This window comes from Streptomyces sp. NPDC002896, from assembly GCF_040295225.1.
In the GTDB taxonomy this organism is placed as follows: Bacteria; Actinomycetota; Actinomycetes; order Streptomycetales; family Streptomycetaceae; genus Streptomyces.
The window spans coordinates 1-57671 of record NZ_JBEOVA010000002.1 but is presented as its reverse complement, the minus strand read 5'-3'; the positions used below and the strand labels follow the sequence as shown (position 1 = coordinate 57671).

At 70.2% G+C, this 57671-nt stretch carries 51 protein-coding genes and 3 pseudogenes (1 of these 54 running past the window's edge); 18 read left to right on the top strand and 36 right to left on the bottom strand.

What is annotated here, in order from left to right; translation table 11 throughout:
- On the bottom strand, positions 1 to 147 hold the 5' portion of the coding sequence (locus ABT009_RS02540) for a hypothetical protein (RefSeq protein ID WP_351288724.1). 240 nt of this gene lie to the left of the window's left edge; the window shows 147 of its 387 coding nt (coding positions 1-147); its start codon is at positions 145 to 147; its stop codon lies beyond the left edge, outside the window.
- A gap of 206 nt (positions 148 to 353) precedes the next feature.
- Complete coding sequence (locus ABT009_RS02535) at positions 354 to 962, bottom strand: TetR/AcrR family transcriptional regulator (protein WP_351288722.1); 609 nt, start codon at positions 960 to 962, stop codon at positions 354 to 356.
- A gap of 179 nt (positions 963 to 1141) precedes the next feature.
- Here ABT009_RS02535 and ABT009_RS02530 point away from each other — a divergent pair, with 179 nt between their 5' ends.
- Positions 1142 to 2515: a carboxypeptidase regulatory-like domain-containing protein gene (locus tag ABT009_RS02530; RefSeq protein ID WP_351288720.1), complete on the top strand. Its 1374-nt coding sequence runs from the start codon at positions 1142 to 1144 to the stop codon at positions 2513 to 2515.
- A gap of 152 nt (positions 2516 to 2667) precedes the next feature.
- On the opposite strand, the gene ABT009_RS02525 is transcribed toward ABT009_RS02530, so the two are convergent.
- The 12 genes from ABT009_RS02525 to ABT009_RS02470 form a co-directional block, all read right to left on the bottom strand.
- On the bottom strand, positions 2668 to 3630 hold the full coding sequence (locus ABT009_RS02525) for an ABC transporter substrate-binding protein (protein WP_351288718.1): 963 nt from the start codon (positions 3628 to 3630) through the stop codon (positions 2668 to 2670).
- A 490-nt stretch (positions 3631 to 4120) separates the two neighbouring features.
- A complete protein-coding gene (locus tag ABT009_RS02520; protein ID WP_351288716.1) occupies positions 4121 to 4789 on the bottom strand; it encodes an ABC transporter permease in 669 nt (222 codons plus the stop codon).
- Positions 4786 to 5496: an ABC transporter permease gene (locus ABT009_RS02515; RefSeq protein ID WP_351288714.1), complete on the bottom strand. Its 711-nt coding sequence runs from the start codon at positions 5494 to 5496 to the stop codon at positions 4786 to 4788. The genes ABT009_RS02520 and ABT009_RS02515 overlap by 4 nt, the downstream gene beginning before the upstream one ends.
- Positions 5493 to 6638, bottom strand: coding sequence for an ABC transporter ATP-binding protein (locus ABT009_RS02510; RefSeq protein WP_351288712.1), 1146 nt, complete (start codon positions 6636 to 6638; stop codon positions 5493 to 5495). The genes ABT009_RS02515 and ABT009_RS02510 overlap by 4 nt, the downstream gene beginning before the upstream one ends.
- A 203-nt stretch (positions 6639 to 6841) precedes the next feature.
- A complete protein-coding gene (locus ABT009_RS02505; RefSeq protein ID WP_351288710.1) occupies positions 6842 to 8269 on the bottom strand; it encodes an amino acid permease in 1428 nt (475 codons plus the stop codon).
- Between the two features lie 335 nt (positions 8270 to 8604).
- Positions 8605 to 9246: a TetR/AcrR family transcriptional regulator gene (locus ABT009_RS02500; RefSeq protein ID WP_351288708.1), complete on the bottom strand. Its 642-nt coding sequence runs from the start codon at positions 9244 to 9246 to the stop codon at positions 8605 to 8607.
- Positions 9243 to 11294 (bottom strand): CocE/NonD family hydrolase, encoded by a 2052-nt coding sequence (locus ABT009_RS02495; RefSeq protein WP_351288706.1) that lies wholly within the window; start codon positions 11292 to 11294, stop codon positions 9243 to 9245. The genes ABT009_RS02500 and ABT009_RS02495 overlap by 4 nt, the downstream gene beginning before the upstream one ends.
- 67 nt (positions 11295 to 11361) lie before the next feature.
- Positions 11362 to 13107 (bottom strand): dipeptide ABC transporter ATP-binding protein, encoded by a 1746-nt coding sequence (locus ABT009_RS02490; RefSeq protein ID WP_351288704.1) that lies wholly within the window; start codon positions 13105 to 13107, stop codon positions 11362 to 11364.
- Positions 13107 to 14006, bottom strand: a complete 900-nt coding sequence (locus ABT009_RS02485; RefSeq protein WP_351288702.1) for an ABC transporter permease — start codon at positions 14004 to 14006, stop codon at positions 13107 to 13109. Before ABT009_RS02485 ends, ABT009_RS02490 begins: the two co-directional genes overlap by 1 nt.
- Positions 14003 to 14959 (bottom strand): ABC transporter permease, encoded by a 957-nt coding sequence (locus ABT009_RS02480; RefSeq protein WP_351288700.1) that lies wholly within the window; start codon positions 14957 to 14959, stop codon positions 14003 to 14005. Before ABT009_RS02480 ends, ABT009_RS02485 begins: the two co-directional genes overlap by 4 nt.
- Before the next feature lie 2 nt (positions 14960 to 14961).
- Positions 14962 to 16275 carry an ABC transporter substrate-binding protein gene (locus ABT009_RS02475; RefSeq protein WP_351289498.1) on the bottom strand — a complete coding sequence of 438 codons (1314 nt, stop codon included), beginning with the start codon at positions 16273 to 16275 and terminating at the stop codon, positions 14962 to 14964.
- Between the two features lie 431 nt (positions 16276 to 16706).
- The gene (locus ABT009_RS02470; protein WP_351288698.1) at positions 16707 to 17168 is read right to left on the bottom strand and encodes an Lrp/AsnC family transcriptional regulator; all 462 of its coding nucleotides are present in this window, start codon (positions 17166 to 17168) and stop codon (positions 16707 to 16709) included.
- 32 nt (positions 17169 to 17200) lie between these two features.
- On the opposite strand from ABT009_RS02470, the gene ABT009_RS02465 reads away from it, so the two are divergent.
- Entirely contained in the window at positions 17201 to 17332 is a 132-nt protein-coding gene (locus ABT009_RS02465) for a hypothetical protein (protein ID WP_351289564.1), read from the top strand.
- 231 nt (positions 17333 to 17563) lie between these two features.
- Here the strand turns inward: ABT009_RS02465 and ABT009_RS02460 are convergent.
- From ABT009_RS02460 to ABT009_RS02435, 6 genes and pseudogenes are all read right to left on the bottom strand, one after another.
- Positions 17564 to 17641 (bottom strand): annotated as a pseudogene (locus ABT009_RS02460) (LysR family transcriptional regulator); the annotation flags it as partial.
- Positions 17642 to 17693: 52 nt separating this feature from the next.
- Positions 17694 to 17810: pseudogene (locus tag ABT009_RS02455) on the bottom strand (succinyl-CoA--3-ketoacid-CoA transferase); the annotation flags it as partial.
- Complete coding sequence (gene catC / locus ABT009_RS02450) at positions 17807 to 18103, bottom strand: muconolactone Delta-isomerase (protein WP_351288696.1); 297 nt, start codon at positions 18101 to 18103, stop codon at positions 17807 to 17809. The pseudogene ABT009_RS02455 and the gene catC, both read right to left, overlap by 4 nt.
- 6 nt (positions 18104 to 18109) lie before the next feature.
- On the bottom strand, positions 18110 to 18973 hold the full coding sequence (catA, locus tag ABT009_RS02445; protein ID WP_351288694.1) for a catechol 1,2-dioxygenase: 864 nt from the start codon (positions 18971 to 18973) through the stop codon (positions 18110 to 18112).
- A 25-nt stretch (positions 18974 to 18998) separates the two neighbouring features.
- Positions 18999 to 20102, bottom strand: coding sequence for a mandelate racemase/muconate lactonizing enzyme family protein (locus ABT009_RS02440; RefSeq protein WP_351288692.1), 1104 nt, complete (start codon positions 20100 to 20102; stop codon positions 18999 to 19001).
- Positions 20099 to 21007: a LysR substrate-binding domain-containing protein gene (locus ABT009_RS02435; RefSeq protein ID WP_351288690.1), complete on the bottom strand. Its 909-nt coding sequence runs from the start codon at positions 21005 to 21007 to the stop codon at positions 20099 to 20101. Before ABT009_RS02435 ends, ABT009_RS02440 begins: the two co-directional genes overlap by 4 nt.
- 264 nt (positions 21008 to 21271) lie before the next feature.
- Here ABT009_RS02435 and benA point away from each other — a divergent pair, with 264 nt between their 5' ends.
- From benA to ABT009_RS02385, 10 genes are all read left to right on the top strand, one after another.
- Positions 21272 to 22618: a benzoate 1,2-dioxygenase large subunit gene (benA, locus tag ABT009_RS02430; protein ID WP_351288688.1), complete on the top strand. Its 1347-nt coding sequence runs from the start codon at positions 21272 to 21274 to the stop codon at positions 22616 to 22618.
- Positions 22615 to 23139 (top strand): benzoate 1,2-dioxygenase small subunit, encoded by a 525-nt coding sequence (benB, locus tag ABT009_RS02425; RefSeq protein WP_351288686.1) that lies wholly within the window; start codon positions 22615 to 22617, stop codon positions 23137 to 23139. The genes benA and benB overlap by 4 nt, the downstream gene beginning before the upstream one ends.
- Before the next feature lie 54 nt (positions 23140 to 23193).
- Entirely contained in the window at positions 23194 to 24057 is an 864-nt protein-coding gene (locus tag ABT009_RS02420; protein WP_351288684.1) for an FAD-binding oxidoreductase, read from the top strand.
- A complete protein-coding gene (locus ABT009_RS02415) occupies positions 23949 to 24236 on the top strand; it encodes a hypothetical protein (protein WP_351289496.1) in 288 nt (95 codons plus the stop codon). Before ABT009_RS02420 ends, ABT009_RS02415 begins: the two co-directional genes overlap by 109 nt.
- Positions 24233 to 25006, top strand: coding sequence for a 1,6-dihydroxycyclohexa-2,4-diene-1-carboxylate dehydrogenase (locus ABT009_RS02410; protein ID WP_351288682.1), 774 nt, complete (start codon positions 24233 to 24235; stop codon positions 25004 to 25006). Before ABT009_RS02415 ends, ABT009_RS02410 begins: the two co-directional genes overlap by 4 nt.
- Before the next feature lie 104 nt (positions 25007 to 25110).
- Entirely contained in the window at positions 25111 to 27948 is a 2838-nt protein-coding gene (locus ABT009_RS02405; RefSeq protein WP_351288680.1) for a helix-turn-helix transcriptional regulator, read from the top strand.
- A gap of 111 nt (positions 27949 to 28059) precedes the next feature.
- On the top strand, positions 28060 to 30135 hold the full coding sequence (locus tag ABT009_RS02400; RefSeq protein ID WP_351288678.1) for a serine/threonine-protein kinase: 2076 nt from the start codon (positions 28060 to 28062) through the stop codon (positions 30133 to 30135).
- A 79-nt stretch (positions 30136 to 30214) separates the two neighbouring features.
- Positions 30215 to 31246, top strand: coding sequence for a DNA polymerase IV (locus tag ABT009_RS02395; protein ID WP_351288676.1), 1032 nt, complete (start codon positions 30215 to 30217; stop codon positions 31244 to 31246).
- A gap of 76 nt (positions 31247 to 31322) precedes the next feature.
- Positions 31323 to 32876: an MFS transporter gene (locus ABT009_RS02390; protein ID WP_351288674.1), complete on the top strand. Its 1554-nt coding sequence runs from the start codon at positions 31323 to 31325 to the stop codon at positions 32874 to 32876.
- Positions 32873 to 33433 carry a TetR/AcrR family transcriptional regulator gene (locus ABT009_RS02385; RefSeq protein ID WP_351288672.1) on the top strand — a complete coding sequence of 187 codons (561 nt, stop codon included), beginning with the start codon at positions 32873 to 32875 and terminating at the stop codon, positions 33431 to 33433. Before ABT009_RS02390 ends, ABT009_RS02385 begins: the two co-directional genes overlap by 4 nt.
- Before the next feature lie 70 nt (positions 33434 to 33503).
- Here ABT009_RS02385 and ABT009_RS02380 read toward each other — a convergent pair whose 3' ends face one another.
- Positions 33504 to 34001 (bottom strand): DUF488 domain-containing protein, encoded by a 498-nt coding sequence (locus ABT009_RS02380; protein ID WP_502989805.1) that lies wholly within the window; start codon positions 33999 to 34001, stop codon positions 33504 to 33506.
- A 185-nt stretch (positions 34002 to 34186) separates the two neighbouring features.
- Entirely contained in the window at positions 34187 to 36112 is a 1926-nt protein-coding gene (locus ABT009_RS02375; RefSeq protein WP_351288671.1) for a serine/threonine-protein kinase, read from the bottom strand.
- A 140-nt stretch (positions 36113 to 36252) separates the two neighbouring features.
- Here ABT009_RS02375 and ABT009_RS02370 point away from each other — a divergent pair, with 140 nt between their 5' ends.
- Together ABT009_RS02370 and ABT009_RS02365 are read left to right on the top strand one after the other, a co-directional pair.
- Positions 36253 to 36702: a hypothetical protein gene (locus ABT009_RS02370; RefSeq protein ID WP_351288669.1), complete on the top strand. Its 450-nt coding sequence runs from the start codon at positions 36253 to 36255 to the stop codon at positions 36700 to 36702.
- Complete coding sequence (locus tag ABT009_RS02365; RefSeq protein ID WP_351288667.1) at positions 36656 to 36940, top strand: hypothetical protein; 285 nt, start codon at positions 36656 to 36658, stop codon at positions 36938 to 36940. The genes ABT009_RS02370 and ABT009_RS02365 overlap by 47 nt, the downstream gene beginning before the upstream one ends.
- Positions 36941 to 36991: 51 nt before the next feature.
- On the opposite strand, the gene ABT009_RS02360 is transcribed toward ABT009_RS02365, so the two are convergent.
- Entirely contained in the window at positions 36992 to 37462 is a 471-nt protein-coding gene (locus tag ABT009_RS02360; protein WP_351288665.1) for an amidohydrolase family protein, read from the bottom strand.
- Here ABT009_RS02360 and ABT009_RS02355 point away from each other — a divergent pair.
- Positions 37436 to 37717 (top strand): annotated as a pseudogene (locus tag ABT009_RS02355) (VOC family protein); the annotation flags it as partial. The gene ABT009_RS02360 and the pseudogene ABT009_RS02355 overlap by 27 nt on opposite strands.
- Positions 37718 to 38227: 510 nt before the next feature.
- On the opposite strand, the gene ABT009_RS02350 reads toward ABT009_RS02355, so the two are convergent.
- The 6 genes from ABT009_RS02350 to ABT009_RS02325 all read right to left on the bottom strand — a co-directional run bounded on the left by ABT009_RS02350 (position 38228) and on the right by ABT009_RS02325 (position 44764).
- Positions 38228 to 39307: a S1 family peptidase gene (locus tag ABT009_RS02350; RefSeq protein ID WP_351288663.1), complete on the bottom strand. Its 1080-nt coding sequence runs from the start codon at positions 39305 to 39307 to the stop codon at positions 38228 to 38230.
- 227 nt (positions 39308 to 39534) lie between these two features.
- Positions 39535 to 40140 (bottom strand): hypothetical protein, encoded by a 606-nt coding sequence (locus ABT009_RS02345; protein ID WP_351288661.1) that lies wholly within the window; start codon positions 40138 to 40140, stop codon positions 39535 to 39537.
- 94 nt (positions 40141 to 40234) lie between these two features.
- Positions 40235 to 41437 carry a Gfo/Idh/MocA family protein gene (locus ABT009_RS02340; protein WP_351288659.1) on the bottom strand — a complete coding sequence of 401 codons (1203 nt, stop codon included), beginning with the start codon at positions 41435 to 41437 and terminating at the stop codon, positions 40235 to 40237.
- Between the two features lie 53 nt (positions 41438 to 41490).
- Positions 41491 to 42846 (bottom strand): ABC transporter substrate-binding protein, encoded by a 1356-nt coding sequence (locus tag ABT009_RS02335; RefSeq protein WP_351288657.1) that lies wholly within the window; start codon positions 42844 to 42846, stop codon positions 41491 to 41493.
- A gap of 10 nt (positions 42847 to 42856) precedes the next feature.
- Positions 42857 to 43777 (bottom strand): carbohydrate ABC transporter permease, encoded by a 921-nt coding sequence (locus ABT009_RS02330; RefSeq protein ID WP_351288655.1) that lies wholly within the window; start codon positions 43775 to 43777, stop codon positions 42857 to 42859.
- Between the two features lie 18 nt (positions 43778 to 43795).
- Positions 43796 to 44764: a carbohydrate ABC transporter permease gene (locus ABT009_RS02325; protein ID WP_351288653.1), complete on the bottom strand. Its 969-nt coding sequence runs from the start codon at positions 44762 to 44764 to the stop codon at positions 43796 to 43798.
- Between the two features lie 161 nt (positions 44765 to 44925).
- Here ABT009_RS02325 and ABT009_RS02320 point away from each other — a divergent pair, with 161 nt between their 5' ends.
- A complete protein-coding gene (locus ABT009_RS02320; RefSeq protein WP_351288651.1) occupies positions 44926 to 46080 on the top strand; it encodes an ROK family protein in 1155 nt (384 codons plus the stop codon).
- 227 nt (positions 46081 to 46307) lie between these two features.
- On the opposite strand, the gene ABT009_RS02315 is transcribed toward ABT009_RS02320, so the two are convergent.
- Positions 46308 to 47450 carry a DUF6183 family protein gene (locus ABT009_RS02315; RefSeq protein WP_351288649.1) on the bottom strand — a complete coding sequence of 381 codons (1143 nt, stop codon included), beginning with the start codon at positions 47448 to 47450 and terminating at the stop codon, positions 46308 to 46310.
- Between the two features lie 481 nt (positions 47451 to 47931).
- Between ABT009_RS02315 and rho the strand changes: the two genes are divergently transcribed.
- Positions 47932 to 49092, top strand: coding sequence for a transcription termination factor Rho (gene rho, locus ABT009_RS02310; protein WP_351288647.1), 1161 nt, complete (start codon positions 47932 to 47934; stop codon positions 49090 to 49092).
- A gap of 39 nt (positions 49093 to 49131) precedes the next feature.
- Here the strand turns inward: rho and ABT009_RS02305 are convergent, their stop codons facing one another.
- The 6 genes from ABT009_RS02305 to iolC all read right to left on the bottom strand — a co-directional run bounded on the left by ABT009_RS02305 (position 49132) and on the right by iolC (position 56355).
- A complete protein-coding gene (locus ABT009_RS02305) occupies positions 49132 to 49890 on the bottom strand; it encodes a GntR family transcriptional regulator (protein WP_351288645.1) in 759 nt (252 codons plus the stop codon).
- A 120-nt stretch (positions 49891 to 50010) separates the two neighbouring features.
- Complete coding sequence (locus ABT009_RS02300) at positions 50011 to 51504, bottom strand: CoA-acylating methylmalonate-semialdehyde dehydrogenase (protein WP_351288643.1); 1494 nt, start codon at positions 51502 to 51504, stop codon at positions 50011 to 50013.
- Positions 51505 to 51616: 112 nt separating this feature from the next.
- A complete protein-coding gene (gene iolD, locus ABT009_RS02295) occupies positions 51617 to 53494 on the bottom strand; it encodes a 3D-(3,5/4)-trihydroxycyclohexane-1,2-dione acylhydrolase (decyclizing) (protein WP_351288641.1) in 1878 nt (625 codons plus the stop codon).
- Between the two features lie 15 nt (positions 53495 to 53509).
- A complete protein-coding gene (iolB, locus tag ABT009_RS02290) occupies positions 53510 to 54412 on the bottom strand; it encodes a 5-deoxy-glucuronate isomerase (RefSeq protein WP_351288640.1) in 903 nt (300 codons plus the stop codon).
- Between the two features lie 76 nt (positions 54413 to 54488).
- Positions 54489 to 55367, bottom strand: coding sequence for a Cgl0159 family (beta/alpha)8-fold protein (locus tag ABT009_RS02285; protein ID WP_351288639.1), 879 nt, complete (start codon positions 55365 to 55367; stop codon positions 54489 to 54491).
- Between the two features lie 31 nt (positions 55368 to 55398).
- Positions 55399 to 56355, bottom strand: a complete 957-nt coding sequence (gene iolC, locus ABT009_RS02280) for a 5-dehydro-2-deoxygluconokinase (RefSeq protein ID WP_351288637.1) — start codon at positions 56353 to 56355, stop codon at positions 55399 to 55401.
- A gap of 294 nt (positions 56356 to 56649) precedes the next feature.
- Here iolC and ABT009_RS02275 point away from each other — a divergent pair, with 294 nt between their 5' ends.
- On the top strand, positions 56650 to 57669 hold the full coding sequence (locus tag ABT009_RS02275) for a sugar ABC transporter substrate-binding protein (RefSeq protein WP_351288635.1): 1020 nt from the start codon (positions 56650 to 56652) through the stop codon (positions 57667 to 57669).
- Positions 57670 to 57671: the final 2 nt, after the last annotated feature.

The following is a 57671-nucleotide window of genomic DNA, read 5'->3' as shown; positions in this document are numbered from 1 at the left end:
ATGCTGGGCCGTGTAGGAGCGGGCACACGCCTCCAGGCGAGCCAGAGCTGCCTCACGCGTACCGGTGAAGTGCTCCAAGACCCTTGCCGAATACGCCTTGCTGTCACCCATCCCGACGGTCTCTTCGACAATCAGGCCCCACCGCATGGACATCGCTCCCCCGATCCCATAGGCCTTGCTGCATCACGCTGTCATACTTCCCGCTTTCGCGCTCAGCGTCAGTTCACCGCCACACGCAAGCCCGACCCTCCGTTTCCCCGGTGAGATCGTCCGACGAAGCCACCCGATCGCCGGCCGACGCGGCGTTCCGCGGGTCACGCGAAGTTCCGGGACCTCGGTGGAGTCGGCACCTGTCAGCGGGCCCGTGGCTTCCAGGGCAGCCCCTTGGAGACCAGGTCGACGGCCCTGTCGAGCAGGGTGACCGCGTCGTCGCCGGAGCCGGGCTGCCAGCAGGCGACGGCTGCCTGCTGGGCGGCGAAGGCGACCGCCGCGGTGGTGCGGACGTAGAGGTCGCTCTCCGGCAGGCCCGTGCGTGCCGCCACCGCTGCGATGACCGCGTCCTCGACCGCGCGATTGGTCTGGGCGATACGCGGGAGCAGTTCGGGGCGCTCGCGCAGCAGTGCCGCGCGGCCCAGCAGGATCTCGCCCGTGGTGAGCTCGCCCAGGCGCTCGGCGAGCACCGCGTGGATCGCTTCCAGCGGGGTCTCGCGGGCGGGGCGGTCGATGATTCGCTGCTGGATCAGGGCGGGGGTGCCCTCCTCGAGGAGGAAGACGGCCTCCTCCTTGGTCGAGAAGTAGTTGAAGAAGGTGCGGGGAGACACGCCCGCGTCCGCGCAGATGTCCTCAACCGTGACCGCATCCGGGCCGTGTCGGCGGAAGAGGGCCACTGCCGAGCTCTGGAGGGCCCTTCTGGTCGCCTGCTTCTTTCGCTCGCGCAGCCCGTTCGGAGGGCTCGTCGTCATGCGCTGGTCACGCTCCCAAGAGGCGGCACAGTCGGCCAGTCGTCCGCCACACTGACTACAGTACTGCAAAAATGCAGCGCTGCAAGTTTGCCTATCATGGGCACTTCGCGCTGCCGGCCGGACCAGGACCGGACCGGGTCATTCCGGCAGCCCCAGTTCGAGCAGCCCGAGGAGGGCCCATGGCAGAACAGACCGAGCGACCCCCGGGCCCGTCCGCGGCCAGGACCCTGGCCGAGGCAGCGTGGTTTCCTCTGGCCCTCTTCCTCGGCTTCCTGTTCTGTTTCGCCCCCGCCCTGCACGCACCGCATCCGCACCACGTGAAGGTGGTGGTCGCCGATCCGGCCGTCGAGCGGAAGGTCGACAGTGCCCTGCACCGGCAGTACCCCGGCGGCTTCGACGTCCGCCCGGTCGCCGACGACCAAGCTGCCCGGCAGGAGGTGCTGGACCGGGACGCGGCGGCGGCCTTCGTCGACGGCAGCCGGAATCCCGTGCTGTATGTGGCCAAGGCCAACGGCATGTCGCTCGAGCAGACGCTCCGCGATGCGTTCACCGACATCGCCGCCCGGAGCCACCAGCAGCTCACGGTCAAGGACGTGGCGCCCACGGTGAGCAAGGACCTGCTGGGCTCGACACTGCTCTACTTCGGGATCGCCTGGAGCGTGCCCGGCTACATTCTCGCGACGACCCTGCTGCGTGCGGTGACCTTCAACCGGCGCCGCAAGCTGCTGACGATCGCCGGTGTCGCGGCCCTGTTCAGCGTCGTCGGTTACCTGATCGGCCGCGGGCTGGGCTACATACCCGCCGACCCGTCTGCCATGGCGATCGCCTTCCTGCTCACCGCGGCCGTGGCCACCTTCGCCTCCGGCGTGGCGCCTTTCACCAGGCAGTTCTTCCCCGCAGTGGGCATGGGCCTGTTCATCGTGCTGAGCATCCCCACCAGTGGCGGCGCGGTGCCCGCCCCGATGCTGCCGACGTTCTTCCAGTACGTGCACGCGGTGATGCCGCTGGCCAATGCGGTCGACGCCCTGCGCGGTGTCCTCTACTTCGACGGGGCCGGGGTCCTCAAGCCCGTCCTGGTGCTGTGCGCATGGATCGCCGCGGGCGCCGCACTGCTGGGCCTCGACGCCTGGCTGCGCAACCGCAGAGCCGCTGGACAGAACGCTGACGGCGATGAGGAGGAGGTCGAGGAGCCCCCGGTGGACGACCCCGCACTGGAGATGCCGACACCCACCGCGCTCCCGGTCCACCCCCACCACTTCGGCGAGCCGATACCGATGCTGGTCGGCACCGTCCACGACTCCGAGCAGCAGCCCGTCCGTGGCGCCTCGGTGACCGTCATGGACACCAAGGGGCGGCAGCTGGTGCGGACCACGACCAACGAACACGGCGAGTACGCCGCTACCGGGCTCCCCGAGGGCTACCTCAACATCGTCGTCGCGTCCGTCGGCCGGAATCCGCTGGTCCACCAGAAGCTGCTGCGGCCGGGGGCGGTCGTCCGGGCGGACTTCGCCTTGCGCAGCCGACACGACAGGGTGCCGCAGCAGGCACATTGAGCACTGCGCTCCGATAGGACGGAGTCAACGGCCGGGGGACGTACTGGAAACGTCCAGGCCGCATCTGTCAGCGCGACGCGGGTGCCCCCGCCGGGAATCCGGGGGGGCACCCGCGTCGTCGCTCATTCAGCGGTCGTGTCCAGGTGCCGACGTCAGTCGAGGCCGGCCGACTTCAGCCAGGCCTTGGCGACCTCCAGCGGGTCCTTCTTCTCGAGCTGCACCTGGGCGTCCAGGTCCAGCAGCGCCTCCGTGTCGAGCTTGGCCGAGACCGCGTTGAGCGCGTCGACGCCCTCCTTGGACAGGCCCGACTTGTAGACCAGCGGTTGCACGTTCTGGAACCCGAAGAGGTTCTTCGGGTCCTGGAGGACCACGAACTTCTCCTTGGTGATGGTCGGGTCCGTGGTGAAGATGTCCGCGGCCTGCACGGTGTTCTTCTTCAGCGCCGCCTGGGTCAGCGGACCGCCCGCGTCCAGGGCCTTGAAGGACTTGAACTCCAGGCCGTACACGGACTTGAGGCCAAGCACCCCCTGGTGCCGGGTCTGGAACTCCGGCCCGGCGCCGAGGATCAGGTCCTTCGCGATGTCCTTGAGGTCCCCGATGCTGGACTTCTCGGTGAGGTTGTACTTCTTGGCGGTCTCCGCATTGACCGTGACGGAGTCCTTGTCCTGCGCGGTGGACGGCTCCAGCAGCGTCAGCTTGGGGTCCAGCTTGGCGTCGACGGCGTCCGTCGTGGCGGCGACCGTTTTCGGGGTGGCCTTGGGGTCGAGGTAGGCCAGCAGCGCGCCGTTGTACTCGGGCAGGACGGTGATGGAACCGTTCTTGATGAGACCGTAGGTAGTCTCGCGGCTGCCGATGTTGGGCTTGTAGGTGACCTTGATGCCCTTGGCCTTCAGGGCCTCGCCGTAGATGTCGGCGATCAGGATGCTCTCGGCGAAGTTGTTAGAGCCGACGACGACGGTGCTGCCGTCCGCCTTGCCCTCCGAAAGCGGGTCGTCGGACTTGTTGTCGGAGGACGACGAACATCCGGCGAGGAGCGCCGCCGCTGCGGCGAGCGCGACGGCGGCCGCGCCAGGATGTCTCGTGCTGGACCTGCTGCTCTTCGCGGTAGAAGTCACAATTCCCGTTCCGGGTTCGGAGGTTGGTGGGCGCATGGCAATGCAAGGGGGTGGGCGGCGTGCTGACACCGCGCTTTGTTGATCCAAGCCAGCCGCCTCTCGGTCAGTCAAGTGCAGTCTGGTCACTGATCGGCTGCGATGCGCGGCCGGTTATGCAAAAGGGGCGCAGAGACCGGCAGTGAAACGCAGGCGCCTGCAGCGCTCCTCAACATAGCGGGCGGCGATGAATCACCCGAATAAGCCCTGGTTTCACCGTAGTTGCTGTCGGTCGAAGCGGTTCCCGAGGACGCTTCGGTGGCGCCGGACATCATCCGTGATGTCGTCGCGCACCGGCCCGAATCACTTGAATACAGTCATGTGAATTCTTCGCGCACCGCGAGATTCCCGAGACCCCGGGCAGGCCGCGTCACCAGCCGGTGGGCGATGACGAACGGCGGGCCCGGGACGATGGAGGATCCGCCCCGGGCCCGCAGCCCGTTGTACACCACCGCTAGCCGCTCCTGCGCACCCCGGGCGACACCGCGATCCGCGTGACCGCCCAGAACACCGCCAGCGTGGCCAGCGCCATCACGGCGACCAGTGTGGCGCCGCCCACCACTTTCTCGTAGTTGCGCTGGTAGAGGCCGTCGACGATGTAGCGGCCGAGGCCGCCGAGGCTGACGTACGCGGCGATGGTGGCCGTCGAGACGATCTGGATGGCCGCCGAACGCAGACCGCTCAGGATCAACGGCAGCGCGACGGGCAGTTCGACCTGGAACAGGATCCGGGACTCGTGCATACCCATGCCCCGAGCGGCGTCCACCGGGGACGGGTCGACGGAGCGCACGGCCTCGTACGTGGTCACCAGGATCGGCGGGATGGCGAGGACGACGAGCGGGATCATCACGGGCAGCAGTCCGAGCCCGAGCAGCACGAACATCAGCACGAGCAGGCCGAAGCTGGGCAGTGCGCGGGCGGCGGTGGCGATGAAGGCCAACGCGTTGCCGCCGCGCCCGGTGTGGCCGGTCACCAGGCCCACCGGCAGCCCGATCGCGGCGGCGATGGCGAGCGCCATCAGCGAGTACCCGATGTGTTCGAGGACGCGTTGCGGGATGCCGTCGTAGCCGTGCCAGTGGGCGCTGTCGCTGAAGAAGGCGTTGACGAAGTTCAGTACGTTCACCGGACGGCGTCCTCCAGGGCGAGCGCGGCCGGTTCGGGGCGCTGTGCGGCCTTCGGTTTCCTGCGGGTGCCGCGCGGCATCCACGGGGTCAGCAGTACGCGTACGAGGACCAGCAGGGCGTCCATGACTATGGCGAGGACGGCCGTCGTGACCACGGAGTTCACCGCGAGCACGGGCCGGTGGTAGAACATCGCGTCCGCGAGCAGATTGCCGAGGGCCCCCTGGTTGCCGATCAGGGTGCCGACGCTGACGAGGCTGATGCTGGACACGGTGGCCACCCTGAGGCCCGCGATGATGGGGGGCACGGCGATCGGCAACTGCACCTGGACATATCGCCGTACGGGCCCGAAGCCCATGGCGGTGGCCGCGGCCAGCGTCTCCTGCGGAACCGAGCGGACGCCGTCGACGATCGCCGGGACTAGCACGACGAGGCTGTACACGGCGAGCGGGATCATCACGGTGGTCTCGCTCTGCCCGGTGTAGTCGATGAGGACGACGAAGAAGGCGAGCGACGGGATGGCGTACAGCACGGTCGTCACCCACAGCACCGGCGGGTACAGCCAGCGGAACCGTACGCAGAGCTGCGCGACCGGCAGCCCGACGATCAGGCCCGCCAGGACCGGCAGCAGGGCCTCCCGCAGGTGCAGCCCGATGAGCCCGAGATAGCTGTGCTGGAGGTCGCTCGGGATGTCGAAGAAGCCGTTCATCCGGCGACCTTCTCGTCCGTGCGGCGTCCCGTGCCGCTTCCCTCGGCGTGGGCACTGCGGATCGCCTCGCCGATGGTCTGCTGCGATACGACGCCGACGACCCGTCCGGCACCGTCCACGGCGACGGCCCAGCCGGTCGGCGACAGCACAGCGCCGTCGAGCGCGGCCCGCAGCGACTCCTTGCCGTGCTCGAAGGGCCGCCCGTAGGGCAGGAGCCTCTCGGTCACCACATCCCCGGCGGTCAGGTCGTCCGGCTCGCTCCAGCCGAGCGGCTTGCCTTCCGGGTCGGTGACGAGGAGATAGGGCACGTCCGGGGTGCTGCCGGCGGCGATCTGCTCGGCGGTGGCATCGACGGCGACGACGGGAGACGTCTTCAGCTCGAGCCCGGCGGAGGAGAAGAAGGACAGCCGCCGGATGCCGCGATCGGTGCCGAGGAAGTCCTCGACGAAGGCGTCCGCCGGGCCGGACAGCAGCTCGTCAGGCGGCGCGAACTGGGCGAGCTTGCCGCCGGTGCGCATCACGGCGACCATAGTGCCCAGCTTGATGGCCTCGTCGATGTCATGCGTGACGAAGACGATGGTCTTGCCCAACTCTTCCTGAATACGGAGGAGTTCGTCCTGCAGCCCTTTGCGCACCACCGGGTCCACGGCGGAGAACGGCTCGTCCATCAGCAGCACCGGCGGATCCGCGGCGAGCGCCCGCGCCACGCCGACACGCTGCTGCTGGCCGCCCGACAGCTGGTACGGGTACCGCTTGGCGAGCGCGGCGTCGAGCCCCACCCGCTCCATCAACTCCCGGGCCCGCGCCCGCGCCTTCTCCTTGCCCCAGCCGAGCATGCGGGGCACGGTGGCGATGTTGTCGATGATCGTGCGGTGCTGGAAGAGCCCGGCGTTCTGGATGACGTAACCCATGGACCGGCGCAGGGTGTTGACCGGCTGCTTCTGGATGTCGACGCCATCGAGGAGGATCGTGCCCTCGCTCGGCTCGACCATCCTGTTGATCATGCGCAGGGTCGTCGTCTTCCCGCACCCGGACGGCCCGACGAGGACGGTGATCGAGCGGTCCGGTATCTCCAGCGAGAGCCGGTCGACGGCCACCGTGCCGTCCGGGTACCGCTTGGTGACTGAATCTATCCGTATCAAAGCGCCGAATGCCCTTCGGGTCTGGCAGAGCTACCCGCCTGCGGAAAGGGTCGCGCGGGCCGTTGCGGGGAGAGTCTAGACCGGTTGTGTTGCGGGACTTTGGCGGGCGGGCGACGGGGGCGGGCGGGTGGTGGGCCGGAAGGGGATGGTGCGCGATTCAGTGCCGTTGGCCGGCTGACGGTGGCCGGTCCCGGACCGCGATGTCAGGAGCGCGCCGCCCGGGCCGACATCCACGCGTAGACCAGGACACCCGCGAAGAGGAACAGCACGCCCTGGTAGACGGCGGAGTAGCCGGAGCCCGCCAGGAGCCACATGGAGAAGCCGAAGGCAGCCAGCGCGAGCACGGCGTCGCGGGCGAGGCGGGCCGGGCGGACCCGGTCGCGCTGACCCGAGAAGAGGAAGTACAGCTGGGCCGCCGTGGCCAGGAGGTGCGGGACGGTCGCGGTGAAGGTCGTGACCAGCACCAGGATCTCGAACACCCGGGCCGTCCCGGCCGTGTAGTTGTACACCGTCAGCAGCGAGGCGAGGACGACCGTGACGATCACGCCGAAGGTCGGCACACCCCGTCGCTTGGCCGCGAAGCGCGCCGGGAACAGACCGTCGCTGGCGGCGGCGTACGCGGTCTGGGCGCTGAGTAGCGTCCAGCCGTTGAGCGCACCCACGATCGACACCAGCGCCGCGCAGGCGACCGCCGCGCCGCCCCACGTGCCGCCGAACATGGCGTTCACGGCGTCGCTGAAGGGGGCGTTGGAGGTGACCAGCTTGTCGTGCGCGACGGTGCCGAAGACGGAGAGGGTGCCCAACAGGTACACCAGCGCCGCACCGAGCGTGCCGAGGACGGTCGCCCGCCCGACGTTGCGCCGTGGGTTGCGCACCTCGCCCGCGCTGACCGCCGCCGATTCGACGCCGAGGTAGCTGAAGAGCAGGATCGCGGCGGACGCGGAGACCGCGCCGAGCGCGCCGCCTTCGGTGGCCTGGAAGGGACCGAGGTTGTCCGGGTCGAAGAAGAACAGCCCGCCGATCGCGACGAGCAGCAGAGGCACGAACTTCAGCACGGTCGAGACGAGCTGCACCGCGCCCACGTAACGGGTCCCGGCGAGGTTGGCGAGGGCCGGCAGCCACTGCAGGACGAGTGCGGCGGTCATCATCAGCCACTCTGAGCCGTGCAGGGGCAGCAGCACGTTCAGGTAGCCCACAGCAGTGACGGCGAGCGCCGCGTTGCTCACCCAGGAGGTGATCCAGTACGACCAGGCGGCCAGGAAGCCCGCGAAATCACCGAAGGCCTCGCGCACATAGACGTACGGCCCGCCGGTGCGCGGGTCGCGGCGCGCGAGCCGCCCGAAGACGAGCGCGAGCGCGATGGCCCCGACGGTGAGCACGCCGAAGGCGACGAGGCTGATGGTGCCGTACGGGGCGACGGACGCGGGGAGCAGGAAGATGCCGCCGCCGATGATGTTGCCCATGACCAGCGCGGTGGCGACCGGAAGCCCGAAGCGCCGGGCGTGCCTGCTGCCTCCTTCCCGCTCGGGGGATGGGCCGTGCCCTGTCTGGGAGGCGGGGCCTTGGGCCGGGGCCGGGGTGGGCGTGGCCTGGGCCGGAGCCGACGGCGAGACGGTTCCGGTGTCGTGCATGGGGTTGGTGCGCCTTTCGTCGTGCTGGGAACCGTCGCCTACTCCGCGCGGGTCCGGCCTCGGCTCCCCCGGCCTGCGCAGCGGCGGCCCGGCGTACGGGCGCACGCCTGCTGCGAGAACCGCTGGGGGGATGCACCCCATGGTCGGTTATCGGACATCGCATACCAAATCACCGATGAATGTTCGCTGAATCGATGCCTGAGACCGAAAATCGGACAGATCTGGGCCCGTGTGACCGCGCATCCTTCGCCGGAGGGACGGGGGCTTCACCGAGGTCCGACGTCTCGAAGGGCGCGCGCGAGCACGCCCTCCGCAGCGACCGGCATCCAGCAACCTCAGCGGCCGGCTCCGAGCTCGGCCTCGACCAGCCGGTTCAGATGGCGACGCGCGTCCTCCGTGCTCAGCGGCGGCGCCTGCCGCAGCCGCTGCAACGCCAAACCGTCCGCGAGCGCGGCGAAGCGGACCGTGAAACCGTCCAGGTCCTCGCAGACGAGCTCCCCGTCTGCGACGCCACGCTCGACCAGTGCGCGGATCTGGCTGTACCAGGCCTCGTACCGCGCGGCCTGGCCACGGGCGAAGGCCTGGTCCGGCTCCTGGTCGCCCGCGCTCCAGTAGTCGAACCACATACGCCAGTGCCGGTCGGTGTCCTCCGTGAACAGGGCATCGATGAGCAGTCGCAGCGCCTCGGCACCGCTGGTCGCGTGCACGGCGGCCTCGCTGAGCGCCGCGTAGTACCGCTCGATGTGCAGCACCATCGCCTCGGAGAGGATCTCCTGGACGCTGCCGAAGTGGTACGTGACCGTGCCGACCGACACTCCGGCCGCGGCGGCGACGTCGCGCACCCCGACCGAGGCGTACCCACGCTCGGCGATCAGCGGCACGGCCGCCTCCACGATGAGGCGGCGGCGCACCTCGGTGGGCTGCCGGGTGCGGTCGGCGGCGGCGACGGCACGGCGAGGTGTCCTGGCGGCCTTCATGCGGACGTCCTCGGGGTGGTGCGGTGCCATGCGCGCTTGGCCACTGTCTCTCCGTTCGCCCTTGCTTCGATGCGACTGTCCATGATGAAGTCCGCGGCTGTGGCCCGCAGCTCCGTACGGGTGACGATCTCGGCGTCCCAGTCGTCTCCCTGATCCTCTGCATGATCGTGCCCGAGTCCGTTCCCGCGCCGCAGCCGGATCGTCCACTCGGACACGGCCGTAGCGGAGAGCGGATCGTCGGTGCGGATGCGGTACGTCTCGCGGGCGCTCTCCTCGTAGCGCAGCCCGTCGGGATACGTACGCGAGCCCCCGTAGTTGGGGTCGACCTCCAGCGTCCACTCCCCCTTCGCGACGTCGTGCGTGACGAGCCGCTCCGGTTGCGGATCCGCCGGCTGGTCGTACGTCACCGGGAGCGGCGGGGCCTGCTCGGGTTCCTCGAACCGGATCGGCTCCCGGCCCTCGTCGGGCGCCGGATCCCGCACGGGGAGGAGCAGGGCGCTGTCGGCGGGAAGGACGGTCAGCCGGCCGCGCTCGCCGTGCGGCCACACCCACGGCCAGTACGCATCGGAGACGGCGACCCGGATGCGGTGACCGGGCGGGAACGCGTACCCGATGCCGGTCAGTTCGACCTCCACGTCCTCGTACGTCCCCGGGGTCCACTCCACGGCCTGGTCGCGCCCATTCCTGCTCAGCAGGTTGAGCACGCCGCGGGTGACCAGCGTCGAGGAGCCGTCGGGAGCGACGTCGCACAGCCGGGCGATGACGTGCGCGCGCGGCGTGGCGCTGTCGAGGCGGAGCCGGACGCGCGGCCGTCCGAGGATTTCCACCCGCGTCTCGAGCGGCGCCGAGTCGAAGCAGACGGACCGGCCGTCCTCCTCACGCTGGTCGGGCGGCAGGTCGCTCGCATTGCCGAAGGGGAAGAAACGGCCGGAGTCGAGGCCGGTGTGCTGCGGCGACCGTACGAGAACGGGGTCGCCGCTGTCGCCCAGGGGCCGCTCGTCCCAGGTGACGGACGGGGACGGCCAGGCCGCCTCGCCCACCCACCGGCCCGGCGTGGCGTCGTACGACGTGGCGGGCGGCACCGGGTCGTTGATCCACGCCCTGAGCTGCGGCTCCCGCATGACGCCCGTGTCCGCGCCCTTGAGGTGCTGGTCCCACCAGCGCAGGGTCTCCTGCAGGAACCCGATCGCGGGGCCCGGCGGCAGCCCGCGGTCCGGGTACTGGTGCGACCAGGGCCCGATCAGCCCGCGGACCCGGTCCTCGGGCAGGTGTTCCACGAGCCGCAGCACGGTGTCGCGGTACGGGTCGTTCCAGCCGCCGACGGCCAGCACGGCCGCGTCGATCGCGGAGTAGTCCTCGCAGACGCTGCCGTGCCGCCAGTAGTCGTCGCGCTCCTGGTGGGCGAGCCAGGTGTGCAGGAACGGCTCGAGGGCGTCCAGCCGCTCGCGCCACATGGGCAGCCAGCGGTCCCGGCCGACATTGGCCGGGTCCGGCGGGCGGGAGGCGAAGGCGAGCATGGTGCCCGCCCAGGCGAGCATGTCGATGCCGAGGACGGCGCCGCCGGTGTAGTGGACGTCGTTGTCGTACCGGTCGTCCGTCGAGCAGACGGTCACGATCGCCTTCAGCGGCTCGGGCGCGAGGGCGGCGATCTGCAGGGCGTTGAACCCGCCCCACGAGATCCCGAACATCCCCACCGCGCCGGTGCACCAGGGCTGCTCGGCCAGCCAGTTGACGACGTCGACTCCGTCGGCGAGCTCCTGCGCGTCGTACTCGTCGCCGGGCGTGCCCTCGCTGTCGCCGTGGCCCCGGATGTCCACGCGGACGGAGGCGTAGCCGTGTCCGGCGTACCAGGGGTGGCGCTGGGCGTCGCGGGGCGCGGTCCAGTCACTCTTGCGGTAGGGCAGGTATTCGAGCAGTGCGGGCACGGGGTCCGTCTCGGCATCCACGGGCCGCCAGATCCTTGCGTGCAGCCGCGTCCTCCCGTCCCGGGTGGGGATCCAGACGTCCTCGCGCCGGACCTGGCGGGGGAACTGCTCGCGGTACTTCACGGGGCTCCTTTGCGGTGTCAGGTGAGTGAGTTGTGCTCTTGGGGTTCGGAGAAGCGCGCGGCAGCGCCTACGCCACGGCTCGCCAGCGCCGCACCCGGTGGCCGTTGCCGTGGCTGGTCCACAGGTCGTCCGGCTCGGCCGCGTCCACCCAGTCCGGGCCCGGCTCGGCCAACGGCGGCGCATCCGGGTCGGGTTCGAGGGCGGCGGCCATCAGCTGCCGCGTGTAGGGGTGCCCGGTGGCCGCGAAGACCGCCTCCGTGGGGCCCTCCTCCACGACGACCCCGTGGCGCAGGACGACGACACGGTCGGCGATGCCCCGTACGACGGCCAGGTCGTGGCTGATGAACAGGCAGGCCAGCTGCCGTTCCCGCCGCAGGTCGTCAAGCAGCCGCAGGACGTCGGCCTGGACGGAGACGTCCAGCGCGGTGGTGATCTCGTCGGCGATCAGTACGTCTGGCTCGCCGGCCAGCGCCCGGGCGATGCCTATGCGCTGCCGCTGGCCGCCCGAGAGCTGCGCGGGCAGCCGGTCGGCGAGGGCCGGGTCTAGCCGTACGTCGGAGATGAGCTGCCGAGCGCGGGTGGCGGCCTCCGTACGCGAGGACGCGGTGCCGAAGAACCGCAGCGGTCGGCGGACCGCGTCGCCGACCGAGCGGCGCGGGTTGAGCGACGTGTCCGCGTTCTGGAAGACGAGCTGGACCTTGCGCCGCAGGGAGAGCGGCCGTTTCTGCGCGGGACGGGCGAGGTCGCCCGCGTCGTGGGCCATCGTGCCGCCGGAGGGCGTGCGGAGCCCCGCGAGCGTCCAGGCGAGCGTGGACTTGCCGCTCCCCGACTCGCCGACGAGGGCCAGTACTTCACCACGCCGGACGTCGAAGGAGACGCCGTTCACGGCGCGGGACGACCCGTAGTCGATGGTGACGTCACTCGCGGAGACAGCCACGGGTGCGTCGGAGGGCACCTCCGCCTTGGGCCGGACCTCCCGCTCCCCCGCCTCCCCGACGACCGCCAGCCCTTCGTCGTCGAGCCGCGGCACGCTGGCCAGCAGACGCCGGGTGTACAGGTCTTCGGGCGCCGCGAACAGCCGTCCGGTCGGGGCGGCCTCGACCACGCATCCCGACCGCAGCACGGTCACGTCGTCGGCCATGTGCGCGACGACTCCCAGGTCGTGGCTGACCAGCACCGCCGCGAGGCCGAGTTCGTCGCGCAGCGCGCCGATCAGGTCGAGGACGCTGCGCTGGGTGACAACGTCCAGGCCGGTCGTGGGCTCGTCGAGGACGAGCACCTTGGGGCGGGCCGCGATGGCCATGGCGATGGCGACGCGCTGCTGCTGGCCGCCGGAGAGTTCGTGCGGGTAGCGGCGGGCGAGTTCGGCGGGGCGCGGCAGCCGCACCTGTTCGAGCAGGTCCACGACGGGGACGTCGCCGCCCGCCTCCTCGATCTGCCGCCCGATCCGCATGGACGGCGTCAGGGCGTGGCCCGCGTTCTGCGCGACCATCGCGACCGTTCCGCCGCGCAGCTGTCGCAACTCCCGTGCGGAAAGGGCGAAGACGTCCTTGCCGGCGACGCGTACGGAACCGCCGGTGATCCGCGACCCGTGCCGCAGATGCCCCAGCAGCGTCGCGGCGACCGTCGACTTCCCGCTGCCGGACTCGCCGACCAGGGCCAGCGTCCGGCCCGGCGTCACCTCGAGCGACACGTCGTGGACGACGGGCACCTCGCGCCCGCCCGAGCGGTAGGCCACGGACAGCCCGGCCACGGAAACCACGGCTGCGGTGGATGTGGTGGGGGCGGTGGATGCGGTGGATGCGGATGTCATCAGGAGCCCTCCCGGATCCGGTCGACGCCCCAGGCCTTGGACAGGCCGTCGGCCGCGAGGTTGAGTCCGACCACGAGCGTGGCCAGGGCGATGATCGGCGCGAGGCTGGCCATCGGGACGACGGTGATGGCGGTGCGGTTCTCGGCGACCATCAGGCCCCAGTCAGGGGTCGGCGGGTCGGCGCCGAAGCCGAGGAACGACAGCGAACTGATGAGCAGGACGACCCAGGAGGCCCGCATCGCGGTCTCGACGCACACCACGTCGGTGATGTTGGGCAGCACCTCGCGCCGCAGGATCGACCAGGTGCTCTCGCCGCGGGCGCGGGCCGCGGTCACGTAGTCGGCAGGTACGACGGCGAGGGCCGCGCCCCGCACGACCCGTATGACCTGGGGTATGTAGACCACGCCGATCGCGAAGACGATGACGCCGGGCCCGGTGCCCAGCGCCGTGACGATGACGAGCAGCGCCAGGATCGACGGCACGGACAGGACCGCGTCCAGGACCCGCATCAGGAGGTCGTCGAACCAACCGCCGCGCAGCGCGGCCGCGCATCCGATGACCGTTCCGAGGGCCATGGTCAGCAGGGTCGCGGCGACGGAGACGCCGAGGGCATACCGGCCGCCGTACAGCACGCGCGCCAGCACGTCGCGACCGTACTGGTCGGTGCCCGCCAGGTGCTCCCAGCTGGGCCCGAGCAGCGCCTGGGAGGCGTTGTTGGCGATGGGATCGTACGAGGTGAGGACGGGGGCGAGCAGGGCGACCAGCAGGTGGACGGCGACGACCGCGAGGCCTGTGGCGGCGGCGCGCGAGGAGCGCAGGGTGCGCCAGGCGCGGGTGGCTGCGGCGACCCGTTCGGCAGGGGCCGACGCTGGGGCCGCGGGGGTTTCCAGGGTGGTCATCGGGTCCTCCCTCGCGTGCGGAGCTTGGGGTTGAGGGCCATGGCGCCGAGGTCCGCGGCGAGGTTGCAGACGACGTACACGACCGCGCTGATCAGCGCGATGGCCTGGATGACGGGCAGGTCCCGGTTCTGCACCGAGGAGAGCATCAGCTTGCCGATGCCCGGGTAGTTGAAGACGTTCTCGACGACGGCGACCCCGCCCGCCAGCCAGGCGACGTTGAGGGCGATGACGTGGAGGGTGGGCAGCAGTGCGCTGGGCAGGGCGTGCCGGGTGACGACCCGCCAGGTCGACAGGCCCTTGAGCCGGGCCGTGGTCACGTACTCGCTCGCCATCACGTCGATGACGGAGGTACGGGACATGCGCACGATGTACGCGGCCATGACGACGGCGAGGGCGGCGGCCGGGAGCCATACGGCGGGCAGGAGTTGCCCGACGCTCGCCTCGGGACCGTACAGCACGACCGCGGGGAACACCGGCAGCGCGACCGAGAAACAGAGCACCAGCACGGTGGCGACGACGAACTCGGGGACGCTCATCCCGACGAGGCTCACCGTCGAGATCAGGTGGTCGGGCCAGCGGTCGCGGTACAGGCCGGCGAGGATGCCGAGGAGCAGTGAGCCGGTGACGGCGAACAGGATCGTCACGAGGGCGATCACGGCGGAGTTCCCGAGGTACATGGCGACTTCGCCGCCGACGGCCTTGCCGGAGACGAGCGATGTCCCGAAGTCTCCGTGCAGGGCGCCCTGGATCCAGTCGGCGTAGCGTTCCCAGGCGGGCTGGTCGAGCTTCAGCTTCTCGCGGAGGGCGGCGACGGCGTCGGGGGTGGCGTCCTTGCCGAGGACCTGTGTGGCGACATCGCCAGGCAGGGCCTGCACGGCGAGGAAGACGAGCACGGAGGACAGGAGCAGGGTGCCGAGGGCTGCGGCCACGCGGCGTGCGACGAAGGAGAACATGCTCAGGCTCCCTTCAGGCCGATGCCGAGGTAGTCGAACTCGAAGCCGTGCTCGGCGTAGCCGCGCACCTTCCGCGAGATTCCGACGAGCCGGTCGGCGAACATCGGGGTCATGGCCCCGCCCTTGTCGATGACGAAGGTCTGCGCCTCGCCGTACAGCTCTTGACGCCGCTTGTCGTCGGTCTCGCGGCGGGCCCGGTCGAGCAGCGCGTCGAAGTCCTTGTCCGACCAGGCGGTTTCGTTGTACGAGGACCCGCTGCGGAAGACCTGGGTGAAGAGCTGGTCGACGGGCCGTCCGGTGTACCAGTAGGTGGCCATCAGCGGCTTCTTCATCCAGATCTGCGTGTAGTACGAGTCCGCGGCGGCCGTCTTGACCCGGATACGGATGCCGGCTCGCTTGGCAGAGTCCTGGTATGCGAGGGCCATGGGCGTGAAGATCGGGTCGTACGAGGAGGTGTAGAGGTCGACCGCCAGGCCCTCGTGCCCCGCCTTCTTCAGCAGGTACCGGGCCTTGTCCGGGTCGTGTTGCGGGTGGGCGGCGATGTGGGCCGGGTCGCTGGGCGGGACGGGATTGTCCCAGCCGGCGGTGCCCGCGCCCTGCAGGGCGACCTTCACCACGTACTCGGGGTCGTAGGCGAGCTTCATGGCCTGCCGGACGCGGATGTCGGTGAAGGGCTTTTCCGTGGTGAGCATCGGCAGCACGTACCACTGCGCGTTCTCGACGCGGGCGACGGTGGCCCGGTCCGAGGCGGCGACGACGCGGGCGGTGGCGAAGTCCAGGTTGGTCTGCGAGAGCAGGTCGACCTGCCCGGCGAGAAGGGCGTTGGAACGCGCCTGCATGTCGGCGACGGTGTAGAAGTCGATGGTGTCGAGGACCGGACGGCCCTGCCAGTGGTCCTTGTACGCGGTGATGCGGCCGGGTCCGGCCGGAGTGAAGGACTCCAGCTTGAACGGGCCGGTGCCGATGCCGGTGCGGCCGATGGCGCGGGCACTGCCGTCGGGGATGACGTAGCAGTTGTAGTGCGTGAGGAGGCTCGGGAACTCGGCGTTGGGGGTCTTGAGGGGGACGACGAGGGTGTGGTCGTCGGGGGTGCGCAGCTGCTTGCCGTCGACGAGGGGCGCGAGGACGGCGGCCTGGGGCGATGCGGTCTTCTCGTCCAGGATGTGGCGCAGGGTGTAGGCCGCGTCGGCCGACGTGAGCGGCCGCCCATCGTGGAAGGTGACGCCCCGCCGGATACGGAAGGTCCAGGTCCGGGCCTTGTCGTCGGGCTCCCAGGATTCGGCGAGGTCGGGGGCGAGCTTGCCGTCGGCGTCGATGCGGACGAGCCGGTTGTAGAGGGCGCCCAGGTATTCGTACGCCGACAGGGCGCTCGCCGGGTCGAGCGTCTCGGCCTCGGATGCGGGTGGCCGGGCGATGCGGAGGGCGCCGCCGCGGTCGGGGTCGCCCTTGGCCGTACCGGCGGGCAGAGCGGGGGCGGCCGACGCACCCGTGCATCCGGTGAGCAGCCAGGACGCACCGAGCGACGCGGTGCCCGCCGTGGCCGCGGCAAGGACCGACCGCCGTCCTGGACGGTGGATGTCGGAGATGTACCGATCGCCCTTCCCGTTATTCGTTCAGCGGAACGATTGAGTGAAGTCCGTGAACGATAACGAGGCGATGGTTCTGCGCCAACCCTTGGAGCGCGGAAATTAACCGGGGAAACCGACTCGTTACGCCGGCGTCGGTGACCTGTGGCCCTGGGGGCCTCTCACGACCACATCGGCGTCGCGGTGCCGTCGACTCTGGAGTGCCCCAGCGGAACCACCCCCACGCAGTGCCCGTCCTGGTCGAGCAACCGCCCCATGTGCTTGACCGTCCGCAGGACCACCGACCGGTCCTGGATGTGCAGTCGCGGCAGGCGGCGGGAGAGATGTGCCTCGAAGGCGTGCACGTCGGCCAGGGTGCGGAGCCAGACGTCGATCATCAGGTTGTTCGGGCCTGCGGTGATCGAGCAGGAACGGACCTCGCGTACGTCGGCGAGGACCCGGCTGGTCTCGTCCAGGTACTGGCCGGGCACAGACGCGAAGTACACGGCGGACATCGGCCATCCGGACAGCGGCCGGGCCAGGTCGCAGCGCAGGCTCGCGCGTGAGGCGAGCAGGGACTGGAGTCTGCGGCGCACGGTGGTGAGGCCGGTGTCGGTCTCCGCCGCCAGGTCGCGTATCGACATTCTGCCGTCGGTGCTCAGGAGTTCGACAAGTCGTGCGTCCAGCGAACGTGGCACTGGCTCTCGCGGCGGACCCCGCGGTGGCGAACGTCTCCGTGGCCCCGGGCTCGGTGTCGACCTCGACGATGCCGCTCACGACGATCCGGGAGTCGGACAGCCGAGGGTAGGTGGTCACCCAGGCCAGACCGGCGTCCGCCAGCCGCTGCCAGCGCCGTGCGGCCGTCACCTCGCACGCGCTGCAGGGCCGGCGGGAGGATTTCGGCGGCGGCCGTGGTGAAGAGGCCGACCAGCAGGGTCCCGGCGGGTTCGTTGCGGGTGCGCTCCAGCGCTTTGACGGCCTCGGCCTCCGTGGACAGGATCCTCTCGGCGTGCCGGGCCAGCGTCATCCCGGTATCGGTCAACTCCACCCTGCGCCCGCCCCGCTGAAGCAGCTCCATACCCGTGGCCTTCTCCAGCGCGGCTATCTGCTGGGACACCCCGCCGGGCGTGTACCAACTCGGGCCACTCGGCGACACAGCCCAGCACCTGGGCGGCGAACACCTCGTTCGGCACACCGCTCAGCCCGAAGCCGCCTACCGCCGGCCAGGCGCCGTCCGGCACGTCGGCCACCGCCTCCAGGGCGGTGGCCGGCGCCTTGACCGTCACGCCACGGCCGCTCCGGCGGCCAGGTCGGACGGATGTTGGGCAAGCGGGGTGACGTCGATCTGCATGTACGGGAAGAGCGGGAGGTTCCACAGGATCCGGTGCAGGGCCTCGTTGTCAGCCGTGTCGAAGACGCTGATGTTGGCGTACTGGCCGACGCACCGCCAGATGTGGACCCACTCCCCCGACTTCTGCAGTTCCTGGCAGTACGCCTTCTCGCGCGCCACCAGGTCCGCGCGGACCTCGGGGTCGAGGTCCCGGGGAATGTCGACGTCCATCCGTACCGCGAACAGCATCGTGCATCACGCCTTGTCGAGGACGAAGCCGTAGGTGACCTCGCGGCCGTTGCCGTCGGTCGCCGGGCCGGGGTCGAGGATGAGCTCGGGCTTGACGGCGGAGGCAATGTCGTCGGCGACGTGGCTGCCCCCCTTGAAGTACAACTGGGCCGTGAGCAGTTGATGGCCCGGGGCCGCCACCTTGAGGTGGAGGTGGGCGGGGCGCCACGCGTGCCAGCCCGCGGCGGCGATGAGCTTGCCGCAGGAACCGTCGGTGGGGATCTGGTAGGGCGCGGGCTCCATGGTGTGGATCTTGAAGTTGCCCTGGTCGTCGGCGACGACCGTGCCGCGCAGGTTCCATTCGGGCAGCCCGGGTGCGAACTGGGAGTAGAAGCCGTCGTTGTCGGCGTGCCACATCTCGACCGTGGCGCCTGCCAGCGGGGTTCCGTCCACCGAGGTGATCTGGCCCTGGAAGAGCAGCGGCGTGCCCTCCTCGCCGTCCCTCATGGGAAGGGTCGCTTCGGCCGGAAGACGCGGCGAGTCGGGGATGTAGTACGGGCCCTCGATGGTGCCCTTGCTGCCCTCGCGGTTCTCGTTGGCGACCTCCTCGACGACGTGCTCCAGCCACACGTCGAGGAAGAGCGGCCACTCGCCGTCCTCGCCGACCTGGATGAGCCACGACTTGAGGGCGTCGTACTCGGCGTAGGTGACCTTGTGGCGGCGGATGATGTCGTGGGCGGCGGCGAGGAGTTCGGAGACCAGGGTGTCCACGCGCTTGGTGTCGGCGTCGACAGCCTCCGTCCGCTGCTTGCTGCGGAACTGCTCGGTGGCGGCGGCTCCGGACGCGGCCGCGGTGGCCTGCTCGACCTGCTCGGTGATGGTGTCGGTCATGGTCTGTCCGTCCCTTGGATGTGTGTCAGCGGTCCTGCCGGTAGCGGGCCAGCTTGTCGGGGTCGATGTCGATGCCGAGTCCGGCGCCCTCGCGGATGCGCAGGGTGCCGTTCTCGATGGTCAGCGGCTCGGTGAGGAGGTCGTCGGTCATGTCGAGGAAGTTCGACAGCTCGCCGGCGTGCAGAGAGGTCGTCCGGTGGGCGGCGCCGAAGGCGACCGTGCACAAGGTGCCGATCTGGCCGTCGATCTGATTGCCCATCACCACCTCCACGCCCAGTCCCTCGCACTCGTGCAGCACGCGCTGGGAGGCGGTGAAGCCGGTACGGGCGGTCTTGATGCTGATGGCGGTGGCGGATCCGCCGAGGAGTTCGCGGGTGACCTCGGCGGCCCGGGTGGCGCTCTCGTCGGCGATGAAGGGGACCGGGCTCTGCGCGACCAGCCAGCGCCGCCCCAGTACGTCGTCGGCGGGGCAGAGTTCCTCGGCGAAGGTCAGGCCGAGGTCGGCCATCTCGCGCAGGGCGCGGGCGGAGTCGGATGCGCTCCAGCCGCGGTTGCCGTCGATGTAGAGCTCCACGTCCGGGCCGAGGGCTTCCCTGAGCGCGCGGCAGGCCGCCACGTCGTCGCCGTACGGCTGCCGTCCGACCTTCACTTTGAAGGTGGTGATGCCGTACGTGTCGCGGATGCGTTCGGCCTCGGCGACCATGCGGTCGGCGGGCGCGAACCCGACCATGTGGCTCACCCGCATCCGGTCGGTGTAGCCGCCGAGCAGCCCGGATACCGACATGCCGGCGGCCTGGCCGAGTATGTCCCACAGGGCCATGTCGATGGCCGCCTTGGCGGTCGGGTTGCCGACAGTCCGGTCGAGCTTCTCGTGGACGGCCTCACGCTCCAGCGGCGTCAGGCCCATGATCTGCGGCGCGAAGATCTTGTCGATCACCGCGACGATGGACTCCTGGGTCTCGCCGTACGTGTACGGGCGGGGCGGCGCCTCCGCTGTCCCCATCAGGCCCTCGTCCGTATGCACCCGCACCAGGACGTGGTCGGCGGTGTGCACCTCACCGCTGGCGAATTTCAGCGGTTTCGCGTAGGGAATGGCAAAGGGAATTGCCTCCACCTTGACGATTTTCATGCCACTCCTCCGTGCCTTTCGAGAAACATGTCGTTCTGCTCCAGCACCCTCAGGAGATTCCGCAACAGCGGTGAGTCGTCGTCCTCGCGCCAGGCCAGGTCCAGGCGTACGGACAGGGCGTCCTCGATCTCCTTGCACAGCACTCCCTCGCGGGGCGCGGAGCGGATCGAGTCGGGGAGGACGGCCACGCCGAGCCCCGCGGCCACCAGCGCCAGGGCGGCCGAGGTCTCGGTGACCTCGTACGCGCGGTGCGGATAGAAGCTGGCGGCGAGGCAGCTGCGTACGACCGTGTCGTTGACGACGGAGCCGAGCGCGGCGCCGTACATGACGAAGTCCTCGTGCCGCAGCTGCTCCACGCGGACGGAGTCCGCCTCGGCGAGCCAGTGCTGCTCCGGCACGGCCACGATGAGCGGTTCGGAGGCGATGGTGCGGTGGGCGATGCCGTCCTGCCGGACCGGCGGGCGCAGGACGCCGACGTCGAGACGCCTCTCGACCAGCCCCGCTTCCTGGGCGGGTGTGAGCATCTCGGTGTGCACCTCCAGCATCACGTGCGGCATCTCGCGCTTCACCAGCCGTGCCAGCGCGGGCAGTTGTCGGTACGAGGCGGAACCCGTCAGGCCGATCCGCAGCACCCCCTCCACCCCGGACGCGAAGCGCGCGACCCTGGCCACCGCTTCGTCGACGGCCTTGAGGATCCGCTCCGCATCGGTGCGGAACACCTCGCCGGCGCCGGTCAGGGCGACCTGCCGGGTGGTGCGGGTGAACAGCTCCACGCCCAGTTCCGACTCGAGGCGGCGTATCGCCTGGGAGAGCGGGGGCTGGGCCATGTGCAGACGTTCCGCGGCCTTTCCGAAATGACGTGTCTCGGCGACGGCCACGAAATAGCGAAGGTGCCTGAGCTCCATCGGGTTGCCCCTTTCCTGTTCCAGGGGCCCTCGAATGCCCCTCAGCGTAGGGAGCGATCCCCATACACCACAAATACCTGGTCGGAGGTTATTGAGACGCCGGAGATATCAGTACCCCCCTGGGTCAACCCTGGGGAAATGTCTGGGGCCGACCCTTCACCGCGCTGCCATGGTGCTGAAAAGCGGCCGTAACACGCCGTTGGGGCCGGCCGAAGGGACCGGTCGGCCGACACGAATCGCGGACACGAATCGGAGGGACGGACCATGGCCGAAGCCCAGAGCCGTGCGCGGGCCATCCTCGAAGACGCCCTTGTGGAGGATCCGGACGGCGGTGTGTACCGGGTCAGCCGGAGCATCTTCACCGACGAGGAGCTCTTCGAGCTGGAGATGAAGCACATCTTCGAGGGCAACTGGGTCTATCTCGCGCACGAGAGCCAGATCCCGGAGATCGGGGACTACTTCACGACGTACATCGGCCGCCAGCCGGTCGTCATCTCCCGGGACAAGCAAGGCGAGTTGCACTGCCTGATCAATGCGTGCAGCCACCGCGGAGCGATGCTCTGCCGCCGCAAGACCGACAACCGCACCACGTTCACGTGCCCGTTCCACGGGTGGACGTTCCGCAACGACGGCCGGCTGCTGAAGGTGAAGGACCCGCGGGAGGCCGGCTACCCGGAGCAGTTCAACACCGACGGCTCGCACGACCTGACCAGGGTCGCCCGGTTCGAGAGCTACCGGGGCTTCCTCTTCGGCAGCCTCAACCCGGACGTCAAGCCCCTCACCGAGCACCTGGGCGACGCGGCGGTCGTCATCGACATGATCGTCGACCAGTCGCCTGATGGCCTGGAGGTGCTGCGCGGCTCGTCCACGTACCACTACGACGGCAACTGGAAGCTGCAGGCGGAGAACGGCGCCGACGGCTACCACGTCTCCGCGACCCACTGGAACTACGCGGCCACCCAGGCCCGCCGGACGTCCGGCGAGTCGAAGAACGACACCAAGACGATGGACGCGGGCGGCTGGTCCAAGCAGCAGGGCGGCTTCTACTCCTTCGACCACGGTCATCTGCTGCTGTGGACCAAGTGGCTCGACCCCGCCAACCGGCCCCTCCACGAGAAGCGCGACGAACTGGCGGCCGAGTTCGGCGAGGAGAAGGCCGACTGGATGATCGGCGTCTCCCGCAACCTGTGCCTCTACCCCAACCTCTATCTGATGGACCAGTTCAGCTCGCAGATACGGCACTTCAGGCCCGTCTCCGTCGACAGGACCGAGGTCACCATCTACTGCATCGCCCCCAAGGGCGAGCCGGCCGACGCCCGTGCCCGCCGCATCCGGCAGTACGAGGACTTCTTCAACGCCACCGGCATGGCGACCCCCGACGACCTGGAGGAGTTCCGCTCCTGCCAGAAGACGTATCTGGCAGGCACCGCCCGCTGGAACGACGTGAGCCGTGGCGCCGTGCACCAGATCGACGGCCCGGACGAGGACGCCAAGAAGATCGGCATCAACCCGATCGCCAGCGGCGTGCGCACGGAGGACGAGGGGCTCTACCCCATCCAGCACGGGTACTGGCTCGAGACCATGCGCAAGGCCCTGGAGGAGGCGAAGTGACCACGGCGACCGAGACCACCGGCGCATCCGGCACCGTCACGCTGGAGGGCATCCGCCAGTTCCTCTACCACGAGGCCCGCCACCTCGACGACCGCGAGTTCGAGAAGTGGCTGGAGTGCTACCACCCGGACGCCGAGTTCTGGATGCCCGCCTGGGCGGACGACGACGGGCTCACCACCGATCCGCAGCGCGAGATCTCGCTGATCTACTACCCGAACCGGGCGGGCCTGGAGGACCGGGTCTTCCGCATCCGCACCGACCGCTCCAGCGCGACGAGCCTGCCCGAGCCGCGCACCGGCCACAACATCACCAACGTCGAGATCACCGGCCGCGACGGCGACGCGGTGGACGTGCGCTTCAACTGGTTCACGCTCTACTACCGCTACCAGACCGTCGACACGTACTTCGGCACGTCCTTCTACCGGCTCGACCTCTCAGGACCCGAGCCGCTGATCACCCGCAAGAAGGTCGTCCTCAAGAACGACTACGTGCACCACGTCGTCGACATCTACCACGTCTGAGCCGGCCACCCCGCGTCCTGAAACGACGCCCCTTAAACGACGCCCCTTCTTGAAATGAGCACCAGTATGCCCTTCCAGGTCGCCCTGAACTTCGAGGACGGCATCACCCGGTTCGTCGAGTGCCGTCCCGACGAGACCGTTGCCGAGGCCTCGTACAAGGCCCGTATCAACATCCCCCTCGACTGCCGCGACGGCGCCTGCGGCACCTGCAAGTCGCTGTGCGAATCGGGGCGTTACGACGGCGGGGACTACATCGACGAGGCGCTGACCGACGACGAGGCGGCGCTCGGCTACTGCCTGCCGTGCCAGATGACGCCGCAGAGCGACCTCGTGCTGCGCATCCCCTCCTCCTCCGCCGCGGCCAAGACCGCCGCGGCCACGCACACCGCCACCCTCGCCGGGCTCACCCACCACTCCCCCACCACGGTCGAGTTCACGCTGGATGTCGACGACCGGGACGCGCTGGACTTCCTGCCCGGCCAGTACGTCAACATCGCCGTCCCCGGGACGGACCAGGCCCGCTCGTACTCCTTCAGCTCCGGCCCCGACCAGCACCGGGTGTCGTTCCTCGTGCGCATCGTCGAGGGCGGCGCGATGTCCGGCTACCTCACCGAGCGCGCCCGGGTCGGCGACCGCATCGAGTTCACCGGCCCGATGGGCGGCTTCTACCTGCGTGAACTCGCCCGGCCCGCCCTGCTGTTGGCGGGCGGCACCGGCCTCGCACCCCTGCTGTCGATGCTGGAGGACCTCACCCAGAAGCCGCCCGCTCACCCGGTCCACTGCTTTACGGCGTCACCACCGACCAGGACCTGGTCCACCTCGACACCCTCGAGGACTACGCGAAGGTCATCCCCGGCTTCACCTTCGACCACTGCGTTGCCGACCCGTCGAGCAGCGCCCGCAACAAGGGCTATGTGACCGGGCTGATGGACACCGGCGCCCTCCACGACGGCGATGCGGACGTCTACCTGTGCGGGCCGCCGGCCATGGTGGAGGCGGTCCGCGGCCACATCACGACCCTCGGCGCCGGCCCGGCGAGCTTCCACTACGAGAAGTTCACGCCGGCCGCCGTCCGCGAGACTCTGGAGGCGGCGTGAGCGTGCAGGTCGACCGGTTCGCCGGGAAGAAGGTCGTGGTCACGGGCGCGGCGCAGGGCATTGGTCGCACGGTCGCGCGCCGGCTGGCGGCGGAGTCCGCGGACGTCGTCCTGATCGATCGCGCCGAGACGGTCCGGGAAGCAGCCGACGACCTCAAGGCCCATGCCGTCCTCGCCGACCTCGAAACGTACGAGGGTGCGCAGTCCGCGATCACGGAAGCCCTGGAGCGGCTCGGCCGGATCGACGTCCTCGTCAACAACGTGGGCGGCACCATCTGGGCCAAGCCCTACGAGCACTACGCGCCCGACGAGATCCGGGCGGAGATCCAGCGTTCCCTCTTCCCGACGCTGTGGACCTGCCGGGCCGTCCTGCCCCACCTGATCGAACGGCGCTCCGGCACCATCGTCAACGTCTCCTCGGTGGCCACCCGCGGCATCAACCGCATCCCCTACGCGGCGGCCAAGGGCGGCATCAACGCCCTCACCGCCTCACTCGCGCTGGAGACCGCCCCGTACGGGATCCGTGTCGTGGCCACCGCACCCGGCGGCACCGACGCGCCCGCTCGCCGCGTCGCCCGGGGACCCGCGCCGGGGACGGACCAGGAGAAGGCCTGGTACCAGCAGATCGTCGACCAGACCGTCGCCTCGTCCCTGATGAAGCGGTACGGCTCGCTGGACGAGCAGGCTGCGGCGATCGCCTTCCTGGCCTCCGACGAGGCGTCGTACATCACCGGCACGGTCCTCCCGGTGGCCGGCGGGGACCTCGGCTGAGTCGGTTCGGCGGCATTGTCGGCGTGACCCTCCCGGGCGCCGGCGTCCCACATCGCTGAACGCGCCAGGGACGCCCGTCGGCGGCGGTGTTAGCGTGCTGGCACATGAATGACGGCCCTGAGCAGCAACGACGCCTGATCGGGCGGGCCGGCGAGGTCGCCGCGCTGACCCGTGCGATCGGTGCCGCCTGCGCGGGCCGCCCCTCGATGGTGCTCGTCGAGGGGCCCGCGGGCATCGGCAAGACGGCCCTCGTCGAGCACGTGCTGCGGACGCGGCAGACGGATGCCGGTGCGACGGTGCCGCGGGTGCTGCGTGTCGCCGGGGTGTCCTGGGAGTCCGCGCTGCCGTTGGGGATCGCGGAGCAGCTCGTGCGGGCCGGTCTCGTACGAGCCGAGGTGGCCGGAAGCGCCGGTCTGTCAGATTCCGCCTCACCCGAGGCGGTGCTGGACATGGGCCGTTTCCTGCACGGCCGCATGGCCGCCCGGCAGGAGCAGGAGCCTCTCGTCGTCATCGTCGACGACGCCCACTGGGCCGACGTGGAGAGCCTGCGCGCGATCCGGTCCGCGATCCGCAGGATGTCGGACGAGAGGGTGCTCGTCATCCTGATCGCGCGTGACGAGCCGCACGAGTTGTACGAAGTGAGGCAGGCGCACGACGAGCCGCCCCTCTCGGTCCTGCGGACCCTGGAGTTCCTCGACGGCTGCCGGGATGACAACGCCGTACGACCGGCGCCGCTGACGCCCGAGGACACCAGGACGCTGGCCCGCGAGGCCTGCGGCGTCACCCTGGACCTCCCCGCGGCCCGGCACCTGTGCCGCCACACCCTGGGCAGTCCCCGCCACATCACGCAGCTGCTGCGCGAACTCCCGCGTGAGACCTGGCTGGACTGGCGGCCCGAGCTGCCTGCTCCCGCCCGTTACGCCTCGGCCGTCCGGCACCGGCTCGCCCAGTGCGGCACGGCCGCCCGGAACCTGGTGGCCGCCTGCTCCGTCCTGGGAGACGACGCGTCGCTCGCCGAAGCCGCGGAGCTGGCTTCCGTCGACGATCCGCTGCCCGCCGTGGACGAGGCGCGGGCGGCTGGCCTGCTGACCGCCGCCATCGACCCCGGTCGCATGCTGCTGTCCTTCACCCATCCGCTGGTCCGGTCCTCCGTGCTCTCCGCCATCGACCTGACGCGCCGTGCCGAGCTGCACCGCCGGGCGGCAGCGGTCATCGAGGACCGGGGCCGGCAGCTGGCCCACCGGGTGGCCGCCACCAGCGCGGCCGACGCACTGCTGGCGGAGGAACTCGACCGGTACGCGGCCGAGCGCGCGTCCGCCGGCGAATGGGCCGCCGTGGCCGACACCCTGGTCCGGGCCAGCCGGCTGAGTCCCGCCCGCGCAGCCCGCGAGGACCGGCTGCTGCGTGCCGTCGACGCCATGATCGGTGCCGGAGACGTGCCGCAGGCCGCCCTCTTCGCGGCGGAGCTGGAGAGTTTCCCGGCCGGCACTCTGCGCGACCTGGTGCTCGGCTATCTGGCCATCGTGCGCGGACGCCCGTCGGAGGCCGAGACGTTCCTGGCCCAGGCCTCGCAGCGCTGCGACGCGGAAGCCCATCCGGATCTGATGGCGAAGATCTGCCAGCGGCGTGTGCTGCACGCCCTCGGGCGCTGGGACGCACGCGATCTCGTCACGTGGGCGCGGCGTGCCGTCGAACTGGCGGCTCCGGGCGACCCGTCCGCCATCGAGTCGGAAGCCATCCTCGGCCTCGGCCTGGCCGCGGCAGGCCACCCCGAGGAGGCCGTACCCGCTTACGAGACAGCCGCGGCCAAACTGCCCGGAGGCGCCCAGCCCCAGCGCTTCCAGCTCGGCCGCGGCTGGGTGGATCTCGCCCTGGACACCCCGGAAGCCGCACGCCAAAGACTCGAAGCCGCCGTTCCCACCGGCTACCGGATGGGATCCACCCGTATCTCCCTGTGGGCGCAGGGATGGCTTGCCCGCACCCAGTTCGCGCTGGGGGCCTGGCCCGAGGCCATCGAGACCGTGCAGCGGGCCGCCGCCCGTATCGCCGAGGTCCGCATCGAACTCGTCCGTCCCCTGGCGCACTGGACCGGAGCCCAGATCCACGCCCTGCGCGGCGACTGGGACACGGCCGAACACCATCTCAACGAGGGCGCCGCCGACCTCCACCACTACGAGGTCATGCTGGTCCCGTCCTGCCTCGCACGCGCCCAGGTCGCCGAGGCACGCGGCGACTACGGACGCGTGATCGAGGCCCTGTCGCCCGTGGTCCAGCTGCCTCTGCCCGCACGGGAGTCCGTCGACGAGCCGGGCTTCTGGCCCTGGCCGGACGTGTACGCCAACGCCCTGGTGATGACCGGCCGCCTCGACGACGCCGACGCCTTCCTCACGCCGTACGAGCAGCTGGCCGGGCGTCGCGGCCACCGCTCCGCCATGGCCCGGCTCGGTCTGGCCCGAGGACGCCTCACCGCCGCCCGGGGCGACATGGACACCGCCCGCAAGGACTTCGAGCAGGCCCTCGCGCACCTGGAGCAGCTGCCTCTGCCGTACGACCGCGCCCGGGTGAACTTCGCCTACGGCCAGACCCTGCGCCGCGCCGGCAAGCGCCGTGAGGCCGACACCGTCCTCAGCAACGCCCGCGACGCCTACCTCGCCCTCGGCGCCCGGACCTACGTGGAACGGTGCGACCGCGAACTCAAGGCAGGCGGCCTGCACACCAGCCGCGTCGCTCCCGGTCTGTCCAGGCTCACCCCTCAGGAACAGGCCGTCGCCCAGCTCGTCGCCTCGGGAGCAAGCAACAAGCAGACGGCGTCCGAGCTGTACATCTCCGTCAAAACGGTGCAGTACCACCTGACCCACATCTACTCGAAGCTCGGCATCCGCTCCCGCAGCGAACTGGCGGCGCGGTTCAGGGACGTACCGAACGAGCCGCCCACCGGATGATCGGGTCACGCTCAGCGCCGGCGTGCAACTGTCTCAACCGCCCGCAGCGTGTCACTGTTTGACGGGTTGACGAGTGTCACGACACGGGGACGACGGGGAAGGTGACACGGAATGACCGGGATGGGGATCCGGCCGCTCGGCGGTGACGACCCGCAGCAGCTCGGCACGTACCTGCTGTTGAGGCGGATCGCCTCGGGGGGCATGGGGCGGATCTATCTGGCGCGGGCCGCGGACGGTTCGCTCGTCGCGGTCAAGACGCTGCTCGCCGAGGGCGTCGTGAGTGACACCGACCGGCGGCGGTTCGCCCGCGAGGTGACGCTGGCCCGGCGGATCGACACCGCCTATACGGCCAGGGTGCTGGGCGCCGACCCGGACGCCGAGAGGCCCTGGATGGCCATCGAGTACATACCGGCGCCCTCGCTGTCCGAACTCGTCCGGCAGGCAGGGAAGTTGCCCGGCTCGGCGGTTCGCTGGATCGCGGCGGGTACCGCCCAGGCCCTGGTCGCCCTGCACGGCGAGGGCATCGTCCACCGGGACGTCAAACCACAGAACATCCTGCTGCCGCTGGCCGGGCCCCGCCTCATCGACTTCGGCATCTCGCACGCCAACGACATCACGCGTACATCGCTGACGCTGGGCACGATCGCCTTCACCTCTCCGGAGCAGGCGCGCGCCGAGCCGTCCACCGAGGCGTCCGACGTGTACTCGCTGGGCGCGACGCTCTTCCATCTCGCCGTCGGCCGTCCGCCCTACCCCGAGAGCGACGACACGATCCGGCTGCTGACCCGCGTACAGCGCGGTGACGTCGACCTGACCGGGCTGCCCAAGGAGCTGGCGCCGCTGATCCGCCCGTGCCTGGCGGGCGATCCGGCCCAGCGGCCCGAACTCGCCGACGTACTGCGGGGCTTCCTGGCCGAGCTCGACCGGCTCCCCACCTCCCGGCATGGTGACCGCTGGCTGCCACAGCGCTGGACGACCCTGATCGAGGAGTACGAGGCTCAGGGACGGGCACTGCGCAGCGAGGCTCCCGCGGGCGAAGAGCCGACGCGGCAGGTGCCGCCGCCGGGGCCCACCCGCGTCTACACCGAGGAGCGGGCAGCGCGCGAGGAGCAGGCGGAGCGGGCCCGCGCCGAGTGGGAACGGGAGGCGCGCGAGTCCCGGGAGCGACAGGCACGTGAGGCACGGCAACGCCGGGAGGAGGAGATCCGCAAGCGGGCGGAGGCCAGGACCAGGGCGGACGGAAGAGCGAGGGCGAATGCCAGTGCCCAGGCAGAGGCCAGGGCGCAGGAGGAGGCCAGAGCCCGGACAGAAGCCAAGGAACAGGCGAAGAGGCAGCGCCAGGAGCATGCGGCGCGACAGCGCGCCGAAGAGGCACAGCGGGCGCGAGCAACGGCGCAGTCCACCGCGTCCTCGGCGTCCCGGTCGTCGGCCGCGGGCACCCGGCAGTCCACCGGCTCCTCGTCGTCCAGCGGCTTCTTCTGGGTGATCGCGGTGGTCGTCGCGTTCGTGCTCTTCGTGTGGCAGCCGTGGAAGGCCGACGACGCGTCCGGCTCGTCGACGAGCGCTTCGTCGAGCGGCGCGACGAGCGGCTCGTACACGAGCGGGGGGACCGGCACCAGCGGGGGAACCGGCACGACCGGGGACACCGATACGAGCGAGGAAACCGATACGGAGCCCACGCCCGTCGCGTCCCGCACCCCCGACCCGATCGACCAGGCCTTCGCTGCCGTACGGACCGGGGACTGCCTCGACGTGTACGAGAACGGCTACGGCGCGTGGAGCCGGACGGCGCCGGTGAAGGTCGGCTGCGGCGCGGCCGACGCCTACGTGCGCGTACAGGCGGCGCGCGACTACTCGACCACCTGCCCCGCCGGCGGCGGACGCGGCAGCTGGAGGCACGTCGCCGACGACGCGTCGACCACCACGCTGTGCGTGGAGCGGCAGTTCCGCACAGGCCAGTGCTTCCTGGCCAAGGCCAACGGCAAGCATCCGGGGGGCGCGAACCTGCTCACCATGTGGAACTGCAACGCCGACAAGGTGCCGAAGGAGTTCAACTACATCATGCAGATCACCGCCATCCTGTCGTCCTCGGCGGGCACGAACGCCTGCCCCACCGACCCCGGCTTCTATGGCTACTCATGGGACGTCTATGACGGCAGCACCATGATCTGCGCCAAAGTCGCCTGACGCGCGGGGCGGCACAGCGGACGGCAGTGGATGACGTCGCGGCGGGCACGGCACGGGCCGACGACGCATACTGAACTGCGTGTCCGGCAGGGACTGGGTGCTGCACGTCGATCTCGACCAGTTCATCGCCGCCGTGGAGGTGGCTCGCCGACCCGAGTTGCGTGGACGGCCGGTGGTGGTCGGCGGCTCCGGCGACCCCACCCAGCGAGGGGTGGTGGCCACGGCCTCCTACGAGGCGCGCGAGTTCGGCATCCAATCCGGTATGCCACTGCGTACCGCGGCCAAGCGCTGCCCCGAAGCGGTGTTCCTGCCCTCGGATCCACCGGCCTACCAACGGGTCTCCGAGCAGTTCATGGCCACGCTGCGCCGGTTCCCGGTGGTCGTCGAGGAGCTCGGCTGGGACGAGGCGTTCCTTGGGGTCCGCACCGACGATCCCGAGGCCATGGCTGCACAGATACGCGAGGCCGTGCGGGTCGCGACGGGACTGTCCTGCTCGGTGGGCGTCGGCGACAACAAGCTCCGGGCCAAGCTGGCCACCGGGTTCGCCAAGCCCGCCGGTACCTACCGCCTCACCCGGGACAACTGGGCGGCCGTCATGGCGGAGCGGCCGACCGACGCGCTGTGGGGCATCGGACGCAAGACCGCGAGACGGCTGGCCGAGGCGGGCCTGCTCACCGTCGCCCAGCTGGCCAGGGCCGATCCGGACGAGCTCGCCGGGCGGTTCGGCCCGGTGCAGGGGCCATGGTACCGGATGCTCGCACTGGGTGCAGGTGAGACCGAGGTCAGTGGCGCTCCCTACGTTCCGCGCTCGCGCAGCCGAGAGATCACCTTCCAGCACGACCTGACCGACCGCTCGGAGATCGCCGAACACGTCGCCGCCTTGGCCAGACGCGTGGCACGGGATGTGGCCGACGAAGGCCGCCCGGCACAGCGCGTCGCGGTGAAGGTGCGCTACGCGCCTTTCCTCACGCAGACCCACGGCATCCCCCTGCCCACGCCGACCAGCGACCCCGCCGAGATCGAACGCGCGGCGCTGGCCGTGCTGGAGCTGTTCGAGCGCGACCGACCCGTACGCCTCCTTGGCGTGCGCGCCGAATTCCGCGAGACCTAGGACAAGTCGTCCACGAGCGCTGAGCCACTCGCGGAGACCGCCGCTCCGAGACGGTGGCATAGAATGTCATCAAGCGATGACATCACTCGATGACAAGATTGGCTGGTCTGTGCAATCCCCGCGCACTCCCTCCCTCCACCGGCAACGGGCACTGGTCCCGGTACTGATCTCCCTCGGCATGCTCGTCGCGATCGTCAGCAGCCTCGGTGCTCCGCTGATCCCGACGATCGCTGCCGTGGACCACGTCTCCATGTCCAGTGCGCAGTGGTCGCTCACGGTGACGATGCTGGTGGGGGCCGTGGCCACCCCGACGATGGGACGCCTCGGGGATGGGCCGCACCGCCGGACGGTGATCCTGGCCGGCCTGGCAGCGGTGCTGGTGGGCAGCGTGCTGGCGGCTCTGCCGCTGGGCTTCGGCGCGCTGATCGCGGGGCGGGCGCTGCAGGGTCTCGGGATCGGGCTCACGCCGTTGGCCATGGCGACCGCCCGTGACGCCCTGCCGGCGGAGCGGTCGCGGTCGGCGGTGGCGACGCTGTCGCTCACGGCCGCCGCGGGCATCGGTCTCGGCTACCCCGTGACCGGGTTGCTCGCGGAGTACCTCGGCCTGCATGCCGGGTTCTGGTTCGCGGCGATCGCCTCAGCCGTCGCCCTTGCGGCCGCCGTCGTCGTCCTGCCTCCGTCGCCGCAGCGCCCGGCGCACCGGCTGGACGCGCTCGGCGCCGTGCTGCTCGCCGGAGGCATGGCAGGGCTGCTGTTCGCGCTCACCCAGGGCGGCCACTGGGGCTGGACGTCGGCCCCTCTGCTCGTACTGGCCGTCGTGTCGGTCCTGCTGCTTGTCTGGTGGGTCCTCCATGAGCTGCGTACGCCGCATCCGCTGGTGGACGTACGGCTGGTCCGGGACCGGGTGGTGCTCGCGGCCAACCTCACCGCGGTGGTGGGCGGCGTGGGCATGTACCTGCTGATGTCACTGGTGACCCGCTTCGTGCAGACGCCGACGAGCGCCGGGTACGGCTTCGGCGCCTCCGTCGTCGTCACCGGCCTGGTGCTGGTTCCGTTCTCGGCGGGCAGCCTGCTGGCCGGCCGGCTGGTGCGCGTCCTGAGCCGCACCGTCCCGCTCGCCCGGCTTCTGCCCCTGGGCTGCCTGATCTCCCTCGTGGCCGTGCTGTCCTTCGTGTTCGCCCGCGACAGCCTGTGGCAGGTGTTCGTCACCATGGCCCTGGCCGGGCTCGGCATCGGCATCACCGTCTCGGTCATGCCGGCACTGATCGTGGGTGCGGTGCCGGCGCAGGAAACCGGCAGCGCGATGAGTTTCAATCACGTGGTGAAGTACATCGGCTACTCGACCGGCAGCGCCCTTAGCGCGGTGGTGCTCCAGGCCCACACCGCCGTGGGCCAGGCCCTGCCCTCGAACGACGGTTACCGGACCGCCGGACTGCTGGCCTGCGGCGTGTGGGTGGCCACGGGCCTGGTGAGCTACCTCCTGATCCGGTCGCGTCGCGCCGGCACGCGGACCGTGCTGACCGCGGGTACGCAGACGACCGCGGGTACGCAGGGGCCTGCGGAGCAGGCGGACGCCGGCTCGTTGCCGCCCCGGGAGGGCGGCACGCGACAGACCTCGGTCGACCGGTGAGCGACGGTACGCCGGCGCGCCGCCGCGACGCGGCGCGCAGCCGTGAGCTGCTGCTGCAGGCGGCGAGCGAGCTGTTCGCCGAGCGCGGCTTCGACCGCACCACGGTCCGCGAGATCGGAGAGCGAGCGGGTGTCGACGCGGCACTCATCGCCCGCTACTTCGGCAACAAGACCCAGCTGTACGTCGCCACGCTGCAGAGCGCGACGGGCGACGCGGTTCCGGCCGATCTGTTGGACCCGGACCGGCTGCTCGAACTGCTCGAGCGGGTCGACCTCCGCGGCCCCGGCCCCATCACCCAGGTCGCCGTCCAGCCGCACAGCGACCCCGCGGCCCAGGACGCCGCCCGCGCGGCCCTGCACGCCCGACTGGTCGAGCCGCTGCTCGAGCGTTTCACCCGCGAGGGACTGGACCGGCCTCGGCTGCGGGCCGAGATCGTGGTGGCGGCCTTGATCGGAGTCCTGCTGGGACGCCGATCGGGGGCATTCGACGAACTCGGCCAGGCCGAAGCCGGGGACCTGGTCACGCTGCTGCGGGACACGCTCGCCGGCGAAGCCTGACGAGCCAAGCTCACCGGCGAGGGCAGACCAGCCGAGCTCACCGGCGAGGGCCCACCAGCCGACAGATCCGTCACCCCGGGAGGGGAGGCTGGCCCGCGTCATAAACGAGCAGGCAGCGTTCGGGCAGCAGGCGCGCCTCCGGAGTCGGGAGGTGCGGGTGCAGTCTGCCGTCGTGCATGAGGTGCAGGACCTGGACCTCGCGGGCGAGGACCAGGAAGTCGGCGATCATCTTGCGGTGACAGCGCCACCACACGGACTCCGCGCACATGACCGCGGTGCGTTCTCCGGCCGCCTCGACGAGCAGGCAGTCGATGGCGGCAAGAAACTCCGGGGAGCGCATGTGGGCGGCGTACCCGCAGAACGCACGGTTGCGCAGCGCGGTGTCGGGCGTGTCAGGGCGTGCCTTGCGCCAGCCGCCGAGCCGCTTCTCCCACCGGTAGGCGATGCCGGCCCCCGGCAGCCAGCGCGACATGGCGTCGCGGTTGGCGTCGGGATTGTGCCGGCTGCCGGGCGCAGTCCGCACATCGACGAGCCGGCGCACCTCGGCGCCTTGCAGGAGCCGTGTCATCTCCCGCGCGTCGGCGGTGCCGTGGCCGAAACTCAGCAGCTGTGTGACGCTTCGACTGCCGCCGAAGCATTCGCTTTCTACGCTCCGCATCATGAACACCGCATATCTCGCTACCCCGTCCGTAGCGGCGGCCGACACTCGCAGCGGCCCGCATCCGCGTCGGTCCCGCCTGGAGGACCGCCCGGTCAGCCGCTCACAGGGTCCACCGCGTTGCGCCAGACCTTGACGTCCAGCGTGATGTAGTCCGTCGTATCCGGCGAGGGTGCCGTGCCACGGAAGGTGATGAGGCCCACGTTGCCGGTTCCGCTGATCACGCACAGCCGGTCGCCGACGGCAAGGTCCTTCACCCAGACGTAGCTCTCGCTGCCCGTCTGTGCGAGGCACGAGTCCAGCGTCCCCGCGGCGCGGGGCGCCAGGCGGGTCATCTGGCTCTGGCTGGTGGAACCGGGGGCCACGACGGCGCCGGAGGAGTACACGGCGTACGTGAAGTCCTCGTCGCTGGTGCCGGTGTCGGCCTTGGAGCGTACGGGACTGTCGGCCAGGTACAGGTCGTGGCTGGCCGTCATGCGAATGCCGGTGTAGGTGACGGAGGCCGGCTGGGCGGCGGCCGTCGCGGTCGGCTTGCGGGAGGCGGCCGGCGCCGGTGACGTGGCCGGGTCGGCGGAGGGCGGGGAAGTGCGGGTCGGGGACGGGGAAGGGTCCGCCTTCTTCTTCGCCTTGGACTTCTTCGACGGCGATGCGGACGGGTGACCGGATCCGGTCGAGTGCTGCTCCGCCGTGGGGCTCGTGGACTGCCCCACCTGCCCAGTCGCGTCTTCCGCCCGCTCGTCGGGACGCAGGACGCCGGACAGGAACAGGGCCCCGGTCACCGTGGCCGCGGTCAGGACGACCGCCCCACCCGCGACCAGCCCCCACCGCTTGGTACGCCCATGCGGCCCGGACCCCACGACGGCGGCGCTGGTCGGCGCGGAGTGCATCGCCGCCCCTGCACCCGCATCTGGGGCCGCAACACCGAACGCGGCCGGTGCACCGAAGGCACCGTCAGTTGCGCCCTGGCTATGGGCCGCAGCACCGGAAGCAGCCGGTGCACCGAACACGCCGCCCATTGCGCCCTGCTCAGGGGCCGCGCCGCCCTGCCTCAAGCCGCCCTGCCGGGGGATACGCAGAGCCATGGTGTCCGCCCGTACCGGCTGCGGTTGCGGTTCGCGCGCCACGTGCTCCGCGAGCTGCCCCGCCACCGACGCCGGCAACCAGCTCTCGCCGCGGCGCAGACCGCCCTCCGGGTTGGCGGCGGCGCACAGGCGTATGACGTCGGCCGGGGTCAGCCGCCGCGCCGGATCCTTGTGCAAGCAGCCTGCCACCAACTCCGCGAGTTCATCCGGAAGTTGGCCGAGCTGTGGCTCCTCGTGCACGATGCGGTACAGCACCCCGTGCGAGGGCCCGTCGCCGAAGGCGCCCGCGCCGGTCGCCGCGAACGCCGTGATCTGACCGAGCGCGAACACATCGGCAGCGCCGGTGATCTCACCGCCGAGTGCCTGCTCGGGCGCCATGAACGCCGGCGTGCCGATCGCGGATCCGCTGTGGGTGAGGGCGGTGGCGTCCACGGCGCGCGCCACACCGAAGTCGATGACGCGGGGACCGTCGGCGGCGAGCAGCACGTTCGACGGTTTGAGGTCGCGGTGCACGACCCCCGCGCGGTGGATGTCCTGGAGCGCCTCGGCCACACCCGCTGTCAGCAGGAGCACCGTCTCCTTGGGCAGCGGTCCGTGCTCCTTGACGGCCTCCGCGAGGGAGGGACCGGGAACGTACGCGGTGGCGAGCCACGGCATGGGCCCTTCGGTGTCGCTGTCCAGGACGGGCACGGTGCACACGCCCTGGACGCGGCGGGCGTTGGCGACCTCCTGCCGGAACCGGTCGCGGAAGTCGGCGTCGTCGGCGAGTTCGGGACGGATCACCTTCACGGCGACCGGCCGTCCGCCGGGCGTGTGGGACAGGTACACGCGCCCCATGCCCCCGGCGCCGAGCCGCGCCACCAGACGGTATTCCCCGGCAGTACGCGGATCGTCGTCCTGCAGCGGCTGGAATTTCTCCGCACCCGTCCCCGTCTGCACGTGCCCAACTCCCGTAGTGCTCTGCTGACTGTCACACAACTGGTTCGGAACACTACCGGTGTTCGAGGGACAAGAGTGACGGACAGCCGCCCTCGGGTACGTACCTGCTGCCGTCGTTCCTCTTCGGCCATCTCCGGCCGTTGCGCGGCATTGCGACAACGGGTATCAAACGAACCCACACCCACTCCACGCTACGTGACGCCTTCAGCCTCGACCTGCGTCACGAGCCCTGGCACAAGTCCCTCTACCTGGACACCGAGCACTTCCACAACTACCGCCGCGACCAGGACGTCTTCGACCCCGGCATCACCATCGAGGACAACCTCTCCCTGATCGTCGACTACGCCTCCGGCGCCTCCATGACCTACGCGCTCAACGCCCACTCACCGTGGGAGGGATACGTCAACGGCGTCAACGGCACCAAGGGCCGCGCGGAACTCACCGTCGTCGAACGCGGATCGGTGACCACGGACGCCGACGGCCGTGTGATCACCGACCTGAGCGCCTCCCCGCGAACTGGTCGACGGCGACAGCGAGCGACCCGTGGGCGAACGGCTCGTGGTGCAGTGGCACTTCGAGAAGGCCCGTGAAGTACCGATCCCGGAAGGCGAAGGTGGCCTCGGCGGAGGCGACGCCGCCCTCCTGCGCGACCTCTTCGTCTGCGTGGGCGATGATCCGCTCGGGCACGCGGCCTCATGGCACGACGGCGTGCGATCCGTTGTCGTGGGTCTGGCCGGCAACCGCTCCCTGGAGACCGGCACGGCCGTCCGCGTCGACCAGCTCGACATCGGCTCCGCGGCATCGCTGGTCACCTTCCAGGCCAGGTAGCCGGCCCCGACGCCACGACGGGCGCTCAGGGCAGAGAGGTTGGGGCGTGCCTCAATTGGTGCCGGGTTGGACGAGTTTGAAGAAGAGGCGGGCGCCGGCCCGTTGGGCGCCCTGGCGCAGGCGGGCCGTCGCCGGTTGGGACGGAGTCGGTGCGGGGGCGGTGGCCAGCCGGGGGAAGAGGGCTGCGGCGTTGGTGCGGTTGATGGCCTGGAGGGCGCCGGGGTCGACGCCGGCGTCGAGGCCGTTGGCGAAGTACTGACCGGCCACGGTCGGGGCGAACGGCCAGTCGCTGCCGAAGAGTACGTGCCCGGGGCGGGCGAAGGCGAGCAGGGTGGGCAGGGCGGCGGGACTGGAGGACAGCGCGGTGTCGAAGTAGAAGCCGCGGAAGTCGTCCAGTACGTCCAGAGGGCTGCGTCCGGTTTCGGACGCGATGGCGACGGCCATGCGGTGGGAGGCGTAGGGCACGAAGCCGCCGGCGTGGCTGAGGATGAACCGGACATGGCCTTGTCCGTCGGCCAGCACACCAACGACAAGGAGCTGTCGTACTACGCCCGCACGCCCTCGGGCTTCGAGTGGGAGGTCGGCTGGAACCCCATCGTCATCGACGAAACCACGTGGCAGCCCACCACCCACCAGGGCATCAGCATCTGGGGCCACACGCCCGTCGGCCAGACCATCATCGACAAACTCGACCAGTTCCGGACCGGCGCCCGCTCCTTCACCCGCCGGGAAGACACCGTCCCGGCCCTCAGCGGCGCGGGTATACCCGACGACTGAGCCGGGACAAGCCCCGCGTACCCCCCTGGAGCAATTCCCCGCGCTGGCCGCACGCATCGGTGCCTGAGCTGCCGCGGACGCGGTTCCCGGACATGCCGAGCCTCTCCGACGGGATCTACCGCTTCCAAGCCGGTTCCGGCGTGACCGACCTCCCCTGGGAGGTCTCCATCACCCCCCTACAGCGGGACAATCGGCGAACTCGCCGACGTCGTCGCCCTAGCGCAAGCCGGCAAACTCCGGCCCCAGGCCTAGCGTTTCCCCCTCGACCGGGGCGCCCCTCCGAACACGGCGAGCGGGCCGTACGCGAGGGCACCCGCCGCCGTGGGTTGTGCCCACACTCCCCCAGCTACCGCTGGGAGGTGCCCCCAGCCCTGCGGAACGCCTGCCCACAACGGGAGCGGCGCGGCTGCCCACCCGTTTCCGGCGCGCCCTCGGCCACTGGCAGATGGCGAACCACCGACGGGCCGTACGCGGGGTGCAAACACGGGCCTCCAGCGCCTGGCGCGGAGCTTACGCCCCCGTACCGATCTGCGCCCCCACCGCGGCCAGAGCGGTGGTCACCGGCTGGAAGAACGTCTCGCCGCCGAACGTGCAGTCGCCGCTTCCGCCGGACGTCAGGCCGATGGCGCTGCCGTCCTCGGTGAACAAGGACCCGCCGCTGTCACCGGGCTCGGCGCAGACATCGGTCTGTATGAGCCCGGTAACGGTGCCCTCCGGGTAGTTGACGGTGGCGTCGAGGCCGGTGACCGTGCCGTCCCGGAGGCCGGTGGTGCTGCCCATGCGGAACACCTGCTGCCCGACCGCGGCTTCGGCGGCCTGCCGGATCTCGACGAGCTGCCCGTCGCCCGTGTCGACGGCGCTCGCCGCCTGCGTCGCCGGATCGTCGTACGTGACGAGCGCGAAGTCCCCATCGCCGGGGAACGTGGCGGCCTGCACGGTGCCGATCGGGGCGCCGCCCTGCGCGTCGGACCACTGTGACGCCGCGACGCCGCAGTGGCCGGCGGTGAGGAAGCCGGGGCTGCCCTCCGCGGTGGTCACGTTGAAGCCGAGGGAACAACGCGCCCCGCCGCCGAAGATGGCGTCGCCGCCCTCGACGAAGGTCTTGAACTCACCGGCCGACTTCTGAATCCGGGCCACACCCTCGCCCAGCGACCGCACGGTGGACTCGAGTGTGTCCCATTTCTCGCCGGTCACCGTCCGGTCGGCCGTGACCAGGATCTGGTTGGTCCGGGGGTCGACGGCCCAGGCGGTTCCCGGAACGCCGGCGCGCTGCTTCAGCGTCTGCGCACCGGACCTCAGCGTGCTGATGCTGTTCCGGACGCTCCGGACAGCCGCCCCGGCCTTCTCGGCCTGCACGATGACGTTGTTGTCGTTGCCGACGACGTTCACGGTTATCTGCTGCTTGTCGGCGTCGTAGTACGCCCCGCCGAAGGCCGAGCCGAGCCGGGACGCCAGCTGGGAGGCCAGCTCCGACGCCGCCGCGGGGCTCAGCGCCTTGGGAGCGGGCTCCGGGGAGTCCGTCTGTGAGGCGTTGGCCTGGGGCAGCAGGACGGCCGCTGCCACCAGGGCACCGGCTCCGCCGACTGCCACAACTATCTTCCTCTTGGGCACTCGCTTGTGACTCAACTCGCGACCTCCTGGGGGTGGCGGGGTCCTCGGACGGCGGCCCGCTCTCCGGCCTACGCTCCGGTGAAGCAAGTCCGGCCCTAGGTACGGACGGTGCGGGAGTTGCGTTCACCCGCCCCCGGCCAAGGACCCCGCGCCCCCGCCATCCTGTGAGGTTCAGGGCCCCGCGTCCCTGAGGCTCGGGACCAGCCTCAGGACCCCGCGATGCTGATCCCCAGCGTGTCCAGCACGCCGTACACGCCCAGGAAGGCGATCGCCGCGCTGCTGACGACGAGGGCGACGGTCAGCCACGGGTTGGCGCGGAAGCGCTTCTCGACGCCGGTTGCGCGCAGCCGCCAGACCGCGATGACGACCGCGAGCAGGAACACGCCGCCGCCAATGCCGCCGACCTGCACCATCAGCACCGGCGACTGGACGTAGAGGTAGAAGGCCGCCCAGACGAACGGCAGGCAGACGGTGAGGATGCGGATGGTGCGCATGCGGGTGCGCACGTTGTTCCAGTCGATGGCGCCCAGCAGGCCGAGCGTGTTGGTCCACAGCCGCGGCACGCTGCCGGTCGAGCCGACGAGGGTGGAGTAGAGCATGGCGATGGCGCCGAAGAGGAAGAGGTACTCGGCCCACGGGCCCATGGTGTCCGTGTAGATGCGCGACAGGGTCGTGATCATGTCGTTGCCCTCGGGCACCAGCTTCTGCGGATGCAGAACGGCCGCGCCGATCGCATAGTCGAGGTGGTCCTGGTCGAGGTGCCGACAGCCGACTGACCCGGCGGAACGGGGCGGTCGACGGCGCGAGCGCACCGGCCTTGGGTCGACCAATCGAGCGGACCGACAGACGGGCCGGTTGTCCCCCGGGGGAGCGGGGGCAACCGGCCCGTCGTACCGACCGCGCCGCCTACACCTCGGGCGCGTCCCCGAAGTCCGGTATCTCAAGCCGGACGCCACCCTGCAGTGCGGACTCGTGGGCGATGATCCCCGGCAGCGTGTAGCGGGCCGCAACCCACGCGTTCACGGACGGCAGTGTCCGGGTGTTGACCGCGGTGACGAAGTCGTCGACGAGGAAGTGGTGGCTCCCCTCGTGGCCGTTCTTCAAGTGGTCGAACTCCCTGGGCAGTCGCGCCCTGTCGTGCACGGGCGCCGAGCCCGACGTGAAGGCGTCCCGCAGGGCCGGGGCGATGTGCTGGAGTGAGGGGTCGTCAGGCGACAGCGTGGGCTTGGGCTGCAGGTACTCGGAGACGTCGGTGACTCCCTTCTTGTCCTGCCAGAGGCTGTACGTGGCGAGCTGCTCGAAGCTGCCGTCCGTACCGAAGAACCGGAACCGCGATTCGCGGATGTGGGACGGGTAGCCGACCCGGCGGAACTCGTTCGTGCGGAACGTTCCGCCGCCGGCCACCTCGAACAGGGCGGTGGCATTGGAGAAGTCGTTGCCGAACTGGCTGACGTCCTTGTCGAAGACGCCGTCGCCGCGCTCGTCCCGCACACCGACCGCCGACACGCTCACCGCGTGCGTCTGCCAGGCGCCGAGCACACCGCCCACCGAGTGCGTCGGGTAGAGGAGCGGCGGATAGCTGGCGGTGGCCTTCCAGTTCTCGCCGCCGCTGTACTGGTATGCCTCATAGAAGCCCAGATCCATGTCGTGGACGTAGTCGCCCTCGGCATAGAAGAGCCGCCCGAAGGCGCCGTCCGCGATCTGGTCGCGGGCGTACACCGTGGCCGGGTTGTAGTGGCTGGTCTCGCCCATCATGTACGTCAGGCCGGTCTCGCGTACAACGTCGATGATCTCCGCGATCTCGTCCTGCGTGATGGCCATCGGCACCGCGGAGTACACGTGCTTGCCGGCCTTCAGCGCCTGCACGACGAGGGGCCCGTGGGTCCAGCGCTGCGTGAAGATGGCGACCGCGTCGATGGCCTCCGACTCCAGCATCGCCTCGTACGACGGGTAGGTCCCGGCCAGCCCCTCGTCGGCGACGAGTTGCTCGGCGCGCTCGGCGAGCAGGTCGGTGGCGAAGACGTCGCCGACGCCCGGATGGGCGTGGAACAGCTTGGCGAACTGGCCGGCGAACTGCCCGGCGCCGACGATGCCGAGGGAGAACGTCATGATGGGCGAGCCCTTCGATGGTGTGCGGGGATGGATCGGTTACTGGCTGTGAGTTACTGGTTGAGCAGGAAGTTGATCTGGCTGTTGGTCTTGTCGAGACCGCTCACCGGCGCGTCGTTGGCGAAGACGTCCTGCATGGCTGGCTTCATCAGCGCCACCACGTCCGCCGCGTAGTTGGTGATCGGGTAGGAGAAGGTGGTGGCGTCCTTCTTGTCGGCGACCGGCTTCGTGAAGGCGGTGACGTCGATGCCCTTCTTCTTGTAGGCGGCCACCGCGGCCTTCGTGCCGTCGGGCGTGGCCGGGAAGACGATGCCGTAGCGTCCCACCGTCTTCTGGCACGCGTCGGACGCCAGGTACTTCACCCACTTCTCGGCGCCCGGCTTGTTGCGGGCGTTCTTGGTGATGGAGTCGGCGAGGCCGTTCATCATCGTCGCCCGCTTGCCGGTCGGGCCGACGGGTGTGAAGGCGGTGCCGAGCTTGATGCCCTTCATCCCGTAATACGTCGAGATCATCCAGGCGCCGTCGAAGGCGGTCGCTGCCTTGCCCGAGGCGACCTGCGCGTTCGCGGGGTTGGCGCCCGCGCTCCAGTCCGTGAGGGGGGCCATGTAGCCCTTCCTCGCCAGGCCGAAGTACCACTTGATCACTGACTGGAAGGTCTTGCTGCCGTACTGGTACTCGGTGCCCCACCGCTTCTTGTCGGTGTAGCTCCAGCCCGCGGAGGCGGCGAAGTGGCTCCACGTCGTCTGGCCGTCGGCGTCCCCGGCACCGTTGGTCGCAAGGCCGTACACCTTGACGTGGCGCTTGTCGAAGCCCGGCTCGTCACCGCGCTTGCCGTTCCTGTCGATGGTGAGGTGCGCGATGGCCTTCTCGAACGTGCCGCCGTCCTTCGGGTTCCAGGCGAGGTTGTTGAGCCCCTCCGCCGTGAGCCCGGCGGACTTGACCATCTTCTGGTTGTAGAAGAGGGCGACGGTGTCCCAGTCCTTCGGAGCGCCGTAGCGGTGTCCGTCCTGGCCGATCCAGTTCGCGGCGAGCCCGGACTGGTAGTCGGACTCGTCGATACCCACGTCGTCCAGCGGAGCCAGCACCTTCAGATCGGCGAACTGGCCGAACTTCTGGATGTGGTCGGTGAACACGTCCGGCTGGGTGCCCGCGATGAAGCTCGCCGTGAGCTTGGTCCAGTAGTCGTCCCAGCCCATCTGGGTGATCTTGACCTTCAGTCCCGGGTTCTCCTTCTCGAAGCCCTTCGCGCAGGCCTGGTAGGCGGGCAGCTGGTTGGCGTCCCACAGCCAGTACGTCACCGTGTTCGAGGACGACCCGACGGAGCCGCCCTTCGCGCACCCGGTCGCCAGGGACAGCGCCAGCGCTCCGGCCAGCACACCCCTCAGAGCAGCGGCTGTACGAATTCGCATCCCTGTCCCCTTACTTGATCCCGGTGAAACTGATGGAGCTGACGATGCGGCGCGCGAAGAGGCCGAAGAGCACGAGCATGGGCAGTGCGGCGATGAGCGTGGCCGCCATCAGGCCGGACCAGTCGTAGCCGGTCTGCGGGGTCTGCGCCCGGAAGATGGCCAGCGCCACGGTGAGCACGCGCGAGCTGTCGCTGTAGGAGACCATCAGCGGCCAGAAGTAGTCGTTCCAGGAGGTGATGTATGTCAGCACGCCCAGCGTGAGGATGGGCGTTGACGCCATGGGCAGCATCACGCGGAAGAAGATCCGGATCTTCCCCGCGCCGTCGAGCAGGGCCGCCTCCTCGACCTCTCGGGGGACGTTCATGAAGAACTGCCGCAGGAAGAACACCGCGAACGGCGTCATGAACATCGTCGGCAGCGCGATGCCCAACAGGTTGTCCACCAGGCCGAGTTGCTTGATGAGTACGAAGTTCGGCAGCAGCGTGAAGATGGCCGGCACCATCAGTCCGGCCAGGAAGAGCCCGAACACCTTGTCCCGGCCGCGCCAGCGCAGACGGGCGAAGGCGTACGCGGCCATGGAGGAGAAGAAGATCTGGCAGACGGTGATCAGGGTGGACACGATCACCGAGTTGATCAGGTAGCGCCAGAACTTCAGCCCGCCGCCCGAGCCGCCCTGGGCGATCGCCTCCTTGGTGGACTGCAGGCCCAGGGCCCGTTCGAAGCCACCGGTGGTGAGGTCAACGGGCAGGGGATCGCCGGGGTGTGTGGCGAGCGCCGTGTTGGTGGACAGCGCGGTCCGCAGGATCCAGTAGAACGGCAGCAGGGTGACGAGGACGATCGCGGCCATCACCGCCCAGGCCGCGATCCGGCCGGCGGAGGGCCGGCGCCTGACGGGTCGTACGTGTGTCGTCGTGGTTGCCACGGCAGCCATGTCGGTGTCGCCCCTCCGTCAGCCGAGGTCGGTCTGGCCGGCCCGGGTGAGCCGGTACTGGATGAAAGTGATCGCGCTCAGCACGACGAGCAGGGCCACGGACATCGCGGACGCGTAGCCGAACTGGAAGCGGCCGAAGGCCGAGCCGTAGATGTAGTACTGGAGGACGTTGGTGGCGTTCGCCGGACCGCCCGCGGTCGTCACGGCGACCGTGTCGAACACCTGGAACGAGCCGATCACCGTCATGATCAGCACCACCGCGAGCACCGGTCGCAGCAGCGGCATGGTGATCCGCCAGAACATCCGCCACTCGCTCGCCCCGTCGACCTTCGCGGCCTCGTACATGTCGTTCGGGATGGCCTGCAGACCGGCGAACAGCAACAGCGCGGTGTAGCCGACGTGCCGCCACACATTGATCAGGGCGATCGTCGGGATGGCCCAGGTCTCGTCGGCGAGGAACGGGATGCGGTCGAAGCCCAGCGCCCCGATGATCTCGTTGCCGATGCCGAGCTGGGTGTCGAGGATCCAGAGCCAGACGATGCCGGCGACGACGTTCGACATGAGGTAGGGGGTGAGGACGACGCTCCGCAGGACGGCCGACTGGGTCAGCCGCTGCAGGAGTACGGCGATGGCCAGGGCGGAGACCGTCTGCACACCGATGTTGATGATCACGTACTCGACGGTGACGCCCAACGAACCCCAGAAGATGGGGTCGTTGACCATGCGTATGTAGTTGTCGAGCCCCACCCACTCGGCCGGGGTCAGCAGATTGAACCGGGTGAAGCTGAGCCAGATGCCCCGCAGTGTGGGCCAGCCCAGGAAGACCAGGAACCCCAGCATGGCCGGGGCGATGAAGACCGCCGCGAGGACTCCGTCCCCCTGCCCGCTGCCGTCTCGTTCGCGGGCCCGCACCTTCGGCTTCGTCCGTGCCCCTTCGGCGCCGCGCGCACCCAGGCGCGACGGTGGGCTGCTTGAGGCGACAGTCATCAGCGACTCCCTCGTCTGCGGCTCGACTCGTCCTCTGGCCACTTACTTTTGCGACGAAAGAATCCAGCCGTCAAGAGTCGTGCGCACATCTTCTTTTCCGCCAAGATTGACGCTTAGGCTAGGACCATTACTTCTGAGGCGGAAAAATCTTGGGAGAGCTCTTGAGCACACGTACGGCCAGCTGGCTGCCGCTGAGCCCCGGGGAACGGGCCGTGGCCCTCGAGGTCCTCATCCACGGCCCGCTCTCCCGCACCGAGCTCGCCCGGCGGCTGAACCTCTCGGCCGGCAGCCTCACCCGGCTCACCAAACCCCTGCTCGAGTCGGGGCTGTTGGTGGAGGACAGCGCGGGAGCCACCGGGACCCGTCAGGGCCGCCCCTCGCAACCCCTCGACGTCGTGTCCGACTCCCGTTACTTCGCCGGTTTCAAGATCACCGCGGACATGGTCTACGGAGTGGTCACCACGCTCAGGAGCGAGATCGTCACCCGGTACGACCGCCCGCTCACGACGCACGCCCCGGGCGAGGTCGCCGATCTGCTGGGCGCGATGACTGCCGAGCTCGCCCACACCCACCCCGGGCTGGCCGGCATCGGCATCGGCGTGGGCGGCCTCGTCCAGGACCGTGCCGTGGTCGGGGAGTCACCCTTCCTGTCGTGGCGGGACGTCCGTCTGGCCGAACTCGTCGAGGAGCGCACCGGGCTGCCGGTCGTCGTCGAGAACGATGTCGCCGCCCTCGTCGAGGCCGAGACCTGGTTCGGCGCCGGCCGGGGCCTCGACCGCTTCGTCGTCCTCACCATCGGCGCCGGCATCGGCTACGGGCTCGTCCTCGGCGGCAAGCGGGTGCCCTGCGCCGAGGAGGACCGTGGCTTCGGCCGCCACTGGATCGTCAACCCCAACGGTCCGCTCACCCCCGACGGAGAACGCGGCAGCGCCGTCTCGCTACTGAGCATCCCCAGCATCCGCTACCAGATCCGGGCCGCCACCGGCCGCGACCTGACGTACGAGGAGATCCTCGCCGGCGCCGCCGGGGAGGAACCCATGCCCGCCCGTGTCATCGACGAGGCGGCTCGCGCCCTGGGCACGCTGGTGGCCCAGATCTCCAACTTCGCCATGCCGCAGAAGATCCTGCTCGCCGGAGAGGGCGTTGGCCTGATGGACGTGGCCGGAGAGCTGGTGAGGGAGACCATCCGCGCCCACCGCCACCCGCTCGCCGACCCAGTGCCCCTGGAGACAAAGGTGTCCGACTTCCACGACTGGGCGCGGGGGGCGGCGGTGCTGGCGATCCAGGTGCTGGTGCTGGGGACGTACGAGGGGTGACGCGGGCGTGCGCCAGAGGTGGGGCTGGGCCCGCGGCGGGGCCTGCGCGCGGCGACGCCCGATGCCCCGCGCCGTGGACGAGAACTGACTGCGGTCGGCCACCTGCCCTGCTTCTCGGTCCAGGACCGGGATGAACTTTCAGGTCGACGCTGTGGCGCGCCAGCAGCGGTCCCAGATCCGTGCCGCGCACCAGCACCTCGCGGTCACCGTCGATCACGGCGACCGCGTCAGTCGGTATCCGTCGCGGCCAGCACGGCAAGACGTCGTCGGTCCGGATCGACAGCTGCCAGCCCGATGTCCCAGGCCACGCGTTCGAACCACTTCGTGTCCGCGTCGAAGCCGTACCAGACGCAGCCCCGTACGCGCGCCTCGACCTCGCCGGCCGATGCGCTTTCCGCGGCTCCGGAAAGACCGGCGAGGGACTGCCACGCCGCCAGGCGGCCGTAGGCGCCGTGACATCCGGAGTTGTACGCCCCTCCCGTGGACGCCGCAGCGAAGAGCACCCGCCATGCCTGGGCCGGCGGACAAACAGAGACCGAGATCCTGCTCTTCCTCCCCATCCCGTTCAGGCACTCCAGACCCAGCGCCGCAAGAGTGCTCGGCACCGAGTCGGTGTCCACGGGCTCCGCGAGAGCGAAGACCCGCGCCTCAATACGCCCGTTGGACTCATCGACCCAGTTCGCCACGGCCTTGGCCATGGCCGCGGCCCCTGCTTCGGTCGTCGTCTCGGCCGCCGGCGGAACACGCGCCCCGGGGACCACTGCCATGCCGCGGCTCTCCGACGGCCCGTAGGGCATCGAGCAGCTGCTGCCGCGGACGCTGTAGCTCGGCAGAGCCGGATGTTCCTCCACGTCGGACAGGGTCAGTGGCAGCCGGCCCAACGGGTGGTGACTCCAGTGCGGCGACGTCGCCCACTCCGCGATTCCCGGCGTCTCGGCGACGGCGACGCCTCTCAACACCAGTTCGTGGACGAGACAGGCGCGAAGCTCCTCCGAAACGCCTCCGGGCGCGCCGCCTCCGGCGAACGCCGCAGCCAGATCCTCAACCTGGTGGCCGGCGGCCAGCAACGATGCCACGTAGCGGTCCAGCTTCCGGCGACCGGACCCCGTCGCGGCGACAAGCCGGAGCGCCTGGGAGACGTTCTCAGGGCCTGCAGTCGTGCCAAGGAGCCGCAGCAGATGATCGAAAACGCTTCGGTACTGCCACATCTGCTCGGCGCCGGAGCCGTACCTCTGGGCGAGAGCGATGCCAAGGTCCGCCAGAAAGGCGGCGTCACCCTGAGCGAGACGGCGGTCGGCCACCTCCCACACGCCGGTGACGTTCTCCAGGTTCGGCAACCTCGTCACGATCTCCTGTATTTGATCAGCCACGACGCTGAGCCTATGCGTCGGGCGGCCCTGTTCACGCGGCCGGCGCAATGAGGGGAAACAGAGCGAGACCCGTGCGACGCCCAGGGACGCAGGCTTCCCGGCGGATCAGCGGCCCACCATTGCCGGCCCGGCCGCCGCTCCCGAGTGGTACAGTGCACTTGGTACTTGTGTTCGCCCACGTCGTGGCGTCAGTGCCGTCTCTCTGAACCTCCGCTGTTGCGCCCGTCTTTCCTGACCGGCGATCCAGCTTCTTCGCATCACTGCGTCTGCACCGGCTTCGGGCTTTCATCCGGCCGTACGGGCACGCTGTCCGTCTTCCCGACCGGAGTTACCCGCCGCTCTGGCGAGTTCGCCGCCGCTCCGGCCGGCCGACCGCCGTACGGGCGTGAATTCTCCGCCCCCTTCGCAGCCGGTTTCCCCCTCCTTCGCAGCCGGTTTCCCGGCGTCCCCACCGATTCACCTGTCCACGAAAGGACATGACATGACCAGCATTCTCGAACACACCCCTCCCCAGACGGGGACCCCCGGGGCCGCCATCCAGGCCACCGGTGTCCTCGACATCGCGCCCAACGGGCACGGTTGTCTGCGAGGCCGGCGCTGCCTGCCCGCCCCCGGCGACGTGCAGGTGTCCTCCGCCCTGATTCGCCGGCTCGGCCTGCGCAAGGGCGATGTGGTCGAAGGCGACATCGCCGAGGGCGGTGGCCGAAAGCCGTCACTGGGATGCGTCGAGCGGGTCAACGGGCTCCCGCCCGATGCCCTGCGCGCCCGGCCGCACTTCCGTGATCTCACACCCCTGCATCCGCGCCAGCGGCTCCGTCTCGAAGGCACCGCCGGAGGGCTGACGACCCGGCTGATCGACCTCGTCGCGCCCGTCGGCAAGGGACAGCGCGGCCTCATCGTGGCGCCGCCCAAGACCGGCAAGACGGTGCTGCTCCAGCAACTCGCCGCCGCCATCGCGGGGAACCACCCCGAGTGCCATCTGATGGTGGTGCTTCTCGACGAACGCCCCGAAGAAGTCACCGACATGCGCCGTTCGGTACGGGGGGAGGTGCTGGCCTCGACCTTCGACCGCTCGGCGAAGGAGCACATCGCCCTCGCCGAACTGGCCGTCGAGCGTGCCAAGCGCCTCGTCGAACAGGGACAGGACGTCGTCATCCTGCTGGACTCCCTCACCCGCCTGTGCCGGGCCCACAACAACGCCGCGGCAGGAGGCGGCCGTACCCTCAGCGGCGGCGTCGATGCCGCCGCACTGCACGGGCCCAAGCGGCTCTTCGGAGCGGCACGCCTCGCCGAGGAGGGCGGCTCCCTGACCATCCTCGCCACCGCCCTGGTGGAGACCGGTTCCCGCGCCGACGACTACTTCTTCGAAGAGCTCAAGAGCACAGGGAACATGGAGCTCCGGCTGGACCGCGTACTGGCGGACAAGCGGATCTACCCCGCCGTGGACATCACGCCGTCCGGTACGCGACGCGAGGAACTCCTGCTGCCGGACGGGGAGTTGACGGCGGTACGGGGGCTGCGGCGCGCCTTGCAGGGCCGGGACGGCCAGGCGAGCCTGGAGGCGCTGCTGGACAAGATCCGGCAGACCCCGGACAACGCCGCCTTCCTCCGTCAGGTCCACCACACCGTCCCCGGCGCCTGAACATGGGGGCCGAAACGCTCTCCCACCGGTCAGGGCCGGTCAGGAGCGAACCAGCAGCTGGAATTCGAACGCGTAGCGCGAGGCGCGATAGATGTGCGTGCCGTACTCGACGACGCGGCCGGTGGAGTCGTAGGCCGTGCGCTGCATCGTCAGCAGCGCGGCGCCTTCGGTCTCGTCGAGGCGCTCGGCCTCCTCGGCGGTGGCGCAGCGCGCGCCTATGGACTGCCTGGCGCTGTGCAGGGTGATCCCGGCGGTCCGCATCATGCGGTAGAGGCCGGTCCCCTCCAGCTTGGCGGTGTCGAGCTGCAGCAGACCTGCCGGGAGGTAGTTGCACAGGAATGCCATGGGCTCGCCGTGGGTGAGCCGCAGCCGTTCGAGGACGGCGACGTCGCTTCCCTCGGCGATGCCGAGGGCCGCCGCGACCTCTGCGGACGCCGGTTGCAACTCATTGCGCACCACGCGCGTGGCGGGGCTCTGCCCTGCTGCCTCCAGGTCGTCGTAGAGGCTGCTCAGCTCCAGGGGACGCTTGACCTGGCTGTGCACCACCTGCGTGCCGACGCCCCGGCGGCGTACCAGCAGGCCCTTGTCGACCAGGGACTGGATGGCCTGACGGACCGTGGGCCGGGACAGGCCGAGCCGGCCGGCGAGTTCGATCTCGTTGCCCAGGAGGCTGCCTGGGGCCAGCGCGCCGTGCTCGATCGCCGACTCCAGCTGCTGGGCGAGCTGGTAGTAGAGCGGCACCGGGCTTGTGCGGTCCAGTGCGAAATCGAGGGAGGAGGCGGGCGCGGAAGTGGTCACTAGGTGAGGGTATCCATCCGTCGGAACGACAGGAAGCCCTGTCAGGCGATTTGTCCGGACAATATGCATCCGTCGGTCGCGCCGGGCGGCTGAGTGCGCCGCCCGGCGCCACCGCGGGCCTCAGGAGTGGCTGGGGAAGCCCAGGTTGATGCCGCCGTCGGAGGGGTCCGGCCAGCGGGTGGTGATCACCTTGCCCTGGGTGTAGAAGGCGATGCCGTCGTTGCCGTAGATGTGGTGGTCGCCGAACAGGGAGTCCTTCCAGCCGCCGAAGGAGTGGTAGCCGACCGGGACCGGGATCGGCACGTTGACGCCGACCATTCCGGCCTGGACCTCGAGCTGGAAACGGCGGGCCGCGCCGCCGTCCCGGGTGAAGATCGCGGTGCCGTTGCCCCAGCGGGAGCTGTTGATCAGCTTGATCGCGTCGTCGTAGGTCTCGGCCCGTACGACGCACAGGACCGGACCGAAGATCTCGTCCCGATACGCGTCCGCGGTGACCGGCACCTTGTCGAGCAGCGAGACGCCGAGGAAGAAGCCATCCTCGTGGCCCTCGACCGTGTAGCCCGTGCCGTCGACGACGACCTCGGCGCCCTGCTCGGCGGCGGAGGCTACGTACGAGGCCACCTTGTCGCGGTGTTCGCGGGTGATCAGCGGGCCCATCTCGCTCGCCGGGTCCGTGCCGGGGCCGATCGTAAGCGCCTTCGCGCGCTCGGCGATCTTGCCGACGAGCTCGTCGCCGGTGTCGCCGACCGCGACCACGACCGACACTGCCATGCAGCGCTCACCGGCCGAGCCGTAGGCGGCGTTGATGGCCTGGTCGGCGGCGAAGTCCAGGTCGGCGTCCGGCAGTACCAGCATGTGGTTCTTGGCGCCGCCGAGTGCCTGGACGCGCTTGCCGTGCTCGACGGCCTTGAGCTGGATGTACTTGGCGATCGGCGTCGAGCCGACGAACGAGACGGCCGCGACGTCCGGGTGCTCGAGGAGCCGGTCCACGGCCACCTTGTCGCCCTGGACGATGTTGAGCACACCGTCCGGCAGCCCGGCCTGGGAGGCCAGCTCCGCCAGCAGGTACGACGCGGACGGGTCCTTCTCGCTCGGCTTGAGGACGAAGGTGTTGCCGCAGGCGATCGCGATGGGGAACATCCACATCGGCACCATCGCCGGGAAGTTGAACGGCGTGATGCCCGCTACCACGCCGAGCGGCTGCCGGATGGACGCGACGTCGACCCGGGTGGAGACCTGCGTCGACAGCTCGCCCTTCAGCTTCTCCGGGATGGCGCAGGCCAGCTCCACGATCTCCATGCCGCGCGCGACCTCGCCGAGCGCGTCGGAGTGCACCTTGCCGTGCTCGGAGGTGATCAGTGCGGCGATCTCGTCGCGGTGCGCGTCCAGCAGCTCGCGGTACTTGAAGAGGACGGCGGTGCGCTTGGCGAGGGATGCGGTGCCCCAGCTCTCGAACGCGGCCTTGGCACCGGCGACGGCGGCGTCCACCTCGTCGACCGTGGCGAAGGCGATCTGCTTCTCCTGGGCGCCGGTGGCCGGGTTGAACACCGGGCCGAAGCGGCCGGACGTGCCCTCGGCGGGCTTTCCGCCGATCCAGTGGTTGATGGTCTTCATGTTCTTGCGGGGCCTTTCGTGGGGCGGGAGGGTCGGGAGGTCCGAGGGCGACCGGGTCCTTGTGGAGCCGGAAGCGGTGGCCGGATCCGCTGGCCTGGTCCGGGAGCCGGGTCTAGAGGTGGCGGCGGATGTCGGCGGCGTGCTGGTCGTAGGTCTTGCGGGCTTCGACGGCCGCCTCGCGCGATGCGACCTCGGCGACCGGCACGTCCCACCAGGCCTCGGCGCCGGGCGCGTTGGGGTTGCTGGTGTCGGTCTCGACGTAGACGCAGGTGGGCCGGTCCGAGGCTCGGGCCGCGGTCAGCGCGTCGCGCAGCTCGCCCACCGTCTTGGCGCGGATGACGTCCATGCCCAGGCTGGCGGCGTTGGCGGCCAGGTCGACGGGCAGCGGATCGCCGGTGAACGTGCCGTCGGCTGCGCGGTAGCGGTAGGCGGTGGCGAAGCGCTCTCCGCCGGTCTGCTCGGACAGTCCGCCGATGGAGGCGTAGCCGTGGTTCTGGATGAGGACCAGGTTGACCGGCAGGCCCTCCTGCACGGCGGTGACGATCTCGGTGGGCATCATCAGGTACGTGCCGTCGCCGACCAGCGACCAGACGGGTGTGCCGGGCGCGGCGAGCTGGACGCCGATGCCGCCGGGGATCTCGTAACCCATGCAGGAGTAGCCGTACTCCAGGTGGTACTGGCGCGGCGAGCGGGCGCGCCACAGCTTGTGCAGGTCGCCCGGGAGCGAGCCGGCGGCGTTGATGACCACGTCCTCGTCGCCGACCACGGAGTCCAGGACGCCGAGGACCTGGGTCTGGGTGGGCACGGCGGTGTCGTCGTCGGCCCGGTAGGCGGCGTCGACGACGCGCTCCCAGCCCTCCTTGCCCGCGGCGTACTCGGCCTCGTACGACGCGCCCACGCGGTACCCGGCGAGCGCCTCTGAGAGCCCTTCCAGGGCGGCGCGGGCGTCGGCGACGACGGATGTCGCGGCGAGCTTGTGGGCGTCGAAGGACGTGATGTTGAGGTTGAGGAAACGCACCCCCGGCTCGGCGAAGAGCGTGTTCGAGGCGGTGGTGAAGTCCGTGTAGCGGGTGCCGACGCCGATGACCAGGTCGGCGGTGCGGGCGATGTCGTCGCAGACCGCGGTGCCGGTGTGGCCGATGCCGCCGAGGTCGCCGGGGTGGTCGTGGCGCAGCGATCCCTTGCCTGCCTGGGTGGAGGCGACGGGGATGCCCGTGGCGTCCACCAAGGCCTGGAGAGCGCTCTCGGCCTCGCTGTGGTGGATGCCGCCGCCCGCGATGATCAGCGGCCTCCGGGCACCCCGTACGAGCGCGGCCGCGGCAGCGATCTCCGCGGGCTCCGGAGCCGGGCGGCGCACGTGCCAGACGCGGTCGGCGAAGAACTCCTCGGGCCAGTCCCAGGCCTCGGCCTGGACGTCCTGCGGCAGGGCGAGCGTGACGGCGCCCGTCTCGGCGGGGTCGGCGAGCACCCGCATGGCGTTCAGCGCGGACGGGATCAGCGCCTCGGGCCGGTTGATCCGGTCGAAGTAGCGGGAGACCGGCCGCAGCGCGTCGTTGACCGAGATGTCCGCCGACACGGGGTGCTCGAGCTGCTGGAGCAGCGGGTCCGCGGTGCGCGTGGCGAAGTAGTCGCCGGGCAGCAGCAGGACGGGCAAGCGGTTGACGGTGGCGAGGGCGGCACCCGTGACCAGGTTGGTGGCGCCGGGGCCGATGGAGGTCGTGACGGCCTGCGCGGAGAGCCGGTTGAGCTGACGGGCGTAGCCGACGGCGGCGTGCACCATGGACTGCTCGTTGCGGCCCTGGTGGAACGGCATGGCCTCCTCGCCGGCCTCAAGGAGTGCCTGGCCGAGCCCGGCGACGTTGCCATGGCCGAAGATCCCCCAGGTGCCGGCGATCAGCCGGTGCCGGACGCCGTCGCGCTCGGTGTACTGCGCGGACAGGAACCGCACCAGCGCCTGGGCGACGGTCAGGCGGCGGGTGGACTGGCTCATCGGGACCTCACTGGCTCACTGGGAAACGGGGGACGGGGCGGAGTAGAGGGGCAGGCGCGGGTCGACGGGCTGGTCCTCCCAGCTGCCGCGGATCCAGGCATGGTCGGGGTGGTCGCAGATCAGCCAGTCGCGCTCGGCTCCGGGGCCCGCCATGACGTTGAGGTAGTACATGTCGTGGCCGGGCGTTGCCATCGAGGGGCCGTGCCAGCCGTCGGGGATCAGGACGACATCGCCACCGCGGACTTCGGCCAGCACGTCGGTGCCCTGGCCGTGGCCTGACGGGGAGACGCGCTGGTAGCCGAGGCCGGGGGTGGCGTCGTGGCCGGCGATCTCGAAGTAGTAGATCTCCTCGAGCTCGGACTCCTCGCCCGGGCGGTGCTCGTCGTGCTTGTGGGGCGGGAAGGAGGACCAGTTGCCGCCCGGCGTGATCACCTCGACGGCGATCAGCTTGTCGCACTCGAAGACGCCCGCGGCACCGAAGTTGTTGACCTGGCGGCTGCAGTTGCCGGTGCCGCGCAGCTCGACGGGCACCGCGGAGGCCGGGCCGTAGCGGGCGGGCAACCGTCGGGTGCAGCGTGCGCCGGTCAGGGCGAACCGCCCGCCGTCGCGGGAGACGAGCGAGACCTGTGCCTCGATCGGGGCGTACACGAAGTCGCTGACGCCGCTGAAAACGCTCTCGCGGCCAGCCAGTTCGAACGCCCGGCCGTCCGTCTCGACGGAACAGGAGCCGGACAGCGGGAGCACGATCCACTCACTGTCACCGGTGTCGAAGGTGTGCCGCCCGCCCGGCGGGAGTTCGAGCACGCGCAGGCTGGAGTAGCCCCAGCCGGCCGTCTCGGGGCTGATGTCCACGGCGTACGGGCCGCCCGTGGCCTTCCCCGTGGGCAGGTGGTACTGCCGGTGCTGCGCGGCGGTCATGATGTGGCTCCTCCGGGTGTGTTCACAGCAGGCGATGCGTTCACAGCGGGCGTTCGGTTCCCAACGGACGATCGGTTCACAGCAGGCCGACGGCGGTGTCCACCGCGGTCTCCACACTGCCTTCGGCGGGGTAGAGCAGCGACCGGCCGACGACGAGGCCCTGGACGGTGGGCTGCCGCAGCGCCTTGCGCCACTTCTCGTACGCGCCTTCCTGGTCCCTGCCCACCTCGCCGCCGAGCAGCACGACGGGCAGGGTGGAGGTCTCAAGGACCTGGGCCATGTCGTCGGGGTTCTTGGTGACGGGCAGTTTCAGCCACGTGTAAGCGGAGGTGCCGGCCAGGCCCGAGGCGATGGCGATGGACCGGGTGACGGCCTCGGCGCTCAGATCGTTGCGTACGGCCCCGTCGACGCGGCGCGAGATGAACGGCTCGACGAAGACCGGCAGCCGCAGCGCGGCCATGTCGTCTATGGCGCGGGCGGTGGACTGCAGGGTCGTGAGGGAGCCCGGGTCGTCGTAGTCGATGCGCAGCAGCAGTTTTCCGGCGTCGAAGCGGAGCCGCTGGATGTCCTGGGGCCGGTGCCCGGTGAAGCGGTCGTCCATCTCGAACGAGGCGCCGGCCAGCCCGCCGCGGTTCAGCGAGCCCATGACGATCTTGTCGTCCAGGACGCCGAGGAGCAGCAGGTCCTCCAGGATGTCGGCGGTGGCGAGGACGCCGTCGACGCCGGGCCGGGAGAGCGCGATGCAGAGCCGTTCCAGCAGGTCGGCCCGGTTGGCCATGGCCAGGCTCCGGTCGCCGACGCCGAGCGCGCCGCGCGCCGGATGGTCGGCGGCCACGATCATGAGGCGGCCGCTCTCGCCGATCAGGGGGCGGCGGGTGCGATGGGCTGCCGCTTCGGCGATGGCCTCCGGCTGCCGGGCCCGCACCGAGACGATGTCGGGGATGCTGATGGCCAAGGGATGCTCCCTTTCTTCAGTTCGGTGGACGTCAGCCGCGCGCGATGAGCTGCTCGACCTCTTCGGAGGTCGGCATCGCGGAGGAGCAGGCGAGGCGGGAGGCGACGATGGCGCCGGCGGCGTTCGCGTGGCGCATCACCTTCTCCAGCTCCCAGCCGGCGAGCAGACCGTGGCAGAGCGAACCGCCGAAGGCGTCGCCCGCGCCGAGGCCGTTGACGACCTCGACGGGCACGGGCGGGACCTCGGCCGTGGTGCCGTCGCGGTGCACGGCGAGCACGCCCTTGGGGCCCTGCTTGACGACGGCGAGTTCCACGCCGGCGTCCAGCAACGCCTGGGCGCAGGCGCGCGGTTCGCGTACGACGGTGGCGACCTCGCACTCGTCGAGGTTGCCGACGGCGACCGTGACGTGGCGCAGCGCCTCGGCGTAGTAGGGGCGGGCCTCGTCGGGATTGCGCCAGAACATCGGCCGCCAGTCGAGGTCGAAGACGGTGATGCCGGCCTTGGCTCGGGCCTCCAGTGCGGCGAGCGTGGCGGAGCGGCTGGGCTCCTCGCTCAGTCCGGTGCCGGTGATCCAGAAGATCCGGGCGGCGTGGATGGCGTCGAGGTCGAGTTCCTCGGTCCTGATCTCCAGGTCGGGGGCCTTGGGCTGCCGGTAAAAGTACAGCGGGAAGTCGTCCGGCGGGAAGATCTCGCAGAAGGTGACTGGGGTCGGGTAGTCGTCGACCGGGGTGACCCAGCGGTCGTCGACGCCGAACTCCTTGAGCGCCTGGTGGACGTAGGTGCCGAAGGGGTCCCGGCCGGTGCGGCTGATCACCGCGGTGGAGCGGCCCCGCCGCGCGGCGGCCACCGCCACGTTGGTCGCCGATCCGCCGAGAAATTTTCCGAAGGTCTCAACCTCTGGTAGGGGAACACCCGTCTGAAGGGGGTAGATATCCACGCCGATGCGGCCCATGGTGATCAGATCAAACGGCTCGAACGATTCAGCCATGCGCGATGCTCCTAGGAGGGGGGACGGGTGTCCGGGCAACCCGGGACTGCGCCTGGGGCGTGACCCCTGGCGTCTCATAGATGTAGGTCCCACAGCAAGCAGGTGTCAATAGTTTGTTCTGACATTCGAACCTGAACGTGAAATGATGTCTTAACAAAGTATTGACAGTGGGGCACAGCACGGGCTTGTATCCCGTCCCAACGAATGAGCCGCGTCATCGGAACGAACGTCCTGGGCCTCCCAGCCCGGGCCGCTACCCCCCTACCCCTCTGTCACACAGTGAGGTGCCGGAAGATGGACCGCACGTCCCGCCGCCGTCCCCGCAGATACGCCGCAATCGCCGCCGCAACCGCGGCTGCAGCACTCCTCGCCGCAGGGTGCTCCAGCAGCTCCGGCGGCAAGCAGGCCGAGGAGGACAGCGGGACCGCCTCGGCAGGCAAGGCCAGCACTCCCCGTATGACGGTCGCGCTGGTCACCCACCAGGCCCCCGGCGACACGTTCTGGGACATCGTCCGCAAGGGCGCCGAGGCCGCCGCCGCCAAGGACAACATCAAGCTGGTCTACTCGGCCGACCCCAACGCGGGCAATCAGGCCAACCTCGTCCAGAACGCGATCGACCAGAAGGTCGACGGCATCGCGGTCACCCTGGCCAAGCCTGACGCCATGAAGGACGTCGTGAGCAAGGCGGAGAAGGCCGGCATACCCGTGGTCGGCCTCAACTCGGGCCTCAGCGACTGGAAGTCCCTGGGCCTGATGGAGTTCTTCGGCCAAGACGAGAGTGTGGCGGGCGAGGCCTTCGGCAAGAAGCTGAACGAGGTCGGCGCCAAGAAGGCCGTCTGCGTCATCCAGGAGCAGGGCAACGTCGGGCTCACCCAGCGCTGCGACGGTGTGAAGAAGACGTTCGAGGGCAAGACGGAGACCCTTTACGTCAACGGCACGGACATGCCGTCCGTGAAGTCGACGATCACCGCCAAGCTCAAGCAGGACAGCTCCATCGACTACGTGGTGGCGCTCGGCGCCCCGTACGCCCTGACTGCGGTGGACTCGGTGAGCGACGCGGGCAGCAAGGCGAAGATCGCGACCTTCGACCTCAACAAGCAGCTGACCAGCGCCATCAAGAAGGGCGACATCCAGTTCGCCGTCGATCAGCAGCCCTACCTGCAGGGCTATCTCGCGGTCGACTCCCTGTGGCTCTACAAGAACAACGGCAACTACAGCGGTGGCGGTGAGCAGCCGGTGCTGACCGGTCCGGCGTTCGTCGACAGCAGCAACGTCGACACCATCGCCAAGTTCGCCGCGAAGGGCACCCGGTGATG

Excerpts from the sequence above, each read along its gene's own strand:
- ABT009_RS02535 (WP_351288722.1), bottom strand. The coding sequence starts at position 962 with ATGACGACGAGCCCTCCGAACGGGCTGCGCGAGCGAAAGAAGCAGGCG.
- ABT009_RS02530 (WP_351288720.1), top strand. The coding sequence starts at position 1,142 with ATGGCAGAACAGACCGAGCGACCCCCGGGCCCGTCCGCGGCCAGGACC.
- ABT009_RS02515 (WP_351288714.1), bottom strand. The coding sequence starts at position 5,496 with ATGAACGGCTTCTTCGACATCCCGAGCGACCTCCAGCACAGCTATCTC.
- ABT009_RS02505 (WP_351288710.1), bottom strand. The coding sequence starts at position 8,269 with ATGCACGACACCGGAACCGTCTCGCCGTCGGCTCCGGCCCAGGCCACG.
- ABT009_RS02500 (WP_351288708.1), bottom strand. The coding sequence starts at position 9,246 with ATGAAGGCCGCCAGGACACCTCGCCGTGCCGTCGCCGCCGCCGACCGC.
- ABT009_RS02490 (WP_351288704.1), bottom strand. The coding sequence starts at position 13,107 with ATGACATCCGCATCCACCGCATCCACCGCCCCCACCACATCCACCGCA.
- ABT009_RS02485 (WP_351288702.1), bottom strand. The coding sequence starts at position 14,006 with ATGACCACCCTGGAAACCCCCGCGGCCCCAGCGTCGGCCCCTGCCGAA.
- ABT009_RS02480 (WP_351288700.1), bottom strand. The coding sequence starts at position 14,959 with ATGTTCTCCTTCGTCGCACGCCGCGTGGCCGCAGCCCTCGGCACCCTG.
- ABT009_RS02470 (WP_351288698.1), bottom strand. The coding sequence starts at position 17,168 with ATGTCGATACGCGACCTGGCGGCGGAGACCGACACCGGCCTCACCACC.
- catC (WP_351288696.1), bottom strand. The coding sequence starts at position 18,103 with ATGCTGTTCGCGGTACGGATGGACGTCGACATTCCCCGGGACCTCGAC.
- catA (WP_351288694.1), bottom strand. The coding sequence starts at position 18,973 with ATGACCGACACCATCACCGAGCAGGTCGAGCAGGCCACCGCGGCCGCG.
- ABT009_RS02440 (WP_351288692.1), bottom strand. The coding sequence starts at position 20,102 with ATGAAAATCGTCAAGGTGGAGGCAATTCCCTTTGCCATTCCCTACGCG.
- ABT009_RS02435 (WP_351288690.1), bottom strand. The coding sequence starts at position 21,007 with ATGGAGCTCAGGCACCTTCGCTATTTCGTGGCCGTCGCCGAGACACGT.
- benA (WP_351288688.1), top strand. The coding sequence starts at position 21,272 with ATGGCCGAAGCCCAGAGCCGTGCGCGGGCCATCCTCGAAGACGCCCTT.
- ABT009_RS02420 (WP_351288684.1), top strand. The coding sequence starts at position 23,194 with ATGAGCACCAGTATGCCCTTCCAGGTCGCCCTGAACTTCGAGGACGGC.
- ABT009_RS02405 (WP_351288680.1), top strand. The coding sequence starts at position 25,111 with ATGAATGACGGCCCTGAGCAGCAACGACGCCTGATCGGGCGGGCCGGC.
- ABT009_RS02400 (WP_351288678.1), top strand. The coding sequence starts at position 28,060 with ATGACCGGGATGGGGATCCGGCCGCTCGGCGGTGACGACCCGCAGCAG.
- ABT009_RS02390 (WP_351288674.1), top strand. The coding sequence starts at position 31,323 with ATGACATCACTCGATGACAAGATTGGCTGGTCTGTGCAATCCCCGCGC.
- ABT009_RS02380 (WP_502989805.1), bottom strand. The coding sequence starts at position 34,001 with ATGACACGGCTCCTGCAAGGCGCCGAGGTGCGCCGGCTCGTCGATGTG.
- ABT009_RS02340 (WP_351288659.1), bottom strand. The coding sequence starts at position 41,437 with ATGACGTTCTCCCTCGGCATCGTCGGCGCCGGGCAGTTCGCCGGCCAG.
- ABT009_RS02335 (WP_351288657.1), bottom strand. The coding sequence starts at position 42,846 with ATGCGAATTCGTACAGCCGCTGCTCTGAGGGGTGTGCTGGCCGGAGCG.
- ABT009_RS02330 (WP_351288655.1), bottom strand. The coding sequence starts at position 43,777 with ATGGCTGCCGTGGCAACCACGACGACACACGTACGACCCGTCAGGCGC.
- ABT009_RS02325 (WP_351288653.1), bottom strand. The coding sequence starts at position 44,764 with ATGACTGTCGCCTCAAGCAGCCCACCGTCGCGCCTGGGTGCGCGCGGC.
- rho (WP_351288647.1), top strand. The coding sequence starts at position 47,932 with ATGACCAGCATTCTCGAACACACCCCTCCCCAGACGGGGACCCCCGGG.
- ABT009_RS02300 (WP_351288643.1), bottom strand. The coding sequence starts at position 51,504 with ATGAAGACCATCAACCACTGGATCGGCGGAAAGCCCGCCGAGGGCACG.
- iolD (WP_351288641.1), bottom strand. The coding sequence starts at position 53,494 with ATGAGCCAGTCCACCCGCCGCCTGACCGTCGCCCAGGCGCTGGTGCGG.
- iolB (WP_351288640.1), bottom strand. The coding sequence starts at position 54,412 with ATGACCGCCGCGCAGCACCGGCAGTACCACCTGCCCACGGGGAAGGCC.
- iolC (WP_351288637.1), bottom strand. The coding sequence starts at position 56,355 with ATGGCTGAATCGTTCGAGCCGTTTGATCTGATCACCATGGGCCGCATC.
- ABT009_RS02275 (WP_351288635.1), top strand. The coding sequence starts at position 56,650 with ATGGACCGCACGTCCCGCCGCCGTCCCCGCAGATACGCCGCAATCGCC.